We start from the raw sequence: 57,671 nt of genomic DNA on the forward strand, positions 1-57,671 counted from the left end.
AGAGAAGTAGTGCCCGTACCGCAAACCGACACAGGTAGATGAGGAGAGAATCCTAAGGCCGACGGAAGAATTGCAGTTAAGGAACTAGGCAAATTGACCCCGTAACTTCGGGAGAAGGGGTGCCTGAGAAATCAGGCCGCAGAGAATAGGCACAAGCAACTGTTTAACAAAAACACAGGTCTCTGCTAAAGCGAAAGCTGATGTATAGGGGCTGACGCCTGCCCGGTGCTGGAAGGTTAAGGGGAACACTTAGTGGTAACGCGAAGGTGTGAACTTAAGCCCCAGTAAACGGCGGCCGTAACTATAACGGTCCTAAGGTAGCGAAATTCCTTGTCAGGTAAGTTCTGACCCGCACGAATGGCGTAATGACTTGTGCACTGTCTCAACTGCAAATCCGGCGAAGTTGTAGTGCGAGTGAAGATGCTCGCTACCCGCGATTGGACGGAAAGACCCCGTAGAGCTTTACTGTAGCTTAGCATTGAATTTCGGTATTGTCTGTACAGGATAGGTGGGAGACTGGGAAACTAGGGCGTCAGCCTTGGTGGAGTCGTTGTTGGGATACCACCCTGATAGTATTGAAGTTCTAACTGGATGCCATGAAACTGGTGACAGGACATTGTTAGGTGGGCAGTTTGACTGGGGCGGTCGCCTCCTAAAATGTAACGGAGGCGCCCAAAGGTTCCCTCAGAACGGTCGGAAATCGTTCGAAGAGTGTAAAGGCAGAAGGGAGCCTGACTGCGACACCTACAAGTGGAGCAGGGACGAAAGTCGGGCTTAGTGATCCGGTGGTACCTCGTGGGAGGGCCATCGCTCAACGGATAAAAGCTACCTCGGGGATAACAGGCTGATCTCCCCCAAGAGTTCACATCGACGGGGAGGTTTGGCACCTCGATGTCGGCTCGTCGCATCCTGGGGCTGAAGTAGGTCCCAAGGGTTGGGCTGTTCGCCCATTAAAGCGGCACGCGAGCTGGGTTCAGAACGTCGTGAGACAGTTCGGTCCCTATCCGTCGCGGGCGTAGGAAATTTGAGAGGAGCTGTCCTTAGTACGAGAGGACCGGGATGGACTGACCTATGGTGTACCAGTTGTTTCGCCAGAAGCATAGCTGGGTAGCTAAGTCGGGAAGGGATAAACGCTGAAAGCATCTAAGTGTGAAGCCCACCTCAAGATGAGATTTCCCATAGCATAAGCTAGTAAGACCCCTTGAAGACTACAAGGTTGATAGGTCAGAGGTGTAAGTATGGTAACATATTTAGCTGACTGATACTAATAGGTCGAGGGCTTGACCAATATAGTCAAGTTGTAAATACATTAAAGAAACTGTGTGCAATTTTGAAAGAACAAAGTTTTTTCAAATTGAAGATCTCGTGATGATGGCATAGAGGTAACACTCCTTCCCATTCCGAACAGGAAAGTTAAGGTCTATAGCGCCGATGGTACTGCATGGGAGACTGTGTGGCAGAGTAGGACGTTGCGAGGTAATCTTGTAGATTACAAGAGTTAAGTTAAAGAAATTTAACTTACGGATCTTTAGCTCAGTTGGTTAGAGCAACCGGCTCATAACCGGTAGGTCTAGGGTTCGAGTCCCTGAAGGTCCACCATGGGGGTATAGCTCAGTTGGGAGAGCACCTGCCTTGCACGCAGGGGGTCAAGAGTTCGAATCTCTTTATCTCCACCATTAAAAACTATGAATTTTATTCATAGTTTTTTTGTTTTTTTATTATAAATATTGTTGTTAAATAATATTTATTACTGGTATGAGTTATATGGTGCAGAAAATAGTAGAACAACAGTATAAAATAGGCTAAAAATACTAATTGTTAAAGTATACAATGAATGAATTATAATATATAATTTATATGTAAAATATATGTAAAAATGTAATTTAATATTTTTATTTATTGTATAAAAATTATATTGCGAGGGGTAGGATTATGGTAAGAACTATTGTCTGCAAAAAAGATGGATGTAGCGGTAATGAATTTCATATATCAACAGAAGACAATAAACTTAAATTAGTATGTAAAGACTGTGGAAGTACTTATTATTATGATGTGAGTTATTATGAATTTATAATGTTATCAAATTGTGCAGAGTGTAATAACGATACATTTAAGGTGTTTAATAATTTAGATAAACAAGGAATATATGCTAAGTGTTCTAAGTGCGGTGCTCCACCAGAAAAAATATACATTGATGATGAAGGTGTGCAAGTTACTTATGAAGCAAAGTTACTACAAGATATAAAGCAGTTTATGTATCAAATTGATCAAAGAATTTGTAGCTTAGAGATGAAAATCGATGGTTTGGAAAAAGGGCAAGAATTATTAGAAGAATCACTTGCTTATATAAATAGATATATGTCTGAGTAATATAATATCTGTGAATTTTAAAATAATATAAATCAGCTAATTATTTTAAGGTATGAGAATAAGGAATAAAAGTAAATAAAAATTGTGAAGGCTAAGTATATAATGCAAATTAAGCATTGTATACTTAGCCTTCATTTTCTATAACATAAATTAAATATGTGATGCAAACATAAATATAAGTTAGTGATAAACAAATATAGATATTGGTTTAATTAGAGTAAACAAAATTACAATTACTCTAAGATTACTTGTTAAGCCTATTTATGAGATGAATTAAATTTTATTTTAAATAGATCATTTACTTTAAATAGAATATAAACAAGAATAAGCATTAATAATGCATCAAAAGTGAAGTTGAATAAAAATAATTGTTTCGAGGTATCAGCCTTTCCATTGCCGACAAAAGGCATTGGAAATTGAAGTATACCTATAAATATAACAGTCCAAAGCAAGAGAATTTTGTTCTTGATTTCAGGGTTAGAACTATTTCGAATATATTTATACAGTGAGCATAACAGAACAATAAGATAAATTAATCCTATAAAATATAAATTTCTAGGCAATATTTTTTCCCTTATAGATGACCAAAGTGTGAAACGATGGAAATCCCTAACTGGGGTTAAACTATCAGCTTTTGAGTACTTACCTAGTCCGGTACTAGTATAGAATGCCTTACTTGCGGTATATTTCATGCCATTTAATAAACGAGTAGGGTGAGTTAAATAGAATTTTCCAAGTTTAAAGTTATTTATTTTACTGTAGAATTTTTCATCAGTTATTTCTGAACCAGGAATATATTTGACATATTCATCAGAATCCAAATAAGCATGTTTCCCAGCCTCAGCTGATAAATCAGGATCTAAGCCTAAATCTATCAAGTCTTGCTCTGGAGTAGTAGATTCGTTTAGTACTCCATAAAAGACTGAGTTATACTGGGTGTCTTTACTTAAGTTGTTGCTATTCATATTGATGCGAATAGGATAGATTATCAATAAGCATGTAATAACATATAAAATAGCTAAATTGATTTTATTTAGATTATATCTATTATCCAATAATATTTTACATATAAGAATTATAATAATAGGTAAAGAAGTAATAACTTGTAATTTAGAACCTAAAAATAAAAATGCTGAAAATAATATATAAAGTATTTTCGACATTAATTTTTCCGTTCCCTTTACTACGTATTTGTACTTAATATAGTTAAGAATGGATGCAACAAGTAGCAATAGTGTAGTTATCATCATTGGTTCTCCATATAGGCTATTAAACCAAATTAAATAATTACCATCAAAGAAAATGAATGCGGTTATTAGTACAACCATCATAGATTTAATATTATTTTTTATATTCAAAGATTTTAATATTATGATAAATGAAAGAATATATATAATACTATAGATGACAGCTAAATATTGAGTTTTAAATATATTATGATCAAGTGATTTGCATATATAATTAACAAGTATTATTAGATAGCTCAAACTACAATTCCAGATGCTTTTAGGATCAGTATTGTTTAAAGGGGTAATCTTATAATCAGTCACAATAAAGTCATAATATCCTACAGAGTTAGGATTATTCGTATCTGAGTCTAATAATGACAGACCAGATACATTCATAATTCTATAGAAATCACCTTGATCAGCAACACCTACTTGGGGTTTTATAAATAAGACTCCGATAGTTATAGAAATTGCAAGTAAAGCAAACCAAAACATATAGAAGTTTCTTAAATTCTTTTTTGCTTTCATTAAATTTTCCTCCACAAAGATAGATTTAAAGTAATAAACATGATTCTAAAGATATTAACAGATAAAATTATAATGTTTTTTGATTAATACTACAAGAAAACATCAAATTAATTTAAAGGACTACTTCAAAAATAGGATAAATATAAATTTTCAGAAAATTAAGAAAATAAGGAGGATTTAACGAATAGAAATAGAAATATAACATATAGCATTATTAAGTGAAAGGCAGGTGGGAGCCAATCTCTAGGGTAGATTAAGGGTTTGGCAGCATTATGAAAGATTATAGTATTAAAAATTTAAGAAATGTAGGATTAATGGGGCATAATGGAACTGGAAAGACTTCCTTAGCGGAAAGCCTTCTGTATTATTCAAAAATTACAGATAGATTAGGGAATATTGAGGATGGGACTACGGTTTTAGATTTTGATACTGAAGAAAAGAAGAGACAATTTTCTATTGCCCTTTCAGTAGCACCAATTGAATTAGATAATGTTAAAATAAATCTTATTGATATTCCTGGATATGCAGACTTTCAAGGTGAATGTATCGAAGGAATGAGATCCGTGGATGTAGGTATGATAGTTGTAAGCGGAGTTTCAGGAGTCAAGGCGGGAACTGAAAGAGCCTGGGAATATTGTAACAAAATTAAATTGCCTAGAACATTTTTTATAAATAAATTAGATAGAGAGAACTCGGATTTTAATAAAGTATTAGCATCTCTTAAAGAAAAGTTTGGCATCAGCGTGGTGCCTATTCAGTATCCTATAGGAGAAGAAGACAATTTTAAAGGAGTAATAAATATAATATCCAAACAAGCAAGAGTATACGATGTAAAGACTAAGGAAATAAAAATATTGGATATACCTGAAGAGCTCCAGGATGAAGTTGAAAATTGTAAGAAGATGATTATGGAAGCTGTAGCTGAGACTGATGAAGTATTGCTTGATAAATATTTTAGTGAAGGTGAATTGAGTGATGAAGAAATATATAAGGGCCTTATAAGTGGATGTGCTAATGGGGATATTGCCCCTGTTATGTGTGGAAGTGCTACAAAAGTTATCGGAATGGATTCTTTAATTGATGATATTGTAGAATGTTTTCCATCGCCAGAATATGCTATTCCACAAAAAGCTGTAGACGTTTTAAAAGATGAAGAGGTTTTTGTTAATCTCAATCAAGATAAGCCTTTTTCTGCATTAGTATTTAAAACTATTGCAGATCCATTTGTAGGCAGGATATCATTTTTTAGAGTTATTACAGGTGAAGCGAAAGATGATATGACAGTATTAAATGTTAATAAAGATAAGAACGAAAAATTATCCCATATATGTTTTATTAGAGGTAAGACACAAATACCAGCTAAAAGAATAATAGCTGGTGATATAGGTGCTATTTCCAAGCTACAGTATACAAATACAGGCGATACTTTAGCTAGTCCTGATTTTAAAGTAATATATGACAAAATGAATTTTCCTAAAACAGTTTTCTCAATGGCTGTAATCCCACAAGCTAAAGGTGATGAGGAAAAGATATCTCAAGCTTTGGCCAAGTTAAAAGATGAAGATCCTGTTTTTCAGATTGATAGGGATGTAGAAAATGCAGAAATTGTAATCTCAGGACTAGGAGAAACACATATTAATGTAATCGCAAGTAAAATAAAAAGTAAATTTGGTGTAGAAGCAGTATTAAGTTTACCAAAGGTACCTTATAAAGAAACTATAAAGGGATTTTCAGATGTACAAGGAAAACATAAAAAGCAGTCTGGTGGACATGGCCAGTATGGAGATGTGGTAATTAAATTTGAACGTAGAACAGATGGAGAGGAAGAATTAGAATTTATTGATAACGTTGTTGGTGGTGCAGTTCCAAGAAATTTTATTCCAGCAGTAGAAAAAGGATTAAGAGAGTGTATAACTCATGGGGTTTTAGCAGGATGCCCAGTTATAGGCCTTAAAGCGACTCTTCATGATGGATCATATCACTCTGTAGATTCTTCTGAAATGGCTTTTAAGGTTGCAGCTTCTATAGCTTATAAAAAGGGATTAGAGCAAGCTAAACCTATTCTATTGGAACCTATAATGAAAGTAGAAGTTATATTACCAAATGAATATATGGGTGATGTAATAGCTGATATAAATAAAAAGAGGGGAAGAGTAATCGGAATGGAACCAGAAGGGGACAAGCAAAGGGTTATATCAGAAATTCCGCTTGCCGAAATTAGAAAATATGCTACTGAATTGAGATCTTTAACTCAAGGAAGAGGAGTATTTACAAAAGAATTTGTAAGATATGAAGAAGTTCCAGAGATAGAGGTAGCGAAAGCCATAGAGAGCATTAATGAATTAAGAAAATAAGATTACGGAGAGTTATAGCTAAAATTTACGGAATAGGAATAAAAAGTACTCTAGTGTAGTAATTACATAAAGGGTACTTTTTATTTATTGGCTTAATAAAGAGAAGTAAAATAAAATTTACTATAATTAATGAATAAGGTAAATTTTACATTAATATATATAGGATAAAATCATGTGTAGAAAGACATAATATTTTAGTGATAGTATATTTTATACAATTTAAGCAAGGAGGCCTATACAATGTCAGATTATAGCATGGATATTAATGGGAATATAGAGTTGAGTGATTATAGTAATATATTTGACTATTTTAATATAATAGACAAAGATGATAACTTTGTAATAAGGATAGATAGAAATAATAAGGATGACATAGAATTAATTAATTCTATGCTTCAAGATAACAAATTCAATATTAATTATACACAATATGACGATTTTGGGAACTATTACATAAGCGCCAATAAAGGATCTTGAAAAAATATTATTTAAAATACAGGTTTTATTGGAATAGCATAATATAGTATAATATGTATTAGCAAATTGTTTTTTATTGGTATATTAAATAAAATAAAGGAGAGTTATATTATGCAAAAATATGTTATAGGAGTAGATTTAGGAGGAACTAAGATAAGTACTGCATTATCTAATTTAAATGGAGAAGTGCTATGTCAAACAACAGTTCCTACAAATGCAAGTGAGGGAGAAATTCCAGTATTAAATAGAATTATAGAATCTGTTGAAAAAGTAATTAAAGATGGATCAGTAACTTATAAAGATATAAAAGGAATTGGTATCGGTTCCCCTGGACCTTTAGATGCTGAAAAAGGAACTATAATCTATACACCAAACCTTCCATTTAAGAATTTTAATTTAGTGGAACCTTTGAATAAAAAATTTGAAGTTCCTGTGTTTTTAGATAATGATGCAAACGTTGCAGCTATCGGTGAATATATGTTTGGTGCAGGAAAAGGCGCTAAAGATGTAGTGTTCTTCACAGTAAGCACTGGAGTAGGTGGAGGAGCTGTCTTAAATGGAAAGGTATATAGAGGACACACTTCAAATGCCTTAGAAATAGGACATATGACAGTGGCACCAGATGGACCAAGATGTAATTGTGGAAATATAGGGTGTGTAGAAGCAACGTCATCAGGGACTGCAATTGCAAAAAGAGGACAGGAAGCATTAGCTAGCAAAGTTGAGACTTCATTAAGAAAGTATGATACTATTACTTCATATGAGGTGTTTACAGAGGCGGCTGCAGGAGATCCAGTTTGCGTAGATATAATTAATAATGCACTGAATTATTTAGGAATAGCTATAGCTAATGCAGTATCTATATTTGATCCAGAAATTATAATAATAGGTGGTGGTGTATCAAAAGCTGGAGAGATTGTTTTTGATACAGTAAGAAAAGTTGTTGATAAGAGATGTTTTAAATCCATGGCAGAATCAGTTAAGATTGTTCCAGCAGGATTAGGTACAGATGCAGGGGTAATTGGTGCGGTAGCATTAGCATTGCTTGAAACAGAAGATAAGTAATATAAAGGATGAAGCAAGTAAAGTAGTGTAGATTTTTAGATTAACCCTAGAGCTTTGAAACATTTAGAATAGACTTTTATAATAGAATTGCAGATAGATGTGAATAAAGATTAAAAATTTCACATAAAATTAAAACGGAAAGCTCTCTTTGCAATGAATTTTTTCTTCTCATACATATTACTAAGTTTATTCTAGGTTAATTACTTAACTAATGAGACTTTTATTTTGATATTTAAAGTATTTACCTATAATAGATTGGGATGAAAAAAATTTTTATATAAGCTATCTCTAGATATACTTAGAGATAGCATATTATAAAAGAATATATTTTATATGAAACCTATTCAATAGATTGTTGGATAGGTTTCAATCTTTAATTATAATATAAATAGAGATTATTGTAATTAATAATGGTTTAGTAGTATAATTTCTAATTAAGAATATTATTGTAGACTTGCAAATTAAATAAGAAGAAGGTAATAAGATGAAAGCAGAGATTATAGCCATAGGAACAGAGATTTTATTAGGCGATATAATTAATTCAAATGCCCAATATTTAGCTCAGGAATTAGCAGCCCTTGGAATAGATATGTATTATCAGCAAGTAGTAGGAGATAATGAAATAAGAATTATGCATGCATTTGATGAGGCATATAGCAGAAGTGACATCATAATAACTACAGGAGGACTTGGACCTACAGATGATGATATTACAAAAGAAGTTGCAGCTAAATATTTTAATAAAGAATTGATTCAGGATGAAAATTCGATTAAAAAAATAAGAGATTATTTTAAATTTAGAGAAAGAGCAATGACTAAAAATAATTTAAAGCAAGGATTAATTCCAGAAGGAGCAACTGTTATAAAGAATAATAATGGAACAGCGCCAGGAGTTATAATAGAAGATGATAATAAGATAATGATCATTTTACCTGGGCCACCAAAGGAAATGAAACCAATGTTTGAAGAATCGGTTAAACCATATCTTCAAGAGAAATCAGATTCAATATTGGTTTCAAGAGTTGTTAAGATACTTGGAATAGGGGAAAGCGCTGTTGCAGAAGAGATTAAGGATTTAATAGATGCTCAAACTAATCCTACAATTGCGCCTTATGCAAAAGATGTAGGAGTAATGCTTCGTATAACTGCAAAGGCTGAAACTAAAGATGAAGCACTAAAATTGATAGAACCAATTGAGGAAGAAATTAAGAACAGACTTGGGGATAATGTTTATGCAACTGAGGATATTAACATAGAAGAAGTTGTAGCTAGGCTTTTGATAGAGAAGAAACTAACAATATCTACGGCAGAATCATGTACTGGTGGCATGATAGCAAGCTATCTTATTAATTATCCAGGTATATCGGAAGTTTTTTTAGAAGGCGCTGTAACATATTCCAATGAGGCTAAACATAATAGACTAGGCGTTAATAATGATATTTTAAACAAATATGGGGCCGTAAGTGAAGAAACCGCAAGAGAAATGGCAATTGGTATTGCAAAGACAGCTAATACTGATGTTAGCATTGTAACAACAGGAATTGCAGGACCAGAAGGTGGTACTTTAGAAAAACCTGTTGGATTGGTTTTTATAGGTGTGTATGTTCAAGGAAAGGTAACAATACAAAAATGTTTGTTTAAGGGAGATAGAAACAAAGTAAGGCTTCAGGCTACAATTACAGGATTAGATATGCTAAGAAGAATTCTTATTAAATAAATTATGCAAAATAAAAATGCCATAATATATTTCAAACGAAGTAATATATTATGGCTTTACAAATTGTATATAAATAAAAATGGGGGAGAGGCGATTAAATATTGAAGTTAAATACTTCATTATTATTTATTGCCAAATTAAATTTATTTATACATAATTTAGATAAAAAATTTATAATTCTTTTATAGCCTCGCTTAATGTTTTCCCGAAAGAATCGTTAATAACCAAATTAGCTTTAGAATCAGCAGAGGTAGAACTTTTATTTATTAACACAAGATTCTTTCCTCTAAAATAATTGATAAGTCCGGCAGCAGGATAAACAACAAGTGAAGTTCCACCTATAATAAGAGTATCTGCATTAGAAATTGCATTTATAGATTCTCTAATTACTTTATCGTCTAGCCCATCTTCATAAAGAACTACATCGGGCTTAACAGTTCCACCACATTTAGTGCAAGTAGGAACTTCTTTAGATTGTAGGATAAAATTCACATCATAGGATTCGTGACATTTAACGCAATAATTTCGATGGATAGATCCATGAAGTTCAAATACATTTTTGCTTCCAGCCATTTGATGAAGTCCATCTATATTTTGTGTCACGATAGCTTTTAATTTTCCCAGTTCTTCAAGTTTAGCTAATGCTAAGTGGCCGGCATTCGGTTTAGCTTCTGGATATATAAGTTTTGCTTTGTAAAATTTAAAAAATTCTTCAGGATATTTAATATAAAAAGTATGTGATACTAACTGCTCAGGAGTCAATGTAGCGTTTAATTTCTCGCTAAATAGGCCATTTGAGCTTCTAAAGTCAGGTATATTAGATTCCGTACTGATACCAGCTCCGCCGAAAAAGACTATATTATTACTATTCTTTAATATTTCTGATAACTTTTCAATGCTCATAGAAAAACCTCCAAATTAGAATTTATTTTAAGTATTAAAAACACATTATCATGTATATTTAATTATTGCACAATTGATTAGAAAAATAAAATATAAACCCTGATGAATTAAACATTTTAAAATATTTATAATAAAAAAATAAAAAATGTGTTGACATAATATAAATAACTCGATATAATACTACTTGTATCTGGTGATGACGGCGTAGAGGTAACACTCCTTCCCATTCCGAACAGGAAAGTTAAGGTCTACAGCGCTGATGGTACTGCATGGGAGACTGTGTGGAAGAGTAAGACGTTGCCAGGTAATATGGCTCGATAGCTCAGTCGGTAGAGCAGAGGACTGAAAATCCTCGTGTCACTGGTTCGATTCCAGTTCGAGCCACCAAAAAAGCACTAACATAAGTTAGTGCTTTTTCTATATCTTTAGAAAATTATAATTCAGTAAAATCTGTATACAATTTTTTGAATAGTTTAATTAACTTAAGTTACTATTTCAAGGGAATAAAAAATACATTATATTCGTTAAAAAGATAACATTTAAATTATATTTCTAAATGTTATCTTTTTTTATATTAACTATTTGTAAAAAAGTTATATAGGAATTCCTTAAACAGTACATTGATCTATATATATTGAGTAGATACCGCAGTTAGGGCATACAGTCACACTAACTATATAGCTATCATCAATTTTTCCTAAACCAAAAAGTTTATTAAAAGATGTATTCTTATATTCATTACAGATAGTATTTATTACATATTCATTATCTTTTGTATATATGTAAAAGTGGTACTCTAAGTAACGATAAGATTTATTTATTTGCTCTTGAGTATTACATGTACATTTATCACCATAATATTCAGTTGAAAAACTTATTTCTTCTCCTTCATTTAGAGCATTCAATATTATATCTAAGGAAAGACCTGTAATCTCATTTTCCCCTTCAAAAAATATCCCATCGCAATTATTCTCTGTTAGTACGTATTCTTTATTCTCATAAACAAATTTATAATCCACAAAACAACCTCCTCAAAATTAGCGTATAATCAATTATACACCAGCATATGCACAATGTTTAGCAAAACTATATTTAAACATTTAATTTATAATAGAAAGGCTTAATTTAAATGTAAGCATTGGAAAAGTAAATTAAATAATTATATATTTTCGATTTGCCAGTCAATTGGTTCTTGATTTGTAGAAATTAGAAAATTGTTTGTTTTTGAAAAAGGTTTACTTCCGAAGAAGCCTCTTGATGCAGATAATGGACTAGGATGAACGGATTTTATTATAAGATGCTTAGGATTAGTAATAAAGTCAGTCTTTGAAATAGCATTATTACCCCAAAGTATGAATACTATAGGTGTTTCCTTTTTATTTAGCACCTTAATAACCTCATTTGTGAATTCTTCCCATCCCTTATTTTTGTGGGAATTAGCTTCTCCAGCTCTAACTGTAAGTACCGTATTTAGCAATAAGACTCCTTGATCAGCCCACTTTCTTAAATAGCCATTGTTTGGAATATAGCAACCTAGATCAGTATGTAGTTCCTTATAGATATTAATTAAAGATGGTGGAGTTTTTACACCTGGATTAACAGAAAAACTCAATCCATGCGCTTGGCCAGGTCCATGATAAGGATCTTGACCTAATATAACAACTTTAACTTTATTATAAGGTGTAAAATGTAAGGCGTTAAAGAGATCATACATATTAGGATAAATGGTCTTAGAGTTATATTCATTTATTAAAAATTTTCTTAGATCAATATAATAATCTTTTTGGAATTCAGACTGCAAATAATTTTTCCAATCATTTTTTAATATATCGGACATTAAATCACCCCTAAATTAGTATAACATTTTATGGTGGTTTTATGTATACTATGTATTTTTGATTAAAAATCTAAAATTTATTTAGTTATATTATTGTTAGAAGTAGTAGATACTGTTAAAATGAAGTGTATATAACAAACTGTTAAAAATAATATAAAATGATTATAAAGGAGAATTCACATGGAAAATAAAGTGTTAGCTGTTGCAGCAGGATATGAAATAACAGAAAAAGATTTAAATGCAATAATTAGTAGATATCCACAAGAGCAAAGAGGAGCTTTACAAAGCGAAGAAAAGAAGAAACAATTGGTAGAACAATTGATTTCATTTGAATTAATGAATAAGTTTGGAAAAGAAATACAATTAGATAAGACTCAAGAATACAAAGACGCCATGGAAAATATATCAAAGGAAGTTATAACTTCAATGGCAATAAATAAAGTATTGAGTGATGTAACAATAACAGATGAAGAAGTAAAGAAATACTATGAAGATAATAAAGAAGCTTTTGGTCAGCCTGCAACAGTTTCAGCTAGACATATTCTAGTAGAAACTGAAGAGGAAGCAAATAAGGCAAGAGAAGAAATCTTAAGCGGCAAGATTTCATTCGGAGATGCTGCAATGAAATATTCAACATGCCCATCTAATCAACAAGGTGGAAATTTGGGTGAATTCTCAAAAGGTATGATGGTTCCAGAATTTGAAGAAGCTGCTTTTACATCAGAAATAGGAAAGGTTACTGAACCGGTTAAAACTCAATTTGGGTATCATTTAGTGTTAGTAGATGCAAAAAATGAAGCCTCAATCAAAAGTTTTGAAGAAGTTAAAGACAGTGTATTAGATAATTTAATTAAAGAAAATCAACATAAAAAATATGATCAAATATTGAAGGAATTAGAAGCTAAATACGGAGTTGAAAGAAAATAAAAATTTCTATTTAATAGCAATATAGTTTCAAAAATAAAGGTAATGATGGATACATTACCTTTATTTTTTTATTTTAAAGTTCATATGTTATTATTTTGGAATATAATACAATATTCAAATATGATTTTATGTTATAAAAATGTATTCAGATATCCCTACGTTACAGATTTATATACTAACAGCATGAGAAAAAGCTTGTCTTAAATTTGCATTGTAGAATGTTGAATTATTTTTAGTAATCTAATTATTCGTATGTAGGCGATAAAACAAATATTTATAATAACTAATATCTATAAAAGCTCAGTAAAGGAAAAAATATATTTATCACAATACTTAAGAATTTCGGATATAGGTTCTAAACATAAATCATCTTTTATTCCGATCACCCTCATATTTGCTTTTTTTGCACTTTTCATAGCAGGGAGTATATCCTCAAATACTAAACAGTATTCAGGTTTAATATTTAACTTTTTTGCTGCTAATAAATATATGTCAGGACAATCTTTTCCTTTTGCGACTTCATCAGTAATAGTGATTGAATCAAAATAGTCATAAACCCCATTGTTTTTTAAACAAGCCTCAAGCAGTGGGATAGAATTGCTAGTCGCTAATGCAATTTTTATTTTATTATCTTTTAAATATTTTAAAAAAGTTTTTACACCTGATTTGAGTTTTACATTATTAGCGTAATGATGAAATGCTGCATGATGCCAATCACTAAGTATTTCATCTACTGAATCTTCAATTTTAAATCTATTTTTAAAATATACTGCTGTCTGATAAAAACTTAAGTGTTCAATATCGTTTTTTAAGTCATTAGGTACAGCATGTCCTTTCTTTTTAAGATAATCTATGTCGATCTGAGACCATACCCACATGGAATCTACAATAGTTCCATCTAAATCAAAAATTACACCTTTTATATTACTTAGCATTTTACACCTCCAAATAATTGTTATTTATATAAACGAATAAATATTGATATAACTTAGTGCTAAACTTAATCTTCTATTGGTGTGCCTTAGTGTCAATAAATATTATAATTAAAGCATTAGATACGAATAAGAATTAGAAGAATTAGTAATAAGATATATCTTATAGATTAATAAATTACTAAATAAAAAAACTTAAGGATCAATCCTTAAGTTATAGTAGTCTAATAATATATTTGGTCGGGGTGACAGGGATTGAACCTGCGACCTCATGGTCCCAAACCACGCGCGCTCCCATCTGCGCCACACCCCGGTTATACATTAATTATATATTCAAGTAAATCTTATGTCAAGGACTTTAGAAGATGTAATTAATACAGAAAAAAGTTAATTATAGTCATTAGAATAAATAATTTTGTGATGAGGGAGGCTGGAATTGTTAAGTTAAGTTTATTGATGAAAATTTATATATATAAGCTATAATAAGAATCACAAAGAATAAGCTAGAAAAAGTGGGGAATACGGACGATATTTAGATAATAGTAGGATAAACTAAATTCTCGCTATATATATGAATTGTTCATTCTTATCCAAGGTGTTATAATTATGTAGTGATATAGATTAATGGAGGAGGGAAGGTTTAAAACCGATATTTAATGAGGAGTAGAATTCTAGCTATTATGTTAGCAACCGTAATCGTTGTAGGTAGCTCGATACCAGCGTTTGCGACGCCAGATAATCAACAGTTGAGTGATTCAAGACAGAAATATGCAGAAATTGAAAGCAAGATAACAGATATTCAGAATAAAATTGATGATTTAAATATGCAGATAGAGCCGCTACAATTAACAGTAGATAAGAATAAAAAAGAAATAACAACTATCAATAAAGTTATTGATAGTAGTACAAAAGACATTGAACAATATAAGAAAGAGATTAATACATTAGATTTAGCTTTAGGACAAAGAGTTAAAGCTATGTACATGTCAGGTGATTTAGAATTTGGTTACTTGAATTTTATACTTGAATCAGAATCAACAAGTGATTTCTTTTCTAGAGCAGAGGCAGTTAGTAAAATTATAGGAAAAGATAAATCTGCCATAGAAGATGTTACAAGTAAAAAGGAAGAATTAAATAACAAAATAAAATCCTTAGAAGATAAGAAAGATGAAATAGATAAACTTAATAAAGAAATACAAGTTAGCTTAAGTGAACTCGATGGAAAGAAAAAAGAAGCAGAAACTTTATCAAGTCAAGCTAAGGATGAAAAAAGTAAATTTGACTCACAATACTTATCACAATTAGAAAGAGAACTTGTAAAATCTCAATTTGATGTTATAGGTAACTCTAATAGTTCAGCTACTGATCTTCAAGGAGCAATTAATCAATTAAGAAATATTAGAGATAATCAAATTAAGAGTGAGATTGTTACTTCAGAGATAAATGATAAAATTGAAAAGGCTAAAACAATGGTAGCAGATAAAAAAGCAGCTGAAGTAAAAGTGGCAACGCCAAGTAGAGGCGGAGGCGGAAGAGTAGCTGTACCATCAGCAGGAAATGCTCAATCTATTCTAAATGAGGCATATGCACAGTTAGGAAAGCCTTATGTATGGGGTGCAACTGGAGATGCAAGTTTTGACTGTTCAGGATTTACTCAATATGTTTATGAGCATGCTGCAGGAGTAGATATAACAAGAACAACTTATTCTCAAATTGGAGTTGGACAACCAGTTAGCCAAGATCAGCTTCAACCTGGAGATTTGGTATTTACTCATCCAGGTCACGTTGGGATATATGTTGGTAATGGCCAAATGATTAACGCACCTCAAACAGGTGATGTGGTTAAAGTTGCGCCAGTTTATAGTTTTTATGCTGCAAGAAGAGTTCTTAAGTAGTTAACATAAGAAATTAGTTGTTAATATCTGATTTCAAATTATTGTCCTTCTGTAAAAGATCAGAAGGACTTTTTTTATTTTACTTGTATGATATAATGTGGAATATATACTTTAGAGATTAGGTATATACAAATATTGATATTAGATATTTTAAAGTAGAATATTGTAAAGTTAAGTAGAGGAAGAATAATATGAATAATAAATTGCAATATGTGAGAGATGATGAGACAGTAGATGATTTGCAACTTAAGGGATTAAATTTAATTCAAAAGAAGGAGGGATTTAAATTTGGTATAGATGCTGTTTTATTATCTGATTTTGCTTATATAAAAAACAAACATAAGGTGATGGATTTATGTACAGGAACTGGAATAATTCCATTTTTGATATATGGCAAATATAAGCCTGAGCGTGTATATGGATTAGAAATTCAAGAAGATATGGTAGATATGGCTAAAAGGAGCGTAAAATTAAATGAGCTTGAAGGAAATGTATGTTTTATAAATGAAGATTTAAAAAACATAGATTATCTAAAGACACTTGACAAGTTTGATGCGGTGACAGTAAATCCACCTTATAAACTAAACAATTCAGGAATTATAAATCCAAATGATAAGCTTGCTATAGCTAGGCATGAAATACTATGTAATTTAGAAGATGTGATTTCGGCAGCAAGAATTTTATTAAAGGATAATGGAAGACTCTTTATGATACATAGACCTGAAAGATTAGCGGATATTTTTGTTTTAATGAGAAAATATAAAATAGAACCGAAAAGAGTAAAAATGATTCATCCTAAGGTAGGAAAAGCTCCTAATATTGTATTGGTTGAAGGACAAAGAGATGGGGGAGCCTATTTGAAGTGGGAAGCACCATTGTATGTCTATGATGAAGATGGAAAATATACTAAAGAAATAGATTCAATATATTGGAGGTCATGATATGGAAAATGGAAAGTTGTATTTAGTACCAACTCCTATTGGAAACTTAAAAGATATAACATTGAGGGCTCTAGAAACTTTAAGAGATGTTGATATTATAGCGGCTGAAGATACAAGACAAACGTTGAAATTATTAAATCATTTTGAGATAAAAAAACCATTAATAAGTTATCACAAATTTAATGAGCAAATAAAAAGTGATAAAATTATAGATTTACTAATGGAAGGGAATAATGTTGCTTTAGTTTCAGATGCTGGAACACCTGGAATATCAGATCCAGGAAGTGTTATTGTTGGACGTTGCATAGAAAAAAAGATAAATTTCGAAGTACTTCCAGGAGCGACAGCTATAACTACGGCATTAGTTTATTCTGGATTAGACACAACTAAATTTTTATTCAGGGGTTTCTTACCAAGAGAAAATAAAGAACGTAAGATAGTCACAAATGACTTATTGCAAAGTCAGGAAACTATTATCTTTTACGAAGCACCGCATAGACTGATAGATACGCTTGAATTCTTATTAGATACGTTCGGAGATAGAAAAATTGCTGTATGTAGAGAATTAACTAAGATTTATCAAGAAATATATAGGGGGACGTTAAAAGAGGCTGCTCAATATTTTCTAGAGAATAAACCAAGAGGAGAATTTGTTCTTGTTCTAGAAGGAAAAAGACTTGAAGAGATAAAGGAAGAGCAAAGGGAAGAGTGGATTCATTTATCTATTGAAGAGCATATAGTTAAATATATTAATGGTGGTGCGAGTAAGAAAGAGGCAATAAAGCTTGTAGCCAAGGAAAGAGAATTACCTAAAAGTGAAGTATATAAATTCTCAACTAATATATAATTAAGTTAAGAAAATAGACTATCTCAAATTAACTCTTGAGATAGTCTATTATTTATTGACTATATAATTAATTATATAATAGGAAATTAGAATACATCAAATACTATCTGTTTGTTTTAATTTCATCTAAACATTTAGTACAGATATTCTTACCTTTATAGTTAATTACGTCTCTTGCATCTCCACAGAAGATACAAGCTGGTTCGTATTTCTTTAAGATTATTTGCTCTCCGTCTACATAAATTTCTAATGCATCTTTTTCAGCAATATCTAATGTTCTTCTAAGTTCTATAGGAATAACTATTCTTCCTAATTCATCTACTCTTCTAACTACACCTGTTGATTTCATAAAAAATTCCTCCTAATTCCATGATTCGACATTCTACTATGATATATTACCAAGTATGTAATATAAAGTCAATGTATATTTTTAAATATTTATAAGAAATTACAAATTTCAACTTTAATAAACATCTTATATAAAATATACTACCATATTTTAGAAAAGTCAAGAGGGTTTATTTGTAAAATTATCATATTAATCCAAATTAATAAATTTGAGGAATCTAGATGTACCAATGGTTAGAGAAATGTATATGAATTATATTCATGATTATATAATAGTAAATTTACAAATAAAGTAATATAAGGCATATGTCCGCTTTTTTTGTAGAAATGCAAATACTATAAATAATAATGTCGATTGATTACATAAATTAGATATTTTTTATCAATACTATATTTAAAAAAAATTAGATATGTCGTATAATACTATTATTATACTAAGAGTATAAACTAGTAGAAAAATTTTTATATTACAATGTTTATAATAACTTGTAACAAGTTCATGATTACTATATAATATATAATATAGATTGAGAAAGAATAGGTGCATGATAATGGCAGGAAAATTTGATTCAGATTATATAAAAGAATTGGCTAAAGAAATGTCTAAAAGTACTTCCGTTTCATATGAAGATATTCCTAAATATGATTTGTTTTTATCCCAAGTAATCGATTATTTGAACGATAAGTTTGTTGATGAGAAGTTTACTAACAATATAGTTCAAAATTATACTAAAAGCGAAGTTATAACTAAGCCGGAAGATGGAAAAAAAAGAGGATATACAAAAATGCATTTAGTACAATTAGTACTGCTTAGCCATATGAGGCCCTTATTAACGACGGAAGAAATAAAGAAAGTTTTTCGGCTTGCATTTAATGAAATCAATGACAGAAGCGATGATATACTGTCATGGGAAGAGACATATAAAACTTTCACACAAATACAAAAGGAAAGTTTGGATAACTATTTAGATACGTTTATATCAAATGATGATAAATTAGAAGATATAATAAAGAATTTTGACTTGAAAGATAATGATAAGGAAAGAATTAAAATTTTCCTATTAGTTCTTTCTTTAATAGCAGAAGCAAGTGTTATTAAAAAGTTAGTTCAAAAAATAGTTAAAGAGTATGAAGAAGAATAAATTATATGAGATAAAATATTTACAATAGCAATAAACTAAAAAACACTTACTTAATTAGAACTTGAATTTTGTTAGGTTAATTAAGTAAGTGTTTTATGACTATGTTTATGATTTAATATTGAAAATGTGATTTTAACTATAGTGAGGAATTAATTTATGGATAAAATTCTTATACGAGAGTCTGTGAGAAATTTAGTAGAATTTTGCTTGAAAAAAGGTGATATAGATAATAGGTTTTCTGGAAGTGCTAGGGCAGTAGAGGGAGTAAGAGCACATCAAAAGCTTCAGGAAGATAACGGAAGGGTTTATGAGAACTATGAAAAGGAAGTATATTTAACTCATGAATTCGAGACGAATAAAAGCTTGATCTATATTGAAGGAAGAGCGGATGGAATTATAACAGAAAAAGATAAAGTTATAATTGAAGAAATAAAATCAACTTATAAGAATTTTGCATACATTGATGATTTGAATGAGGTCCATTGGGCTCAGGCAAAGGTGTATGCTTTTATTTATGGAAATCAAAATAATCTTGAAGAAATTTATGTACGATTATCCTACATGCAGTTAGAAACGAATGAGGTTAAGAGTTTTGAAAAAAAATTTACTATAGGAGAATTAGAAGAATTTATATCTGATTTATTAAGAGAATATGAGAGGTTTAGTGTTCTAATATTTAAATGGAAAAACATTAGAGATGAAACTATAAAAGTACTAAATTTTCCTTTTGAAAAATACAGAGAAGGTCAAAGGAAACTTATTAATGTTTCATATCAAACTATAAAAGAGGAGGAAATATTATTTGTTCAGGCACCGACAGGCATAGGAAAAACTATATCAACCATATTCCCAGCTGTAAAGGCTATAAGCGAAGGAATCGGAGAAAAAATTATATATTTGACGGCAAAGACGATAAATAGGGAAGTTGCTGAAGAAACTTTTGAAAGATTGCGTCAAGAAGGCTTGAAATTTAGGACTATCACAATTACGGCAAAAGAGAAAACATGTATTAATGATGATTTTGATTGCAATCCAGAGAAGTGCATATATGCCAAAGACTATTATGGTAAAGTAAAAAAAGTAATTACAAATGTTATCGAAAGGGAAGAAAGAATTTCCACGGAAATATTGAAGGAATATGCCGAAAAATATCAGGTATGCCCATTTGAGCTATCTTTAGATATAAGTACTTATTGTGATGGAATTATAGGTGATTATAATTACATCTTTGATCCAAGAGTATCTTTGAGTAGAGTTCTAGAAAGCAAAGGAAATATAGTTTTGGTGGATGAAGCACATAATTTAATTGATAGATCAAGAAATATGTATTCCGCATCCTTATATAAAAGTCAAATTCTAAATTGCAAAAAGATAACTAAGGGTAAATTAAATAAACTACATTCTTTATTGGGAAAGATTAATGATTATTTCATTAATTTAAGAAATGAATGCGACCATAGAGAAGTGAAATCATTTTATGAAGAGGAACATCCTAAGGAATTGAGTAAGTATTTGCAGTTATACTTAAAAGAAAGTGAAGAAGTGCTAGTAAGAGGAAATAGATTTGATGGTTATGAAGATATATTGAAATTATATTTTGATATGAATGCTTTTACTTCTACGACACAGCTCTATGATGAAAATTATAGGACTTGTATAGAAAAGGATTCTCAAGAAATCAAGTTGACTTTATATTGTGTAAATCCAGCTAAGAATTTAAGAGAATATTTAGGGAAATGCTACTCAGTAATATTTTTTTCTGCAACTATATCACCAATAAAATACTATGTAAATATGCTGGGCGGAGATGATAATACATATAGGCTAAAGCTTCCATCTCCTTTCAATAAAGAAAACTTAAAAGTTCATATTAGTCCTATTAATATTAGATATTCATATAGAAAAAGGACCTTATCATCAGTGAAAGATAAAATTTGTGGCTTTATAAAGCAGCAAATTGGAAACTACATGATTTTTTCACCATCATATGCATATATGGAAGAGTTATATAGCCATATGGAGGAGTCGAAGCTAGAAGAATTTAATCTTATGAAACAGAAACCTAATATGACGGAGGAAGAAAAAAGTGAATTTTTAAGAAGATTTAAGAATAGCAATAATTTATTAATGTTTTGTGTGCTTGGAGGGATGTTTTCAGAAGGAATAGATTTGCCTGGTGATCAGTTAATTGGAAGCATAATAATTGGAGTAGGATATCCTATGGTAGATATGACAAATGAAGTTATAAAGGATTTTTATAAAGAAGATGGTTATGACTATGCGTATGTATTTCCAGGAATAAATAAAATTCAGCAGGCTGTAGGAAGAGTTATAAGAACTGAGACGGACAAAGGAAGAGTTCTGCTTATTGATGATAGATATATAAATAATAAATATAGTGTTCTTTTACCAAATGAGTGGTATCCTATAAATAAATATTAAATTATCTATAGTTGTATGAAATAAGCTACTAGATTGTATTGTGCATTGTGAATTAAAAATAAGTATGTTAAAATATTCATGGTAGTTTTATGAAATAGTATATCTACATATAATTTTAGTATTTACACTACAATTAAAAAAATATTTAGTTATTGATATCGTCAGTCAGAAGTTTGAATCGGAGATATATTGGTGATGATTAATAACATATTAAAGTAGAATTAAGGAGCGAGGATAATGAATATTCCATTAATTGATTTAAAAGCTCAATATAAGTCTATTGCTGAAGATTTAGATAGAGTAACTAAAGAAGTGCTTTCTTCTGCGAATTATATTATGGGCAAGAATGTAATTGAATTTGAGAGAGAATTTGCAGAATATATAGGAGTTAAACATGCGATATCAGTAGCGAATGGAACTGATGCATTGGTTATTGCATTAAAATCTTTAGGAATAGGGAATGGAGATGAAGTAATAACTTCGACATTTACTTATTTTGCTTCAGCTGAAGCTATTTCAGCAGTAGGTGCAACGCCTGTTTTTGTTGATGTTGAAAAGGAAACATTTAATATAGATCCAACTAAAATAGAAGAAAAAATTACAAATAAAACAAAAGCTATTATACCAGTTCATATCTTTGGACAATGTGCTAAGATGGATGAAATAAATGAAATAGCTAAGAAGCACAATTTAAAGATCGTAGAGGATGCTGCTCAAGCATCAGGATCTAGATATAAAGGAAAGATGGCGGGAACTTTAGGTGATGCAGCATGCTTCTCATTCTTCCCAACTAAGAATCTTTCATGTGCTGGCGATGGCGGCATGATAGTGACAAATGATGATAATATAGCGATAATAGCAAAAGCTTTAAGAACGCATGGAAGTGGAGAAACTGGACAAAAAGCTTATAATTTGCTAAATAATATAAATGATGAGATAGAGACGTCTAAAGATGGTGACGATACTGTATATAATGCTTTAAAATACTATAATTATTTAATCGGGTTCAACTCTAGGTTAGATGCTATTCAAGCAGCAATTCTAAGAGTAAAATTACCACATTTAGATGATTGGAATAGTAGAAGAAGAGAAGTAGCGCAAATATATAATGAAAAATTAAAAGGTTCTAATGTAGCTGTACCTACTGTTGATAAAGAAAATGAAACTATATATCATCAATATGTGTTACAATGCGAAAATAGAGAAGATATGATAAATAAACTTAAAGAAAGTGGTATAGCAACTGGAGTTTATTATCCAGTCCCACTACATTTACAAAAAGTATATAAAGATCTAGGATATAAAGAAGGGGATATGCCGGTTGCAGAATATTTATCACATAGAACATTTGCAATACCAGTTTATCCAGAATTAACAGAAAATGAAATAAATTATATAGTTGAAAATATAAAGGCATAATATTAATATTGTGATATGCAAATTCCTATATATTTTGAACTTGAGGTTTACTTAAGGAAAATATTGATAAGTGCGAGGGTTAATTATGGATAAGAATTATTTTGTACATGAATCAAGTTACATTGATAACGACGTAGTGATAGGTGACGGAACGAAGATTTGGCACTTCTCTCATATAATGAGTAATTCTGTAATTGGAGAAAAGTGTAATATAGGTCAAAACGTTGTAATATCGCCTGGTGTAAAAATTGGAGATGGAGTAAAGATACAAAATAATGTGTCTGTATATACAGGAGTTATTTGCGAAGATTATGTATTCTTAGGACCGTCTTGTGTGTTTACTAATGTAGTAAATCCAAGAAGCTTTATTGAAAGAAAAAGCGAGTATAAAGAAACTATAATTGGAAAAGGGGCTTCTATAGGTGCTAATGTAACAATTGTGTGCGGTCATAATATAGGGAAATATGCATTAGTAGGTGCTGGAGCAGTAGTTACTAAACACATACCTGATTATGCCTTAGTAGTAGGCAATCCGGCAAGTATCATAGGATATGTATGTGAATGTGGAGAAAAGTTGAACTTTAAAGATGAGCATGCAACTTGTAAAGCTTGTGGGAAAAAGTATAGCAAAGATAAAGAAAAAGTAGAATGTATAGATTAGAAAAACAGATTTTTATTTATTAACATTTCATTGTATAATTTGTTAATAAAACTTTTTAGTAAATTATGTTCTGTGGATAAAATTTTAGGCCGTAAATTACAGGAGGTATAAGATGTCATTATTAAAACAACAATTATTAGATAAAATAAATAATAAAACTGCAAAAGTTGGTGTGGTTGGTCTTGGATATGTTGGATTACCATTAGCTGTGGAAAAGGCTAATGCTGGTTATCAAACTATTGGATTTGATGTTCAAGATCAAAAGGTAAATATGGTTAATGAAGGAAAGAACTATATTGGGGATGTAGTGGATGAAAATTTAAAGAAGATAGTAGAAGAAAATACTTTAAGAGCTACTACTGACTTTAGTTTTGTTAAAGATGTAGACACTATTTGTATTTGCGTTCCTACACCATTAGATTTATATAAGCAACCAGATTTATCATATGTTGTAGATTCAACAAAAAGTGTTGCACAATATCTACATAAAGGTATGCTTGTTATTCTTGAAAGTACTACATATCCAGGAACAACTGAAGAGGTTCTTAAGCCAATACTAGAAGAAAGTGGACTTAAATGTGGAGAAGACTTTTTCTTAGCCTTTTCACCAGAAAGAGTTGATCCAGGTAATAAGGACTTTAATACTAAAAATACTCCTAAAGTTGTTGGGGGGTGTACACCTGATTGTACAGAAGTTGCAGCAGCATTATATAGAAATATATTAGAGGGAGATATCCATACTGTATCATCTCCAGCCGTAGCTGAAATGGAAAAAATATTGGAAAATACATTTAGAAATATAAATATTGGATTAGCTAACGAAATGGCTATTTTATGTAATAGAATGGGAATAGATGTATGGGAAGTTATAGATGCAGCTAAGACCAAGCCATACGGATTTATGCCGTTTTATCCAGGTCCAGGCTTAGGTGGACATTGTATTCCTCTTGATCCATTTTACTTAGAGTGGAAAGCAAAAGAATATGATTATCATACAAGATTAATAGAAACTTCAGGAGAAATAAATGATTCTATGCCTGAATTTGTATTAGATAATGTAATGAAGATTTTGAATAAGAATAAAAAGGCATTAAATGGTGCGAAAGTTCTTTTATTAGGAGTTGCATATAAGAATGATATCGATGATTATAGAGAATCTCCAGCATTCAAGGTAATAGAGCTATTAGAAAAGAATGGCGCTGACTTAATGGTAAATGATCCGTATTGTCCAATTTCTAAATATAAGGGTAAGGTTTATAATTCTGTTGATTGGAAAGAGGTTATAGACGAGTCTGATATAGTAATTATAACTACAAATCATAGTTGTTACGATTACGAATCAATTGTGTCTAGAGCTAAAGTTATTTATGATACTAGAAATGCAACTAAAAATGTTGTTAATAATAGAGAGAAAATTTATAAATTATAAGTTTTTCAAGGTGTATATAAGCTGATTCTATGCAAGAATGGTATATTAATTCCAATGAGTTACTATTAGTTAGAATATACTGTTTATAAAAAGAGCACCTCCATAATTTTATGGAGGTGTTCTTTTATTTACATTTATTAATAGTACATATAATTTGTGAAAAGCGAATAAAATAAGTACTGCATAAAATAAATAGATATTTAATTAATATAAATAGAAATTGGTGATTAAATGAAATATATAAAATTAAGTAGCAAAGTTAATTTAATTATACATCTTATAGTAAAAATTAAGAGGGACGATGTGTTTGCATTAGCATCTCAGTTAGCATATTATTTAATATTATCATTTTTCCCATTTATGTTATTTTTGATGACTTTGGCTGGATTTAGCAGCATAAGCTCTAAACAAATACTGGGACAATTAAATGTTATGCTTCCTAGGAGTGTATTGGAATTAACTCAGTCAACTGTTGTAGAGATATTTGACAATCAATATACTGGATTGTTAGGAATATCTATATTGTTAACGCTATGGACAGCGTCATCTGCATTTAAGGCTATAATAAAAAGCATAAATAAGGCGTACAACTTTAAAGAAGAAAGGTCATTTATTAAACTTTCAATTATTTCTATGTTAGGAATATTAGCATTAGCTGTAACTATAATTCTAGCTTTAACAGCGTTAGTATTTGGAAATGTAATAGGCGATTATATTAAAAGTATCAATCCATTTTATGAAATAATATTGATTATTTGGAATATATTCAGATATACTTTTATATTAGCGATAATGATATCTATATTTATTTGCGTTTATAAATTTGCTCCTGCTAAAAAGTTGGTATGGAAAGAGGTAATCGCAGGGTCCATATTTAGCACAGTGGGCTGGGTGCTAGTGTCCTTTGTTTTTTCATTTTATATCGATAATTTTAATAATTATTCTAGGTTTTATGGAAGTCTTGGTGCAGTATTTATACTTATGACATGGTTATTTTTAATATCAATAATATTCATCTTAGGAGTAGAGATAAATTTTGTTACATCTGAGTTAAGAGGTAGAAATCGAATGATTAGAAACAGGTAGACAATGATATTAAATTTTATTATAAAGTTTGATTTTTTATTGAATAGAAATTACCGAAGTGGGTATAACTTTAGAAGAAAAATATTCAGGAGGTAAAAGATGAATAAGATAATATTATTAGGAAGATTAGTTAAAGACCCTGAACTTAGGCACACTGAAAATGGAGAAAAAATTTATACCAAGTTTACAGTTGCTGTGCAACGAAATTTTAGATTACCTGATGGAATTAGAGAAGCGGATTTTATACCTATAAAAGTTTGGGGAAAAAAAGCTGAAGTTATAGTAAAATATATGAAAAAGGGAAGCCTTATTACTTTAAGCGGTAGATTAAGAACTGGTAGTTATGAGGATAAGGAGGGAAATAGAAAGTATATAGCAGAGGTTATAGCAGAAGATTTTAAGTTTCTTGAGAATAAGAAAAGTCAAACTGAGGCGTTGTAAAAATATTAGCCTAGTTGATTTTAATAATATAAGCTATATGGATAGATAAGTATATAACTATAAATATACTTATCTATAGAAGAGGTTATCTAATTGTTAGATATTGTCAATGCGTTTAGATAACCTTTGTGATAACATAAAAAGTATATTTTTACTTACAAATAAAAGTATACTTAAAATAAATATTCTTTTAATAAAATGCTTGATTATAAAAAACGCTTATGATATTAGTTTAATTTAATAGAACTAAAAATGAATACTAAAGTCATTAAAGTAAGATAAGTAGTGTTTATATAGAAATGAAAAAAATGTTTTTTATATTGTAATAATAAATGAAAAATATTTGTAGAAAAAGTGTTGTATTTATGTGAATATGTGTTATAATAATATTGTAAACGATATCTATTATATATTTTTCAATTATGGTGAAACAAAAAAAGAGATTATGAGGTGAAAAAAGAGCTATTGGCTCTTTTTTTATTTCCTTATGATAATTAATAAGGTTTTAATTGTAAGTAAAAACCATATTAGGTTTTTAAAAAATATATACAGTGTATTATTCGTCCAATTTCGACAAAAGACTTTTTTTATATGAAAATTTAAAGAATGTATATGTTGTAAAAAATAAAGGAAGAAGTTTTATTGTCAATAAAAAAAATATAAATCTTGAAAAAGAGGACATGCTTTGACAATTTATTGATACATTATGTGATACTATAGGTTTGTAAACAAGGAATTACTATCTTGAGGGAGTTGAAAGGGTTATGAATTTGGTTGAGGAATATACATCAATTAATAGTGATGCTGATGTAGAGTATAGATATGCATATAGGCTTATAAAAAAGGATTATAAGGGGATAACTGCATATGGAATTGAAGTTGAAAGAAAAGATTATATTGGTTTAAAAAATGTGAATTTAGAGAGAGAAAAGATAGATATAATATCAATTCATAGGTACAAAGTAAAACAATTACTTATGAAATTGTTTAATAATCAGGTATCACCACTTCACTTAATTGATATTATAGGGACGTATGTGGATGAGCATGCTTATGAGTTTGATATTGGTATGGGAGAGAAAGTTATAAATTAATATTAAGGTATAGAAATAATTAAATATTTACGCTAGTATATGGTAAGAGATTACTAAGAAAGGCGATAAATCATGATTATTGGAATTGGAACAGATATAATAGAGATAAGTAGAATAGAGCGTGCGATACAAAGAACAAATACTTTTATTGAAAGATCATTTACTTGTAATGAGATTGCATATTTCAAATTAAAAGGATTTAAGGGGAATGTAGTAGCAGGAAATTTTGCTGCTAAGGAAGCGATTAGTAAAGCAATAGGAACTGGATTTAGAGGATTTGGATTAAAAGATATTGAAATATTGAGAAATGAGTTGGGAAAGCCAATAGTGAATTTAAGTGATAAAATATATAACCTATTGGAGATAAAAGAATTTAATATGCATGTTAGTATTTCACATAGTAATGAAAATGCGATAGCTTATGCAGTTATGGAGGCAATATAATGTTAGAAATTTTTTCGGCTAAACAATGTAGAGAAATTGATAGAGAATGCATTGATTATATTGGAATTCCTAGTATCGTATTGATGGAAAATGCTGCGATAAGTTTATTTGGGGAGATTTCAGATAAAGGTGAATCGTTTTTAATATTATGTGGAAAAGGTAATAATGGGGGGGACGCCCTTGCATTAGCTAGACATTTGATATTAGATGGGAAAAAGGTAAGGGTTTATATTCTAAGTAAAGACGAAAATTACAGTCAAGATTTTAAAATTAACTTTGGAATATTAGAAAAAATAATTGAAAAGAATGACATATTATTTATAAAGTCAGAGAACGATATAGATGAAAACGTAATAAGTGATATTAAAGACTATGACCTATTAATAGATGGAATTTTTGGTGTCGGCCTTAACAAAGATTTAGTGGGAATGTTTAAAAGTATTATAGAATGTATAAATTTATATGCAAAATTTGTGGTGGCGATTGATACGCCATCGGGTTTAGACTGTGACTTAGGTATTGAGAGAGGAATCGCGGTTCATGCTAATATAACTTATACATTTGAGGTCGTCAAACAGGGCTTTTTAGATTATAAAGCTATTGATTGTGTCGGAAAAATTAAAATATTAAAAATAGGCATTCCAGAGTATATAAAAAAGAAAAACTCTAATAATTTTTATATACTAGAAAAAAAGGAATATAGTAAGATGCTTTTAAAAAGGCAGGTTTATGGTCATAAAGGAGATTACGGTAGAGGAGTAGTTGTAGCTGGAAGAATCGGATTTACTGGAGCAGCCTTTATAACTACGGAATGTACGGTTAGAGCAGGTGCGGGATTGACTACACTAGCATGCAGCAGTGAGGTGCAAAAGATACTATCAAGCAGATTAACAGAAGCTATGACATTAGACTATGAAGATAATGATAACTTTATAGAACTTATAAAAAGAGCAAGTTCTATTGCTTTTGGTCCTGGAATTGGGGCTGGAGAAAGAGAAAAAAGCTTGTTGGAAAAGATAATAAGTAACAGTAAATGTCCTATTGTGATTGATGCGGACGGGATATCTATTATAGGGGAAAATAAGTACTTGCTAAATAATTTAAAGGGTAGGGCAATTATTACTCCACATCCAGGTGAAATGGCACGGTTTCTAGGAATGAGTATTGAAGACGTGGAGGCTAATAGAGTCAGCATAGCAAAATCAGTTGCCATGCAGTATGGAATAATTGTTTTATTAAAAGGGTATAATACCGTAATTTCGAACGGAAAAGAAGTTTATATAAATCCTACTGGCAACAGTAAGATGGCATCAGGAGGCATGGGAGATGCATTGACCGGAATAATAAATGCATTTCTGTCACAAGGAGCTAGCATAAATCAGGCTGCTCTTTTAAGTGCATATATTCATGGGAATATAGCTGATAAATTAAGCAAACAAGTTTACATAGTAAATGCAAGAGATATTATAGCCGAATTACCTAAAGAAATTAACAGTATTATTGATTAATTAAGAATAAAGTCACTAAGATTTTCATAAATAGTAATATGTAGTAATAAATCTTAGGAGGCCTTATGGATTTTAGAAAAGTATTGTTCAATAAAAAAATAATTATAGGTATTTTGGTGCTTATTCCAGTACTTATGATTTTGTTAGTTATTTTATGTAGAGACGTAATTACCCCTTCAAATGAAGATATAATTAGTGAACTGAAAGATACAAAGTATTACAGTAGTAAAGTTGATTATTTGTTTAAGAATTCTAAGTCGGAATTCGAGGAAAATACAATGCAATACTATAGTTTTGATAAGGGGTCAAGAATAGAATTCGGAAATGACTATAACAGAGTTAAGGTTTATAACGGTTCAGAGATAAAAGTTGAGGGTGACGAAGATAAAGAGGGATATACACTTGATAAGGATATAGACGTAATTTATCCTTTGGCATTCATAGAAAATATACTATCTAATAAGCAAGCTGATGAAATAAAAGAGGTTAAAGCAGATTGGGGACCAGGAGTATATTTACAAATAGATATAGAATTTAACAGCAAGAATAAGCATTTAAATAAAGCTGAATTCTATGTAGATAAGGATAAGAAGGTTCCAGTATTATTAAAGATTTTAGATGATGATAATAAAGAGAGAGTAATAGTAAAGTATAGTGATTTTAAAAAAGAAAAAACATTAAGTGATGATTTATTTTGATTTAAATAAATTTATTAATTAGAAATCAAGCCAACATTAATATTAAAAAACGATATACTAAATCTAAATATAAATTAAAGTACATATTAGAAATTTTGTAGAGAAAACATTTAATAAGAATTATCTAGAGAATGGTAAAGAAGTAATACAAATCCTTTGACAAATTGACATAATTTGCAATATAATCATAGTTATAAGAACTTTTTACTGCTATGGAGGCGAAAAGATGTCAATAATTAATCTAAATAACATGAAAAATAAAAAAATAGTTAACTCAGGGAATAATAAAATTAAAAAAAATAGTGGAATTATGGAGAAATCGTTAATACAATATATTAACGAAGGATTTTCAGCTGATTTTGAAAAACTAATGAAAAATGGTTATCAAGAAATGGCTGAAATAAACTTGGAATATTCTAAATTAGGTTTTGAATATATGTTAGATGATGTTAATGAGTATGAGGCATGGATTTGCGGAGTGTGATTATTTAGAATGGCAAACATTGTGGTAAAAAGAGGGGAAATTTTCTATGCGGATTTAAGTCCAGTTATAGGATCCGAACAGGGCGGGATAAGACCTGTTATTATAATACAAAATGATATTGGAAATAGATATAGTCCTACTGTTATTGTAGCTGCAATAACATCTCAAATAAATAAGGCTAAGCTTCCTATTCATGTTGAAATTTCATCAGAAGAGTATGGATTAAATAGAGATTCTGTTGTCTTATTAGAACAGATAAGAACATTAGATAAGAGAAGACTTAAAGAAAAAATTGGACATATGACTGAAGCAGACATGAAAAAGGTTGATAAAGCATTAGCGGTTAGCTTGAATTTAAGCTAAAGAGAAAACAAAAGGGTTTTATATCTATTAATATTAGGAGTGGTATAGATAATTTTTTTTATTTGTACTACTCTTTTTGTGCGTGAGAATACTCTATATTATATGAATATGCTTAAAAGTATATCACATTAATGAATGAGGTATACAAAATATATTTTGTATGCTAGAATAAATATGTTAAAATAAAACATAATATAAATGAGTAAATTAATAATAGGGGGTTGTATAATGAATAATGAATACAAACTTGAAGAAATCTCAAAGTTAATGAGAAAAGATATAGTTTCTATGCTTACAGAATCATCATCAGGTCATCCAGGAGGTTCTTTGTCAATAGCTGATATTATGTCTGTATTATTCTTTAAAGAAATGAACATAGATGTATCTAACGCAAAAGATCCAAATAGAGACAGATTTGTTTTATCAAAAGGCCATGCGGCACCAGCATTATATAGTGCTTTAGCTAGAAAGGGATATTTTGAAGTAGAAGAGTTAAAGAGCCTAAGAAAAACAGGTTCAAGATTACAAGGACATCCTAATATGAATGATTTACCAGGAATTGATATGTCTACGGGCTCGCTAGGACAAGGAATCTCTGCGGCAGTTGGAATGGCATTAGCAGGAAAGCTTGATAAGAAGGATTATAGAGTATACGCAATTTTAGGAGACGGAGAGCTTGAAGAAGGCCAAGTTTGGGAAGCATCAATGTCTGCAGCTCATTACAAATTAGATAATTTAACTGCATTTATAGATAATAATGGACTACAAATAGATGGAAACATAGAAGATGTTATGAATCCTGGTCCTATAGATAAAAAATTTGAAGCTTTTGGATGGAACGTTTTGACTATAAATGGTCATGATTATGATGAAATCATAAATGCTATCGCAAAAGCAAAGGAAGTTAAAGGAAAACCAACTGCAATTATATGCAACACAGTAAAAGGTAAGGGTGTTTCATTTATGGAAAATCAAGCAGGATGGCATGGAACTGCTCCAAATAAAGAACAATGTGAGCAAGCATTAAAGGAAATTGGAGGGGAAAACTAATGGGAAATAAAGTAGCAACTAGAGAAGCTTATGGTAAAGCGTTAGTAAAACTTTCAAATTTAAATAAAGATGTTGTAGTACTAGATGCTGATTTATCAAAATCAACTAAAACAGCTGATTTTAAAGCTGTTTCACCAGAAAGATTTATAAATATGGGAATAGCAGAATCAAACATGATGGGAGTTGCAGCAGGGCTTTCAACTTGTGGGAAGATTCCGTTTGCTAGTACTTTCGCAATGTTTGCAGCGGGAAGAGCTTTTGAACAGATAAGAAATTCTATATGTTATCCAAAGTTGAATGTTAAAATTTGTGCAACCCATGCAGGATTAACAGTTGGAGAAGATGGAGCGACTCATCAATCCATCGAAGATATATCGCTAATGAGAAGTATTCCCAATATGACTGTAATTAATCCGGCAGATGATATAGAAACTGAAGCAGCAATATTAGCCATAGCAGAATACAATGGACCTTGCTATGTTAGATTAGGAAGGTTAGCTGTTAGTACTGTAAATAACATAGATAATTATAAGTTTGAAATTGGAAAAGGTGTGACATTAGCACAAGGTAACGATGTTACTATAGTTGCAACAGGACTAATGGTTGAATTAGCGTTAGAAGCTAAAAAAGAGTTGGCTAAAGATGGAATTGATGCTAGAATAATAAATATACATACAATAAAACCAATTGATAAAGAACTATTAGCTACTGCAGCGAGAGAAACAGGAGCAATAGTTACAGCAGAAGAACATAGTATAATTGGTGGTTTAGGTTCAGCAGTCGCTGAAGTTTTAACAGAAGAATGTCCAGTACCAGTATTAAAAGTTGGGATAAAAGATACTTTTGGTGAAAGTGGTAAGCCAAACGAACTATTAAAAGCGTATGGATTAACAGTAGAAGCCATAGTAGAGCATAGTAAGAAAGCTATTTCATTAAAGAAATAATCAACCCAGAATAATAGAATATAACATACCGAAAATGCAAGATACAAAGCTTATGAAATAGCTGAGGATCTTGCATTTTCTATTTTTGAATAATCAAAAATAAACAAGGAAAACTATGAGAGAAATTCTAATATAAATAAAAATTAAAAGGGGAAGATGACAATGAAAAAATCAAAATTTAGAGAATATTTAATAATAACATTTGGGATAATTCTGGTTGCGCTTTCCATTGAGTACTTTTACGCTCCAAACAATATTGCAGCAGGTGGAGTAACAGGAATAGCAATAATTATTAATGCGGTCATACCATCTTTTTCAATAGGTGTAGTGAGCTTTATTTTAAATGGATTGTTATTTATAGTTGCACTTATATTCATTGATGGAAAATTTGGTGTGAAGACGATTTATGCTAGTTTAGGATTATCAGTTATAATATGGGCAATTGAGAGGTTCTTAAAGCCAGTGGCAATCACAAATGACTTAATGATGGCAACTATTTTTGGAACATTAATTTCAGCATTCGGAATGGCTATCATATTTAATGAAAATGCATCAACAGGAGGAACAGATATATTAGCAAAAATGCTAAATATATTTTTTCATTTAGATATAGGAAAATCTTTATTGGTAGTAGATTTTGTAATAACCTTAGCAAGTGCGTTTGTATTTGGAGTGGATGTTGCGTTGTATTCTATGCTAAGTATAATACTACTTGGTTTAATAGTTGATAGAGTTATAGAAGGATTTAATGCTTGTAAAAGTATATTTATTATTAGTAAAAGTAATTATGAGATAAGTAGATATATAATAGATACATTAGATAGAGGCTGTACATTTATAAATGGAGTAGGGGCATTTACAGAGAAGGAAACTAATATACTTTATGCCGTTTTAAGTAGGAATCAATTCATAAAATTGAAGAAGTTTATAAAAGATGTAGATCCTGATGCATTTATAACAGTGGGGGAAGTTCATGAAGTATTAGGTGAAGGATTTAATGATATAAAACAACATTAATTACCAACAAATGGCTCCAAATTTAATAAAATTGTATAACATTAGAAAGTATTCTTATGTTATAATTAATTTTGTAGGTTTTGCAATTAATTTGCGGAATATACAATAAAGAAGGAGTGTTTGAGTATGATCGAGTTTAGAGGAGTATCTAAAATTTACAATAATAATGTAAAAGCCTTATCAGATATTAATGTTGAGATAGAAGCAGGAGAATTTGTATTTTTAGTAGGCCCAAGTGGATCTGGGAAATCTACTTTTATAAAAATGCTTTTGAAGGAAATTGAACCAACCAACGGAAAAATATTAATAGGAGATAAAGATTTATCATCTATTACTAGGCAGCAAATACCTTATTACAGAAGAAAGATAGGAATGGTATTCCAAGATTTTAGATTGATACCAACTCTTAACGTATATGAAAATGTTGCATTTGCTATGAGAGTAGTAGAAGCATCTCAAAAAGATATAAGAAGAAGAGTTCCAATGGTATTATCGTTAGTTGGATTATCTCATAAATATAAAATGTTTCCTAATGAATTATCAGGAGGAGAACAACAGAGAGTTTCTTTAGCACGGGCACTAGTTAATAATCCATCTGTTTTGATTGCTGATGAACCTACTGGTAACTTAGATCCAGATACAGCTAGAGAAATAATGTCATTACTTGAGGATATAAACAAGTCTGGAACTACAGTTCTTATGGCTACACACGCAAAGGAAATTGTTGACTATATGAAAAAAAGAGTTATAGCTATTGAAAAAGGAGAAATCGTTAGAGACGAGAAAAGAGGTAAGTACGAAGATGAAAATTAATACTATTGCACATTTTATTAAGGATGCATTTACAAGCTTAAAAAGAAATAAGACTATTAGTATTGCTTCAGTAATTACTGTTCTTATAACTTTCTTTGTTTTGGGAATATTCGTATTAGTTGCTAATAATATAAACAAAGGAATAAATACTGTTCAGAATAAAGTAGAACTAAAGATATTTCTTAAGGATGATATAAAACTTATTGACCAAAGGGAGATAGAAATAAAATTACGAGAAATTGAAGGCGTTAAAGATGTAATTTACCAATCAAAAGAAGAAGAGTATAAGAATTTTCAAAGTACTACGAATGAAAATGAAGGATTACTAAAAGGATATACATTGCAAAATAATCCTTTTTCAGCATCATTTACAGTAAAATTAGAATCTCCAGAATATGCGTCAGCCGTAAGTGAAGGAATAAAAGACTTCGAAGGTGTTGAGACTATAGGTGATCAACAAGAATTAGTAGACAAGATTGTAGGGATAGTAAATGGTGTAAAAGTAGTTGGTTTTGGGTTATTTATAATATTAGTGGGTGTTTCAATATTCTTAATAATGAATACTACAAAACTAACTGTATATTCAAGAAGAAGAGAAGTTGGAATTATGAAATTTGTAGGGGCTACTGATTGGTTCATTAGATGGCCATTTGTAATAGAGGGAATGGTAATAGGGTTTATTGGAGCAACATTAGCATGTGGAGCTTTATTTGCAGCATATAATGGACTAGTTAGATGGATTGCTTCGCAATTGGTATTTGTAAGCCTTGTACCAGCAACGTTTATATTCTCAACTCTATTATGGCAATTTATGCTTGGTGGTATTATAGTTGGTGGAATTGCTAGTATAATTTCATTAAGGAAATTTTTAGTGGTATAATTTTTGCAAATAAGTGTAAATATAATAAAAATAGGAATAAAGAAAAATAGTATTTTATACTATGAAATCTTGAGAAAAACTTTACAATATAATCCACTTTAATCTATAAAGATATATATTGGGATTATATGTATGATGCATATGAAAGGGAGTCTTTATAGGTGAAGGAATCAAGAAAATACATATTTGCAAATAGAAGGCAAAATAGAAAAATAATTTTAATACCAACAGTAATCTTTATAGTATTTCTTATATGTGTATCCTTTTTAGGAGGAAACTATATTGCTACTAAAGGGATATTTCTAGTAAGAACATCGCCAGAAGTCAAGAGTACAGCTTCTCAGATAAATGATAAGAGTAAATATTCAGCACTTTTTACAGTTAGAGATAAATTAATTGAAAAGTTTGATGGTGAAATTGATGACAATGCTCTTTTAGAAGGAGCGATCAAGGGAATGACTAATTCCTTAAATGATCAATATACTGTATTTATGAATCAAAGCGAATTTGATGATTTAATGAAACAAAGTAGTGGAAGTATGACAGGAATAGGTGTTACTGTAACGTTAAAAGATAAACAGGTAACAATTTTAGATACTGTTAAAGGAGCACCTGCTGATAGGGCTGGACTACAGGAAAATGATATAATAGAAAAGATAAATGATATCGATGTGTCTGGTGACGATTTAAAAAAAGCAACGTCTATGATTGCAGAGGCAAATAATTCAGAGTTAAAACTGACTATTAAGAGAGCAGATACTAATGAATTTGATGTTAATGTAACACCTGAAAAAGTAAAGATTGAATCAGTAAAAGGGAATATGCTAGATTCTTCAATAGGGTATATTCGTATAAAAACTTTCATGAATGAAAATACGGCAGAAGATTTCAAAAACACAATTGATGAATTGAAATCTCAAGGGATGAAAGGCTTGATAGTAGATCTGAGAGAAAATCCTGGTGGGCTATTAACAGAAGCAGTAGGCGTTGCATCACAGTTTATTCCGAAAGGAAAGATAATAACTTACACAATTGATAAATATGAAAACAGAAATGATTCATTATCAATTGGTGGAGATGCTGAAGGCATGCCATTGGTTTTACTAGTTAATGAAAATAGCGCTAGTGCATCAGAAGTTGTTACAGGTGCTTTAAGAGATTATGGCGCAGCAACAATTGTTGGAAAAACTACTTTTGGGAAAGGTATAGTTCAGCAAACAGTTAAATTTGATGATAATATTGGTGGACTTAAAGTAACTATTTCTAAATATTATACTCCAAATGGAGAGAATATTCATAAAAAAGGGATAGCCCCAGATTTTGATGTTACAACACCTGTTGGTATTGATGAAAAGAGCTATGATAAAAATGCTGATGAGCAGCTAAAGACAGCGGTTGAAAAAATAGGAGAAAAGATTAAATAGGGAGGGATTAAATGGGTTTATTTATATATACGCTACGGAGCGTATCAGGTGCTATAGTAACCCCTCCATTAGTATTCTTATTAATACTCTTAATAATGGTACTACATTCAAAGAACAAAAAAGTAGTAACTATGCAAAAAATAATTTTAGGAGGTAGTGTAAATTCATCTATTGAACTTACACTATCTCAACTTGTTTTAGGAATTATAGGTGGAATTATAGGAAGCATAATACTTACAAGTTTAGGTGTAGTTTTTAGTGAAAATTCTGGAATATCGTATTTGTTTGTTATATCAATATTATTAATGCTTATAAGACCAAGGTTAATATGCTTTTCTTATTCGGGAGCAATTCTAGGTGGTATAGTAATTATAATTAAATTGATTAATATATTCATTCCTTATAGTTTAGGCGTTTTTGATCTAAATATATTTTATTTAGCAATTCTTATAGGAGTATTCCATGTTATTGAAGGGATATTAGTAATTGTCGATGGAGATAGAGGAGCTGTACCTGTATTTACAAATAGAGATAATAAAATTTTAGGTGGATATGCATTAAAAAGATATTGGGCATTGCCAATAGCAATAATTATTGCTATGAATGGGAATAATTCGATGTTGAATTATATGACAGAATCTATATCTAATCCAGATTGGTGGCCATTAATTAAACTACCATATGGACTCGCATTAATAGCTGGAAGTATTATTTCTATAGTTCCTTTTTATATGGTATTAGGTTATTCATCAATTACATTTACAAAAAGTAAAAGAGAAAAAGCTATATCTTCAGGAGTACACATACTAGCTTATGGAATTCTTCTGACAATTTCGGCTCAGATTGCTAGGTTTGGAATTATTGGTGAAGTATTTGTTGTGATTTTTATGCCAGCAGCTCATGAGTTAATGCTTAAGCTTCAGACAGATCGAGAGAAAAAGCAAGTGGCTAAATTTGTTAGCGATGAAGAAGGTCTGGTAGTTTTAGAAATGTCAGCGGATTCTAGGATGCGGGAATTTGGAGTTGATATTCAAAGTAAAATTTTATCAGTGAATGGTAAAAAGATTAATTCCGAAGCGGAAGTGTATTCTATTTTAAAGGAAAACTTATATAATGCAGTTTTAAAGATAAAGGATTCTCATGGAATGGTAAAAGATATTCAATTTAGGCATAATAAAAATACTAGGCTTGGAATTTTAGTAGTACCTAGAAATGTAAGCAAGGAAGATATTGTGCCAGTCGATGGAGGAAATTTTAAAAATGTTTTGAATTCATTAAAGGGGTCTGAAAATAAAGTTGAATATAAAATAGAAAAAGAGAATGATGGAAAACATGATAAGGATGTTAAGAATAAAGATGATAAAATGTAATTAGAAGGTGGCTTGGCCACTTTTTTCTTTAACTAATAATAATATTTTTATTTGAGCGATATTTAAGATGAATTTTATCTTTTTTAATAAATAATTTTAATTACAACTGATTTAAATAAAGTAAACATCTAATAATTATAATATTTTAGATATATGGAGAGTATTAAAGACATGAGTAAGCATTTAAAATAAATAGGATAATTTATTGACTTAATACTTAAGGAAAAGTAAAATAGATATATAATACGAATGTCTGTTCGGATTGGAGGTAATATAATGGGAGAATTTAAAATACAATCGAGATTTAAACCTACAGGGGATCAACCACAAGCAATCGATAAATTAGTGAATTCCATAAAAAGCAATAATAGAGCTCAAACTTTGCTTGGAGTAACAGGTTCAGGAAAAACATTTACTATGGCAAATGTTATAGAAAAATTACAAAGACCTACTATAATGTTAGCTCATAATAAAACTTTAGCAGCGCAATTATGTTCGGAATTTAAGGAGTTCTTTCCTGATAATATAGTAGAATACTTTGTATCTTATTATGACTATTATCAACCAGAAGCATATGTGCCTCAAACAGATACATTTATAGAAAAAGATGCATCAATTAATGATGAAATAGATAAATTAAGGCATTCAGCTACTTCAGCTCTTTTTGAAAGAAGGGATGTAATAATTGTCGCATCTGTTTCCTGCATATACGGGCTAGGTAATCCAGATGAATATAAAAAGTTAACTATAAGTCTTAGAACTGGAATGGAAAAAGAGAGAGATGAGGTTATAAAGAAACTTATAGAAATTCAATATGAAAGAAATGATATAGATTTTTCAAGAGGAACCTTTAGAGTTAGAGGAGATTCTTTAGATATAATTCCCGCTTCGTATTCAAATAAAGGGATTAGAATTGAATTTTTTGGAGATGAAATTGATAGAATAAGAGAATTTGATGTATTAACAGGAAGTATCCTAGGAGAAAGAAATCATGTAGCCATAACTCCAGCATCCCACTTTGCAACATCTAGAGAGACTGTTGATAAAGCAATTGGCATAATTGAAGGAGAATTAGAGGAGAGGCTTAGAGAACTTAATGCCCAGGATAAGCTTTTGGAAGCTCAAAGATTAAGGCAAAGAACTAACTTTGATATTGAGATGATAAAAGAAATGGGATATTGTAGTGGGATTGAGAATTATTCTAGAATATTAGATGGTAGAGCTTCAGGAACACCACCTAAAACATTAATAGATTATTTTCCGGAAGATTTTCTTATGTTCATAGATGAGAGCCACGTGACATTACCTCAGGTTAGAGCAATGTATGCAGGAGATAGATCAAGAAAAAATACATTGGTAGACTATGGATTTAGATTACCTTGTGCATATGATAATAGACCGCTAAAATTTGAGGAATTTGAAAAGAAAATTAATCAAGTAGTGTTTGTAAGTGCTACTCCATCGGCTTATGAAATAGATAATTCTGAAGAAATAGCTGAACAAATCATAAGACCTACAGGATTGTTAGATCCAGAAATCATTATAAGGCCTATTAAAGGACAAATTGATGATTTATATGGAGAGATTAATAGAACGATAGAGTGTGGATTTAGAATATTAATAACTACATTAACCAAGCGTATGGCAGAAGATTTAACTAAATATTTAATAGAACTTGGTGTTAAAACAACTTATATGCATTCAGATATTGATACGATAGAAAGAATGAAAATAATAAGAGATTTGAGGCTTGGTGAGTACGATGTACTTGTAGGAATAAATCTTTTAAGAGAAGGATTAGATATACCGGAGGTAGCTTTAGTTGCAATTTTAGACGCCGATAAAGAAGGGTTTTTAAGATCAGAAACATCATTAATACAAACAATAGGAAGAGCGGCTAGAAATTCAGAAAGCAAGGTTATAATGTATGCTGACAATATAACAAAGTCTATGGATAAAGCAATGAAGGAAACGGAAAGAAGAAGAGCTATACAAAAAGATTATAATGAAAGACATGGAATGGTACCAACAACAATAATTAAAGATGTAAGAGATATTATTGAAGCAACAAAGGTTGCAGAAGAAGTCGAAGAATATAAAGCTGCGGATAAGAAAAAACTTACTAAGAAAGAAAAAGATAAGTTAATTAAAGATCTTACAGAAGAAATGCTTTTAGCGGCAAAAAATCTTCAATTCGAAAGAGCAGCTGAGCTTAGAGATATTATTAATGAAATTAAAGATGGAAAGTAATGGGTAATAATCAATATATGATATATTGCATAAAACTATGAATTATGTATTGTCCATTAAGTAGGAGGTTAGTTTAATGAACGATAAGATAGTAATAAAAGGCGCGAAAGTTAATAATTTAAAGAATGTAAGTTTAGAAATACCGAGAGATAAATTAGTTGTACTTACAGGATTATCAGGCTCAGGTAAGTCATCTTTGGCCTTTGATACATTATATGCTGAAGGGCAAAGAAGATATGTGGAATCTTTATCTTCTTATGCACGGCAATTTTTAGGACAAATGGATAAACCGAATGTAGAATATATAGAAGGATTATCACCGGCAATATCAATAGATCAAAAGACTACAAGTAAAAATCCGAGATCAACAGTTGGAACAATAACTGAAATATATGATTATTTGAGATTATTATATGCAAGAGTAGGAATTCCTCACTGTCCAAAGTGCGGTAAAGAAATTACTAAACAATCTGTTGATCAGATTGTTGATAAAATTATGGGTTATGGAGATAAATCTAAACTTCAAGTATTATCACCTGTAGTTAAAGGGAGAAAAGGAACTCATGAAAAGATATTAGAACATATAAAGAAGAGCGGCTTTGTTAGAGCAAGGATTGATGGGGAAATTTATGACTTAACTGAAGAGGAAGTAAAGTTAGATAAAAATAAAAAGCATAATATTGAAGCTGTTATTGATAGAATTGTTATAAAGGAAGGGATTGAAGGTAGACTTACGGAATCTGTAGAAGCGTCTTTAAAGATGGGCGAAGGATTAGTTATAATTAGCGTTATTGGAGGAGAAGAAACTTTATTTAGCGAAAATTTTGCTTGTCCAGATTGCGGAATAAGTATTGATGAGCTATCGCCTAGATTATTTTCATTTAATGCTCCATATGGAAAGTGCGATCATTGTGATGGGCTTGGAAGTCTTATGGAGATAGACGAAAAGCTTGTTATACCTAATAGAGAGTTGAGTGTTATGGAAGGCGCTATAGCAAGCTGGGGAAGTGGAAGACTAAAAGAAGATTCTTGGACATATGCAATACTTCAGGCTCTAACTAAAGAGTATGGATTAGATTTAAGCAAGCCTATAAAAGATTTGGATAAAGAACATGTTGATTTATTGTTGTATGGAACAGGTGGAAAAAAACTTAAAATTGAATATGTGAAAGATGGAGTTAAAGCTATTTATAGTTATGCATTCGAAGGGGAAATTAATGCATTAAGCAGAAGGTATAGAGAGAGTAATTCAGATATTATAAAGGGCGAAATAGAGCAATACATGAGCAATGATTCATGCCCAAAATGTAAAGGCGCTAGATTAAAAAAAGAAGTGCTAGCAGTTACTGTTGGTGGAAAAAATATATATGAATTTACAAGTATGTCAATAAAAGAAGAATTAGAGTTTATAAATGGAGTAGAATTTTCAGAAAAAAATAAACTTATAAGTAAGCAGATTATAAAAGAGATTAAAAATAGATTGCAGTTTTTGCTAGATGTTGGTTTAGATTACTTAAGTTTATCAAGAAATTCTGGAACCTTATCAGGTGGGGAATCACAAAGAATAAGGCTTGCAACACAAATTGGTTCAGCACTTATGGGAGTTCTATATATATTAGATGAACCAAGTATTGGATTGCATCAAAGGGATAATGATAGGCTAATACATACTTTAAAAAATCTAAGAGATGTTGGAAATACAGTAGTAGTTGTAGAACACGATGAAGATACTATGAAGGAAGCAGATTACATTGTTGATATTGGACCGGGTGCAGGAGAGCATGGAGGAGAAGTAGTTGTTGCTGGAACACTTGATGAAGTTAAGGCATGTGAAAAATCAATAACAGGTCAATATTTAACTGGAAGAAAATCAATTCAAATTCCGGCAGCGAGAAGCAAAGGTAATGGACAAAAAATAAAAATTGTAGGCGCTAAGGAAAATAATTTAAAAAATATAAATGTTTCAATTCCTCTTGGTACTTTAACTATGGTCACAGGAGTTTCTGGGTCCGGAAAAAGTACTCTAGTAAATGAAATACTTTATAAAGGGTTAAATAGATTAGTAAATAAGAGCAAAAATCCAGTAGGAAACCATAAAGAAATAGTTGGTTATGAGAATATTGATAAAATAATAGATATAAATCAAAGTCCGATTGGGAGAACACCTCGTTCTAATCCAGCAACTTATACAGGCACATTTGATATAATTAGAGAGTTATTTTCACAAACTACGGAAGCTAAAATGAGGGGGTATAAGCAAGGCAGATTTAGTTTTAATGTTAAAGGTGGAAGATGTGAAGCTTGTTCTGGAGATGGAATAATAAAAATAGAAATGCAATTTCTATCGGATGTTTATGTTCCATGTGAAGTGTGTAAAGGAAAGAGGTATAATAGAGAAACTTTAGAAGTAAAGTATAAAGGGAAGAATATAGATGATGTATTAAAAATGACAGTTGAAGAAGCATTGAAGTTCTTTGAAAATATACCTAGAATTGAGAATAAGTTGAGGACATTAAATGATGTAGGACTTGGATATATTAGATTAGGTCAGCCTTCAACTCAATTATCAGGTGGAGAAGCTCAAAGAATTAAGTTAGCATATGAATTATCAAAGAGAAGCACAGGAAAAACTCTATATATATTGGATGAGCCAACAACAGGATTACACGTAGATGATGTTAGTAGATTAATAGAAATACTTCAAAGTTTAGTTGAAACAGGAAATACTGTAGTAGTAATTGAGCATAATTTAGATATGATAAAATGTGCAGATTATTTGATTGATTTAGGTCCAGAGGGCGGAGATAAGGGTGGAACCATCATAAAATGTGGAACGCCAGAAGAATTATGTAAGGTTCAAGAATCTTATACAGGCAAATATTTGAAAGATGTGCTTAAATAAAACTTATGAATATTAATGAATAGGTACTCATATTTAGAACTATATAATATTAAAACCTATAATTGGTAGTTATAATGCTCAATTGGCAATATATATATAATATAAAATTAAAAATAATAAAGTTTTTATGAAGAAATTATATTGAAAATTGACAATTGGGGCATTATAGGACAGAATATGATAAGTAGATATTAAAATAATATAGATGATATAATAATATATATTAATTAAGTGGCACTTTTGCATGCCATACTTACTTTTTTATTGTATAATCATTAATGAGGTAAATGTAAGTTATAACTTATAAATTTCTGAAAGTTATTTTACATATATAATGGATACAGGAATGAATATTGAGGTGAAAATATGAGTTTTTCGAGAATAATTGCTGGTTTTTTTGGAATTGTTTTTATTATTATACTGTATGTAATAATATACTATGCGCTAAAGATAATGTATAGGGATGTTAAAAACGGAGGGAAGAAAAGAAGGCCTACTTCAGCAAAAGGAAGTTATGGCTTAGAAATTATAGATTCTGGAAGTAGCAAAGATTTAAAAGATGGATCTATTATTCCTATCAGATCGGATTTGACAATAGGAAGAAAAGATGATAATTCTATTGTATTATGTGATCAACATGTTTCTGGAAGTCATGCGAGAATTATCATAAGGAATAGTAGCTTATTTATAGAAGATTTAAATAGCACAAATGGTACCTACTTAAACAAGAATAAGATAAGTGGCAAAGCAAAACTGTCTAATAAGGATGAGGTAAGAATTGGTACGGCAATTTTTAAGATTTTAATTTAGAATATTCGAATAAAGAGAATATTAAAAGAATTTTTTATTGAAAAAATTAGGCTCAGCGGGGAAGTATTGTAAAGCTATATTTTCCGCTGGGCTTTACAAAAGTATTTTAGAAATCTAAATATCAAAGGAATAGCACGGTGGGGTGATATGGATTGAAGATAAAAAGAGATGAAATAAAGCTATTACTGTTAACTTATTTGTTATGTATAGCGCTTTTTACAAATTTAGCAATATTGAAAGATGACATGGATAAAGGCGCTATATACATGGGGTTGATAGTATGTGGCTTAATAACTGCTACCCAAATATTAATACGGAAGTTTTATCCCCATGGGGATAAATTTTTGATTACATTTGCATGTATATTGTCAGTAATAGGTATAGCTGTACTATATAGATTGGATACTGATATTGCTATTAAACAGTTAATGTATTTTGCAGCTGGAATAGTTGTATTTATTGCTCTAGTAGTGATAATTCCAGATATAAGAGATTTTGTTAAGTACAAGAAGGTATATCTGATAGCAACTCTGCTTATAATGCCTCTAGCATTGTTCGCGCATCAAGAAGTTTATGGTGCAACTAACTGGATTAGAATTGGTGGATTTAGTATTCAACCATCGGAATTTGGTAAGATAACATTTGCCATATACTTAGCGGCAGCTTTACATGATTATGAAGACAAAAATAATATAATAGAAGATTTCAAACAACTTTGGCAACCTGCACTGGTTGTTGTATACTCATTAGGATGTTTAGTTGGGCAAAAGGATTTAGGATCTGCGTTAATATTTTTTGGTATTTCATTAACAATGTTGTATGTTGCAACTGGAAAGAAAAAGTATGTGGTAATAACATTTATATTATTTGTGTTGGGATCTATTTTTGCATATAAACTGTTTCCGCACGTACAGCAAAGAGTATTAATATGGAGGGATCCGTGGAAGTATAAAGATACTACGGGATATCAGATAGTTCAAGGATTATATTCGATTTCTTCTGGTGGAATGTTTGGAAGTGGACTTGGTCAAGGATACCCAGGATTTATGCCAGTAAATACATCAGACTTAATCTTTGCAGTAATTTGTGAGGAATTGGGAATGGTATTTGGACTTGGAATTATGATAATATATTTCTTGTTTTTCTATAGAGGAATGAGGGCTTCATTTAGAATCAAAGATAGATTTTCACAACTTAATGCCATAGGCCTCAGTGCTATGATAGCATGTCAGGTTCTAGTTATAATAGGAGGAGTGTTCGCAGTAATACCTTTGACAGGGATTACATTGCCTCTTATTAGTGCTGGAGGTTCCTCAATAATAACTATGTTTTTTGCACTAGCAATACTTCAAAAGATATCGGAGGAGGGCTAAAAATTGAAAAATGTTTCTAATAGTATAAAACAGGTAATGGTAGTTTTTTTATTTTGCTTTGTAGCTCTTATCTCGTATATTGCATATTTTCAAGTTTTTTCGGCGCCTACTATAGCTGAAAGTGAAGGTAATCAAAGGCTTTGGGCAAGAAGAAATGAAGTTTTGAGGGGAACCATATATGATAGAAATAAAAATCCGCTTACAACAAGTGCAAGGGTAGATGCGCTAACACAAAAAAGAACTTATGTTAACGGAGATTTATATGTTCACGCACTAGGATATGTAGATCCAAGATATGGATTGACAGGATTAGAGGCAAATTATGATAGTGAGTTAACCACATACAACAAGCTTACTAACAATATTTTAAATCTAACTAAAGATTTTAGCATAGATAAGTTAAAATCAATGTTTAAGAATAGAAAAGAAGATGAGGTTAAAGTTGGGAATGGTGTTATAACTACATTAGACCCAACACTTCAAAAAATAGCATATGATGCACTTGGAAGTAATAAGGGTGCAGTGGTAGCCTTAAATCCAAAAACAGGAGAAGTATTAGCTATGGTTTCTAAGCCAACGTACAATCCAAATGATTTGGAAGGCTCAATGAAAGCTTCTAATGAAGATAGTCCGTTTATAAATAGAGCAGTATCAGGAAAATACCCGCCAGGATCAACATTTAAAACAGTAACTCTTAGCAGCGCATTAGAAAATATGCCTGGGGTTACAAATAGAACTTTTAATGATACAGGTAAAATAGTATTTAACGATAAACAGTCATTGAGCAATGATAATGGAGAAGTTAATGGTGAAATAGATTTAAAGGATGCTTATAGATTATCAAGTAATTTTGTATTTGGTACATTGGCAATGGAGCTAGGAAATGATAAGTTAAAAGCTACTGCGGAGAAGTTTGGTTTTAATAATACAGTAGAATCTGATGGATTTAAAATAGATCAGAGTCAATTTCCAAAGTTATCTAAAGCGGAAATTGGTAGCATAGCTCAATCTGGAATTGGCCAAAGTAGTATTTTAGCTACGCCTATGGAGATGGCTTTGGTTGCAAGTACAGTGGCTGATGATGGCAAGATGATGGAGCCAAGACTCGTTAGCCAAGTGGTGGATAAGGACGGTAATGTAGTTAAGACAGTGGAGCCAAAGGTGAATAAACAAGTTATAAGTTCAGCTAATGCTGCAATTATAAAAGACTATATGAAGAATTTAGTTGATTCAAGAATCGACTCTACTTGGAGTTATTTCCAAGGAACTGATGCAGCAGGTAAGACTGGTACAGCTGATTATAATCTTGCTAATGGAGAGAGCGCTAAACCGCATTCATGGTTTATTGGGCTTGCACCAGCGAGCAATCCTAAGATTGCAGTTGCTGTAATAGTTGAAAATGGAGGATACGGAGCGAGTGCGGCAGCACCGATAGCAGGAAAATTAATTAGGCAAGCGGTTATTGGAAATTAAAATTAAATATGGTAGATAAAAAGTGAATAGTTATTGGAGAACCGTTGAAATTTCTTAAAAGTACTGAATTGGAAATAATAAAAGGATTTTCCTTATAAACTCTTCACTTTTTTATATTTGAATTTAAAGGAAGGAGTGTTGGAATGTTTGATTTTAAAGCCCAATTAAAAATTCTACCAAATGAACCAGGGGTTTATTTAATGAAAAACTCACTTGGAGAGATTATCTATGTGGGAAAAGCAAAAATATTGAAAAATAGAGTGCGCCAATACTTTCAAAATTCTAAAAATCATTCGGAAAAAGTAAAGGCAATGGTTAAAAATATTGCTGAGTTTGAATACATAGTGACAGATTCTGAAATGGAGGCTCTAATATTAGAATGCAATCTAATAAAAAAGTATAGCCCTAAATATAATATTTCACTAAAGGATGATAAATTTTATCCATTCATAAAAGTGACTACTAATGAGGATTTTCCTAGAGTTTTTATAACAAGAAATTATGCCAAGGATGGAAATAAGTATTTTGGGCCTTATCCAAATGCAGGAGATGTACATGAAACAATAAATTTGATTAGAAAAATTTTTCCATTAAGAACTTGTAAAAAATCTATTATAGAAGGCGAAAAGCCGACAAGAGCATGTTTGAATTATCATATAAAAAAATGTAATGCACCCTGTGAAGGGCGTATTTCTAAAACTGAATACAAAAAAATGATAGATGAAATAATGGAAGTTTTAAGTGGGAAGGATAGGAGCCTTCTAAATAAGTTAAAAGAAGAAATGCAAAGTGCATCAGGAAATTTAGAATTTGAGAAAGCTGCATCATTAAGAGATAAAATGATTGCTATAGAAAATATAGCAGAAAAACAAAAGGTGTTTAAATCTCAAGAGAATGATGAAGATTTTATTAATATCTATAAAGATGAGAAAGATTGCTGTATTCAAGTATTCTTTTTAAGGGATGGAAAAATAACTGGAAGAGAACATTTTATGATTGAAAATAGTTCCCATGAGGAAGATACAACAATAATTTCACAATTTATAATTTCATTTTATGGAGGAACACCAAAAGTTCCAAAGAATATATACATTCCGGAAAGTGATGAAATTGAAGCTTTGGAAGAATTTTTAAGTATAAAGCGTGGCTCAAGGGTCTTCGTTAAGGTGCCAATAAAAGGCGAGAAAAAAGAAATGTTGGAGCTAGTTAAAAATAATGCGAAAGTCACTTTAGATCAATTTAAGGATAAGATTTTGAGAGATAAAGAGATTAATATGATTTCGCTAAAGGAAATTCAAGAATTATTAGAACTTGATAGTATACCACTTAGAATTGAAGCTTACGATATATCCAACATACAAGGGGTAGATTCCGTTGGGTCAATGATTGTATTTGAGAATGGTAAAGCTAAGAATAGCGATTATAGAAGATTTCGTATAAAAACTGTAAAAAGTGCTAATGATTATGATAGTATGAGAGAAATTTTAGACCGAAGATTCACTCATGGATTAAAAGAGATCGAAGAGATTCAAAATAAAGAAATTAAATTTTCTAGTGGAAAGTTTTCGAATTTTCCAGATTTAATTATGATGGATGGTGGAAAAGGTCAGGTTAATATAGCTCTTGAAGTATTAGAGAAATTAGGAATAGATATACCTGTATGTGGATTGGTTAAAGATGATTATCATGCAACTAGAGGGATTATTTATAATAATAATGAATTAATAATAAATAGAAATTCTAATTTGATGCAAATGATAAGAAGAATTCAGGATGAAGTTCATAGATTCGCAATAACTTACCACAGAAGTTTAAGAGATAAGAGAACGCTTCATTCAATATTAGATGATATACCTAATATTGGGCAGAAGAGAAGAATGTCTCTTTTAATGAAATTTGGAAGTATCGATAATATTAAAAAAGCTACATTAGACGAACTTCTTGAGACAGAATCAATTGATACGAAAGCAGCTAATAGTGTATTAGAGTATTTTAGAAATACAAAATAAAAGAAATCAGGTTGGGGTATCTCAACCTAATTTTTAGCCTTAGATTATTGTACCAATGATGTATAATTAAAATACATTATGTTATTTTTTGAATATATATTAAAAACATGAACAAAATAAATAAATTATGCTATAATAGTACGGAATAAAAATTTACTTGTCTTAGATTAATATTTAAATTATTCTATATCATGTAAACAAAAAGCAGATTAATATAAATGTTTGAGGAGTTTTGGCATGAAGCACTATGGAGAATATAAGAATTTGTTCAGCAAATTATACGAAGAGTCACAAATTCAATTAGATGCGAAAATGAGTGAACATATATACTTTAAAGTTGGAGGACCAGTAGACATACTTTTAACTCCAAACAGTATACAACAGGTAAAAGAAACTATTACTATTTGTAAAGAAAATAATATACCATTTTATGTAATAGGAAATGGGTCTAATATCTTAGTTAAAGATGGTGGTATTAGAGGTGTTGTTATAAAGTTATGCGAGCTCAATAAAATAGAATGTATAGGTAACAAGATTATTGCAGAATGTGGAGCATTACTTAAAGACGTTTCGAAGGCAGCTACAGAAGGATCACTAGCAGGATTTCAATTTGCTTGTGGTATTCCGGGTAGCGTAGGTGGAGCTGTATTCATGAATGCAGGAGCTTATGACGGAGAAATTTCATTTGTTATTGAAAGTGCAGAAGTACTTGATGACAATCAAGAAATTAGAATAATTCCTAAATCAGAGTTGAATTTAGGATATAGGCAGTCTGTAGTTATGCAAAAGGGATATATAGTATTACGCGCAACTTTTAATTTAGTTAATGGCGATAAAGAAAAGATTCAAGCTAGAGTTGATGAATTAACTAAAAGAAGAGAAGAAAGACAGCCGTTAGAGTATCCTTCAGCAGGTAGTACATTTAAAAGACCAGAAGGCTATTTCGCAGGAAAATTAATTGAGGATGCAGGATTAAAGGGATTTGCTATCGGCGGAGCGTGTGTTTCGGAGAAGCATGCTGGATTTGTTATTAATTGTAAGAACGGAACAGCTAAGGATGTATTAGATGTAATATATCATGTTAGGGATGAAGTGAAAAAACAATTTGGAGTAGATTTATATCCTGAAGTTAGAATTTGGGGTGAAGATTAAGCATTTTAGTGATTATATTAGTTTTGAAAATATAAATAAAAATAGAAGTTGAAGATGTTAAATATATCTGTAAAATAAACACTAAATTATATAAAACTCAAGAGTTTAGAGACTTTTGGGTTTTTTATGATTTAATTATAATAGTGTGATATAATTTTGATGTTAAGGTAAATTAGAAGTAATAGTTGTGCCTAGAAGACGTCTTTGGCAAAAGGGAGTGTGTAGTATGAGATTTGTTATTGTTACAGGATTATCAGGAGCAGGAAAGACACAAGCAACAAGAACATTGGAGGATTTAGGATATTTTTGTGTTGATAACCTTCCACCAAAGTTAATCTCTAAGTTTGCAGAAGTATGCACGCAAAGTGGCGGAAATATTGAAAAAGTAGCATTAGTTATAGATATTAGAGGCGGAATTTTCTTTGATGATTTTTTTGAAGCCCTAAATTACTTAAAGAAAAATGAATTTAAATACGAAATATTATTTCTAGAAGCAACTGATGAAGTGCTTATTAAGAGATTTAAGGAGACAAGGAGAAGCCATCCATTATCTCCAGATGGAAGAGTTTTGACTGGGATTACTCAGGAGAGAGAGAAATTAAGAGAAGTTAAAAATATAGCTGATATTATCATTGATACATCTAAATACGAAATAAGGCATTTAAGAGAAAAAATAAACAAGAATTATGGAGATCATACTTATCCTGAAAAGCAATTATCAATTACTGTATTAAGCTTTGGGTTTAAATATGGAATACCAGTGGATTCAGATTTGGTTTTTGATGTTAGATTTATACCAAATCCATTTTATATACCTGAATTAAAGCAGTATTCTGGTAATGATGAACCAGTTAAAGATTATGTCTTAAAACAAGAGGAGACTGTGAATTTTATAGAAAAGTTAGTAGATATGTTAAGATATTTAATACCTAATTATATAAAAGAAGGAAAGAGTCAATTAATTATATCTATAGGATGTACAGGTGGAAGACATCGCTCAGTTGCAATAGCAAATGAAGTTTATGAAAGATTAAATAAAGAAAACTATAATTCTAAAATAGAGCATAGAGATGTAGCTGAAGATCTTCATAAAGGAGAAAAGAAGCTATGAGGATAAAAGATTGGCTTAAGGCTGGAATTAAAGTGAAACGATGGCTAGCGTTTGGTATTTTCGGAATATTATTAATATCATTTGGATTTACAGAACTAGTTAACCATAGGGTTTACAATTTATATTACCAGGTTTTTTATGTGTTTTTAAATATTACAGGAATATTTGTTTTATATATATCAATTACTGAAACGATGAAATCAATAATTGCTTTAGTAAATAGAGGCTATATCAAAGTTTCTCTAGATAGCAGAAAAATTGAAAGTCTAATATATGAAAAAAGATTATTAGTAAAGGGTCCTAAGATAGTTGTAATTGGTGGAGGAACTGGTTTATCTACAATGCTTCGAGGGTTGAAGTACTATACATCAAATATAACTGCAATAGTTACGGTTGGAGATGATGGGGGCGGATCTGGAGATCTAAGAGAAGATTTAGGAATGTTGCCTCCTGGAGACATAAGAAACTGTATTTTGGCATTAGCTGATACGGAGCCAATAATGGAGGATTTACTTCAGTATAGATTTGCTGATGGAAGGTTAAAGAATCAAAGCTTTGGAAATTTATTCTTGGCAGCTATGGCTGGAATATCTGACAATTTTGAGGAAGCAGTTCAGAAAATGAGTTCTGTATTAGCTGTAACAGGTAAAGTTATACCTGTTACTTTGGATAATATGCAATTAGTTGCAAAACTACAAAATGGTAATATAGTAAAAGGTGAATCGCAAATTCCAGAAGAAGCTATTGAACAAAAATCTAGAATAGAAGAACTAAAAATAGTTCCTGAGAATGCAAAAGCTCTTCCAGAGGCATTAGAGGCTATAAAGGAAGCAGATGCTATAGTAATGGGACCAGGTAGCTTATATACAAGTATAACTTCTAATTTGCTTGTTAAAGATATTGCAAAAGAAGTTAGGAAGAGTAGTGCTATCAAAATATACATTTCAAATATAATGACTCAACCTGGAGAGACTACGGGTTTTAAAGTGTCAGACCATTTAAAGGTTTTATTCAAATATGGTGGGAAAGATATTGTTGATTATGTAATTGCTAATACAGGAGAAATAACAGAGGAATTAAAAGAAAAATATCAAAAAGATGATGCGGAGCTTGTTAAATTAGATAGAGAAGACATTAATAGTCTAGGCGTAAAAATAGTTGGGGACGATTTAGTAAAAGTTAAAAATGGATTGATAAAGCACGATTCAGATAAGTTGGCAGAAATATTAGTAGATACAATAATGGAAAAGAAACTTTTATATGATAAGAAAAAGATAATTGAATATATGTATTTATCGCAACGTATTAAGGAAAGAGTCAGAGAAGAAAAAGGAAAAGTAATTGATTAATTATAAACTATAAGAAAATTTATAGATAAGGAAGGAAACAGAATGTCATTTTCATCTAAAGTTAAAGGAGAGATATGCAGATATATAGATATTTCGAAAGAAGAGGCGTTAGCAGAAATATCGGCTATTATGAAGGTTAGTGGTACATTAGCTTTTAGTGGAAGTGGACTTAGTTTTAAAATGACCACAGAAAACCCAGCTAGTGCTAGATTGATTTTTACACTTTTAAAGGATCACTTTAATATACATTCAAAGTTAATGGTGAAAAAGAGTAACTCCTTAAAGAAGAATAATATCTATATGGTAGTAATTTCTGAAGAAATGGGTGTTAGGGGACTATTAAGCGATACAGGAATACTCAAAGAAATTGATGGAATAATGAGCTTAGATTATAGAATAGAGGAGTATATTTTTAAAGATGAAGATATAAAAAGAGCATATATAAGAGGCGCATTTATCGGCGGAGGAAGCATAAGTAATCCAGAAAAAACTTATCATCTAGAATTTGTAACTCATAGTGAAGAATATGCAAAAGATTTATCGAATTTAATCAATACTTTCAGTTTAAATTCCAAGGTTATACAGAGAAAAAATAGTTTCATAGTATATATCAAAGAAGGAGAACAAATAGTAGATTTGCTTAATGTAATAGGAGCTCATTCATCGCTTTTAGAGATTGAAAATATAAGAATAATGAAGGAAATGAGAAATAATGTAAATAGACTTGTGAATTGTGAGACAGCGAATCTTTCTAAAACTGTAAATGCAGCTGTAAGGCAGGTTGAAAGCATAAAACTTATCCAATCACAGATTGGGCTGCAAAGATTGCCAGATAATTTAAGAGAAATTGCAGAGCTTAGATTGAATTATCCAGATGAATCTCTGAAGGAATTAGGAGAAATGCTAGATCCTCCAGTAGGAAAATCGGGAATAAATCATAGATTAAGAAAGATAGAAAAGATAGCAGAGGAATTACGAACAAGCAAATAATAAAATTAAAGGGAGAGGATATTATGTTTACACACATTGTATTATTTAAATTGAAAGAGCCAACAACAGAAAATTTGAAATTTGTAGAAAAGACTTTATTATCTATGAATGGAATGATCAAGGAATTAAAGCAGCTAGAAGTAGGGGTAGATGTAATAAAAAGTGATAGAAGTTATGATGTTGGAATTATAACAAGATTTGATAACAAGGAAGATTATTTATCTTATGACGTGAACGAATTTCATGTTGAAAAAGTTAAAAAGGTTATAGGGCCATATATGGAAGGCAGTAAAACTTTAGATTTCTAAATAACATATGGTTTAAGATTTATAGTTTAGTTAGAAAAATTCTAAAGAAACTGTAAATTTTAAACTATAAATTAACTGTTAATTTAAAGAGGAGGTGAGGATAATGGAAGAAAAACAATTTTGTCATTTACATTTGCATACAGAATATAGTTTACTTGATGGATCAGGAAAAATAGGAAAGCTCATGAAGAAGGCAAAAGAATTAGGCATGAAGAGTATTGCTATTACTGATCATGGAGTTTTATATGGGCTTGTAGATTTCTATAAGGCAGCAAAAGAAAATGATATAAAACCTATTTTAGGATGTGAAGTTTATGTCGTACCAAAGTCTAGACATATAAAGCAGCCAGACAAAGAGAATTCAACTTATCATTTGGTTTTATTAGTAAAGAATCAAATTGGATATGAAAATCTAATGAAAATAGTATCAGTTGCATCTATTGAAGGATTTTATTATAAGCCCAGAATAGATTATGAATATTTAAGAAAACATAGTGAAGGATTAATTGCTTTGAGTGCATGTTTAGGTGGTGAAGTACAATCTTACCATCTTAAAGGTAATTATGAAAAAGCAAAAGAGACAGCCTTAACATACAAAGAAATTTTTAACGGTGACTTTTATATTGAGTTACAAAATCATGGAATGGAAGAACAAAAGAGAGTAAATGAAGAAAATATAAAGTTATCTAATGAAACTGGTATACCACTAGTTGCTACTAATGATGTTCACTACATAAGCAAGGAAGATTCTAGATCACATGACGTACTAATGTGTATACAAACAGCTAAAACCATTGATGATCCTCATAGAAGAAGATATCCTTCAGATCAGTTTTATTTAAAATCAGCAGATGAAATGTGGGATATGTTTTCCTATGTTCCTGAGGCTTTGGAGAATACCATTAAGATAGCTAATGAGTGTAGCTATGAATATAAGTTTCACGAATCTAAGCTTCCAAAATTTCCGCTAGAAGAAGGTCAAGATCCTTATGACTATCTTAGAGATACTTGCTATAAAGGTCTGATAGATAGATATAGTGTATTTGAAAATCTTAGAGATCAGAATTTGGATTATAGTAAAATTGAAGAAGTAGTAGCAAATTATGAAGAAGCTAAACAATATGTTGATAGACTAGAATATGAGCTTCAAGTAATAAAGCAAATGGGATATATTGACTACTTTTTAATTGTATGGGATTTTGTTAGATTTTCCTATGAAAGTGGAATACCTACAGGGCCAGGTAGAGGATCAGCAGCAGGCTCAATAGTTGCATATACGTTAGGAATTACCAAAATAGATCCGATTAAGTATAGTTTAATCTTTGAACGTTTCTTAAATCCAGAGAGAGTATCCATGCCTGATATAGATAGTGATTTTTGTTATGAAAGAAGACAAGAAGTCATTGATTATGTAGTTGAGAAGTACGGAGCAAGTAATGTTTCGCAGATAATAACGTTTGGTACAATGGCAGCTAGACTATGTATACGAGATGTTGGAAGAGCTATGAATTATAGTTATGCAGAGGTTGATAGAATAGCTAAGATGATACCAACAATGCTTGGAATAACTATAGAGAAGGCGTTAGACTTAAATCCAGAGCTTAAATTAGCCTATGATACAGATGAAAGAGTAAAGGCGTTAATAGATGTTTCAAAGGATTTAGAGGGGCTTCCAAGGCATTCTTCTACTCATGCTGCTGGTGTTGTTATAGCATCAAAGCCATTAGTTGAATATGTTCCATTACAGAAGAATGAAGAAATGATAGTAACCCAATTTGGAATGACAACATTAGAAGAGCTTGGGCTACTTAAGATGGATTTCTTAGGACTTAGAACGTTAACGGTTATGAATGATGCTATTAATATGATTAGAGAAAATAGAAGGATAGATATTGATTTAGATAAAATAGATTTTGAAGACAAAGAAGTATATAAAATGATAGGGGAAGGTAAGACTGCTGGAGTGTTCCAGCTTGAATCGCCAGGAATGACTTCATTCATGAAGGAATTAAAACCTGATTCATTGGAAGATATTATTGCGGGAATATCGCTCTATAGGCCAGGGCCTATGGCTGAAATTCCTAGATACATAGAAGGAAAGAAAAATTCAGAAAAAGTTACGTATTTAACTAAAGAATTAGAGCCTATATTAGGTGTTACGTATGGATGTTTAGTATATCAGGAACAAGTAATGCAGGCTGTTAGAGATTTAGCTGGATACTCCATGGGACGTAGTGATATGGTTAGAAGAGCTATGTCAAAGAAAAAACATAAAGTCATGGAGGAAGAAAGAAAAAATTTCATTCATGGTATTGTTGAAAATGATGAAGTAATAGTGCCAGGATGCGTGAGAAATGGAATTTCAGAGGAAATAGCTAATAAAATTTTCGATTCTATGATGGACTTTGCTTCGTATGCATTTAATAAATCCCATGCAGCGGCATATGCAGTTGTTGGATATCAAACAGCATATCTTATGAAGTACTATCCAGTAGAGATGATTGCAGCAATGCTTAATTCAATCATGGGAATCAGTGAAAAGGTAGCATACTATATCGGCATAGCAGAGGAACTTGGAATACAAGTTTTACCACCTAATATAAACGAAAGTTTTTCAAAATTCACTGTTAAAGAGAACAAGATTAGATTTGGATTAGCGGCTATAAAGAATGTTGGAACTAATGTTGTAGCAAGCATAGTGAAAGCAAGAGAAGAAAAGGGTAAATTTGAATCATTAGTTGATTTTATAAATAAAATGGATCCATCATCAATAAATAAGCGTGCAGTTGAATGTTTAATAAAGGCTGGGGCTCTAGATGATTTTGATGTTTTCAGATCTAAGATGTTAGCTGTTCATGAAAAATT

General features: G+C 30.7%; 47 protein-coding genes, 4 tRNA genes and 3 rRNA genes (1 of these 54 running past the window's edge). 47 read left to right on the forward strand and 7 right to left on the reverse strand.

Translation table 11 applies throughout. The features are described from left to right. From L3B96_RS01735 to L3B96_RS01755, 5 genes are all read left to right on the forward strand, one after another. Positions 1 to 1,288: ribosomal RNA gene (locus tag L3B96_RS01735) — 23S ribosomal RNA — on the forward strand; the annotation flags it as partial. A 73-nt stretch (positions 1,289 to 1,361) separates the two neighbouring features. Then, positions 1,362 to 1,478 (forward strand): 5S ribosomal RNA (gene rrf, locus L3B96_RS01740). A 44-nt stretch (positions 1,479 to 1,522) separates the two neighbouring features. Next, a tRNA-Ile gene (locus L3B96_RS01745) sits at positions 1,523 to 1,599 on the forward strand. A gap of 1 nt (position 1,600) precedes the next feature. After that, positions 1,601 to 1,676 (forward strand) — tRNA-Ala (locus L3B96_RS01750). 256 nt (positions 1,677 to 1,932) lie between these two features. Further along, a complete protein-coding gene (locus tag L3B96_RS01755; protein WP_012061050.1) occupies positions 1,933 to 2,370 on the forward strand; it encodes a hypothetical protein in 438 nt (145 codons plus the stop codon). A gap of 257 nt (positions 2,371 to 2,627) precedes the next feature. Here L3B96_RS01755 and L3B96_RS01760 read toward each other — a convergent pair whose 3' ends face one another. Then, positions 2,628 to 4,127, reverse strand: a complete 1,500-nt coding sequence (locus L3B96_RS01760) for a hypothetical protein (RefSeq protein ID WP_238858652.1) — start codon at positions 4,125 to 4,127, stop codon at positions 2,628 to 2,630. 272 nt (positions 4,128 to 4,399) lie between these two features. Between L3B96_RS01760 and fusA the strand changes: the two genes are divergently transcribed. From fusA to L3B96_RS01780, 4 genes are all read left to right on the forward strand, one after another. Then, positions 4,400 to 6,481: an elongation factor G gene (gene fusA, locus L3B96_RS01765; RefSeq protein ID WP_039773099.1), complete on the forward strand. Its 2,082-nt coding sequence runs from the start codon at positions 4,400 to 4,402 to the stop codon at positions 6,479 to 6,481. 240 nt (positions 6,482 to 6,721) lie between these two features. After that, the gene (locus L3B96_RS01770; RefSeq protein ID WP_023975335.1) at positions 6,722 to 6,958 is read left to right on the forward strand and encodes a hypothetical protein; all 237 of its coding nucleotides are present in this window, start codon (positions 6,722 to 6,724) and stop codon (positions 6,956 to 6,958) included. A gap of 111 nt (positions 6,959 to 7,069) precedes the next feature. Next, on the forward strand, positions 7,070 to 8,023 hold the full coding sequence (locus L3B96_RS01775) for an ROK family protein (RefSeq protein ID WP_012061045.1): 954 nt from the start codon (positions 7,070 to 7,072) through the stop codon (positions 8,021 to 8,023). Between the two features lie 484 nt (positions 8,024 to 8,507). Next, the gene (locus L3B96_RS01780) at positions 8,508 to 9,740 is read left to right on the forward strand and encodes a competence/damage-inducible protein A (RefSeq protein ID WP_017210169.1); all 1,233 of its coding nucleotides are present in this window, start codon (positions 8,508 to 8,510) and stop codon (positions 9,738 to 9,740) included. Positions 9,741 to 9,911: 171 nt separating this feature from the next. On the opposite strand, the gene L3B96_RS01785 is transcribed toward L3B96_RS01780, so the two are convergent. Continuing rightward, positions 9,912 to 10,643 (reverse strand): NAD-dependent protein deacylase, encoded by a 732-nt coding sequence (locus tag L3B96_RS01785; RefSeq protein ID WP_238858653.1) that lies wholly within the window; start codon positions 10,641 to 10,643, stop codon positions 9,912 to 9,914. Positions 10,644 to 10,832: 189 nt separating this feature from the next. Here L3B96_RS01785 and rrf (L3B96_RS01790) point away from each other — a divergent pair. After that, a 5S ribosomal RNA gene (gene rrf / locus L3B96_RS01790) occupies positions 10,833 to 10,949 on the forward strand. 5 nt (positions 10,950 to 10,954) lie between these two features. Then, a tRNA-Phe gene (locus tag L3B96_RS01795) sits at positions 10,955 to 11,030 on the forward strand. Positions 11,031 to 11,251: 221 nt separating this feature from the next. Here the strand turns inward: L3B96_RS01795 and L3B96_RS01800 are convergent. Together L3B96_RS01800 and L3B96_RS01805 are read right to left on the reverse strand one after the other, a co-directional pair. Then, complete coding sequence (locus L3B96_RS01800; RefSeq protein WP_012061042.1) at positions 11,252 to 11,662, reverse strand: DUF3785 family protein; 411 nt, start codon at positions 11,660 to 11,662, stop codon at positions 11,252 to 11,254. Positions 11,663 to 11,802: 140 nt separating this feature from the next. After that, a complete protein-coding gene (locus L3B96_RS01805) occupies positions 11,803 to 12,480 on the reverse strand; it encodes a uracil-DNA glycosylase (RefSeq protein WP_238858654.1) in 678 nt (225 codons plus the stop codon). Between the two features lie 180 nt (positions 12,481 to 12,660). Between L3B96_RS01805 and L3B96_RS01810 the strand changes: the two genes are divergently transcribed. Continuing rightward, the gene (locus L3B96_RS01810; protein ID WP_012061040.1) at positions 12,661 to 13,407 is read left to right on the forward strand and encodes a peptidyl-prolyl cis-trans isomerase; all 747 of its coding nucleotides are present in this window, start codon (positions 12,661 to 12,663) and stop codon (positions 13,405 to 13,407) included. Between the two features lie 290 nt (positions 13,408 to 13,697). On the opposite strand, the gene L3B96_RS01815 is transcribed toward L3B96_RS01810, so the two are convergent. Beyond that, positions 13,698 to 14,342 (reverse strand): HAD family phosphatase, encoded by a 645-nt coding sequence (locus L3B96_RS01815; RefSeq protein WP_012061039.1) that lies wholly within the window; start codon positions 14,340 to 14,342, stop codon positions 13,698 to 13,700. 234 nt (positions 14,343 to 14,576) lie between these two features. After that, positions 14,577 to 14,652 (reverse strand) — tRNA-Pro (locus tag L3B96_RS01820). 343 nt (positions 14,653 to 14,995) lie between these two features. Between L3B96_RS01820 and L3B96_RS01825 the strand changes: the two genes are divergently transcribed. The 3 genes from L3B96_RS01825 (at position 14,996) to rsmI (ending at position 18,022) form a co-directional block, all read left to right on the forward strand. Further along, entirely contained in the window at positions 14,996 to 16,234 is a 1,239-nt protein-coding gene (locus L3B96_RS01825) for a C40 family peptidase (RefSeq protein ID WP_012061038.1), read from the forward strand. 191 nt (positions 16,235 to 16,425) lie between these two features. Then, complete coding sequence (locus L3B96_RS01830; protein ID WP_012061037.1) at positions 16,426 to 17,175, forward strand: tRNA1(Val) (adenine(37)-N6)-methyltransferase; 750 nt, start codon at positions 16,426 to 16,428, stop codon at positions 17,173 to 17,175. A 1-nt stretch (position 17,176) separates the two neighbouring features. Continuing rightward, positions 17,177 to 18,022, forward strand: a complete 846-nt coding sequence (gene rsmI, locus L3B96_RS01835; protein WP_077829048.1) for a 16S rRNA (cytidine(1402)-2'-O)-methyltransferase — start codon at positions 17,177 to 17,179, stop codon at positions 18,020 to 18,022. Between the two features lie 103 nt (positions 18,023 to 18,125). Here the strand turns inward: rsmI and L3B96_RS01840 are convergent, their stop codons facing one another. Then, positions 18,126 to 18,371, reverse strand: a complete 246-nt coding sequence (locus tag L3B96_RS01840; RefSeq protein WP_012061035.1) for an AbrB/MazE/SpoVT family DNA-binding domain-containing protein — start codon at positions 18,369 to 18,371, stop codon at positions 18,126 to 18,128. Between the two features lie 550 nt (positions 18,372 to 18,921). Here L3B96_RS01840 and L3B96_RS01845 point away from each other — a divergent pair. The 32 genes from L3B96_RS01845 to L3B96_RS02000 all read left to right on the forward strand — a co-directional run. Then, positions 18,922 to 19,512, forward strand: a complete 591-nt coding sequence (locus L3B96_RS01845) for a DUF1836 domain-containing protein (protein ID WP_012061034.1) — start codon at positions 18,922 to 18,924, stop codon at positions 19,510 to 19,512. A 156-nt stretch (positions 19,513 to 19,668) separates the two neighbouring features. Beyond that, the gene (locus L3B96_RS01850; RefSeq protein ID WP_012061033.1) at positions 19,669 to 21,954 is read left to right on the forward strand and encodes an ATP-dependent DNA helicase; all 2,286 of its coding nucleotides are present in this window, start codon (positions 19,669 to 19,671) and stop codon (positions 21,952 to 21,954) included. Positions 21,955 to 22,191: 237 nt separating this feature from the next. Beyond that, positions 22,192 to 23,373: a DegT/DnrJ/EryC1/StrS family aminotransferase gene (locus L3B96_RS01855; protein ID WP_238858655.1), complete on the forward strand. Its 1,182-nt coding sequence runs from the start codon at positions 22,192 to 22,194 to the stop codon at positions 23,371 to 23,373. Between the two features lie 85 nt (positions 23,374 to 23,458). Beyond that, on the forward strand, positions 23,459 to 24,034 hold the full coding sequence (locus tag L3B96_RS01860; protein ID WP_012061031.1) for an acyltransferase: 576 nt from the start codon (positions 23,459 to 23,461) through the stop codon (positions 24,032 to 24,034). 112 nt (positions 24,035 to 24,146) lie between these two features. Further along, the gene (locus L3B96_RS01865; RefSeq protein ID WP_012061030.1) at positions 24,147 to 25,463 is read left to right on the forward strand and encodes a nucleotide sugar dehydrogenase; all 1,317 of its coding nucleotides are present in this window, start codon (positions 24,147 to 24,149) and stop codon (positions 25,461 to 25,463) included. Between the two features lie 231 nt (positions 25,464 to 25,694). Beyond that, positions 25,695 to 26,549, forward strand: coding sequence for a YihY/virulence factor BrkB family protein (locus tag L3B96_RS01870; RefSeq protein ID WP_012061029.1), 855 nt, complete (start codon positions 25,695 to 25,697; stop codon positions 26,547 to 26,549). 99 nt (positions 26,550 to 26,648) lie between these two features. Next, on the forward strand, positions 26,649 to 26,990 hold the full coding sequence (locus tag L3B96_RS01875; protein WP_238858656.1) for a single-stranded DNA-binding protein: 342 nt from the start codon (positions 26,649 to 26,651) through the stop codon (positions 26,988 to 26,990). A 764-nt stretch (positions 26,991 to 27,754) separates the two neighbouring features. Continuing rightward, positions 27,755 to 28,084 (forward strand): DUF6514 family protein, encoded by a 330-nt coding sequence (locus tag L3B96_RS01880; RefSeq protein WP_017212238.1) that lies wholly within the window; start codon positions 27,755 to 27,757, stop codon positions 28,082 to 28,084. Between the two features lie 72 nt (positions 28,085 to 28,156). Beyond that, positions 28,157 to 28,528, forward strand: coding sequence for a holo-ACP synthase (acpS, locus tag L3B96_RS01885; protein ID WP_012061026.1), 372 nt, complete (start codon positions 28,157 to 28,159; stop codon positions 28,526 to 28,528). Next, positions 28,528 to 30,036, forward strand: a complete 1,509-nt coding sequence (locus L3B96_RS01890; protein ID WP_012061025.1) for a bifunctional ADP-dependent NAD(P)H-hydrate dehydratase/NAD(P)H-hydrate epimerase — start codon at positions 28,528 to 28,530, stop codon at positions 30,034 to 30,036. The genes acpS and L3B96_RS01890 overlap by 1 nt, the downstream gene beginning before the upstream one ends. Positions 30,037 to 30,101: 65 nt before the next feature. After that, entirely contained in the window at positions 30,102 to 30,734 is a 633-nt protein-coding gene (locus L3B96_RS01895) for a germination lipoprotein GerS-related protein (protein ID WP_012061024.1), read from the forward strand. A 226-nt stretch (positions 30,735 to 30,960) separates the two neighbouring features. Continuing rightward, positions 30,961 to 31,218 carry a hypothetical protein gene (locus tag L3B96_RS01900; protein ID WP_012061023.1) on the forward strand — a complete coding sequence of 86 codons (258 nt, stop codon included), beginning with the start codon at positions 30,961 to 30,963 and terminating at the stop codon, positions 31,216 to 31,218. Between the two features lie 9 nt (positions 31,219 to 31,227). Beyond that, positions 31,228 to 31,581, forward strand: a complete 354-nt coding sequence (locus tag L3B96_RS01905; RefSeq protein ID WP_009172938.1) for a type II toxin-antitoxin system PemK/MazF family toxin — start codon at positions 31,228 to 31,230, stop codon at positions 31,579 to 31,581. A 228-nt stretch (positions 31,582 to 31,809) separates the two neighbouring features. Next, complete coding sequence (locus tag L3B96_RS01910) at positions 31,810 to 32,631, forward strand: transketolase (protein WP_012061022.1); 822 nt, start codon at positions 31,810 to 31,812, stop codon at positions 32,629 to 32,631. Continuing rightward, on the forward strand, positions 32,631 to 33,575 hold the full coding sequence (locus L3B96_RS01915) for a transketolase family protein (RefSeq protein WP_012061021.1): 945 nt from the start codon (positions 32,631 to 32,633) through the stop codon (positions 33,573 to 33,575). Before L3B96_RS01910 ends, L3B96_RS01915 begins: the two co-directional genes overlap by 1 nt. Before the next feature lie 162 nt (positions 33,576 to 33,737). Further along, the gene (locus L3B96_RS01920) at positions 33,738 to 34,592 is read left to right on the forward strand and encodes a YitT family protein (protein WP_012061020.1); all 855 of its coding nucleotides are present in this window, start codon (positions 33,738 to 33,740) and stop codon (positions 34,590 to 34,592) included. Between the two features lie 126 nt (positions 34,593 to 34,718). After that, positions 34,719 to 35,405 carry a cell division ATP-binding protein FtsE gene (ftsE, locus tag L3B96_RS01925; RefSeq protein WP_012061019.1) on the forward strand — a complete coding sequence of 229 codons (687 nt, stop codon included), beginning with the start codon at positions 34,719 to 34,721 and terminating at the stop codon, positions 35,403 to 35,405. After that, a complete protein-coding gene (gene ftsX, locus L3B96_RS01930) occupies positions 35,395 to 36,285 on the forward strand; it encodes a permease-like cell division protein FtsX (protein WP_012061018.1) in 891 nt (296 codons plus the stop codon). Before ftsE ends, ftsX begins: the two co-directional genes overlap by 11 nt. Before the next feature lie 161 nt (positions 36,286 to 36,446). Further along, positions 36,447 to 37,709 carry a S41 family peptidase gene (locus L3B96_RS01935; RefSeq protein ID WP_012061017.1) on the forward strand — a complete coding sequence of 421 codons (1,263 nt, stop codon included), beginning with the start codon at positions 36,447 to 36,449 and terminating at the stop codon, positions 37,707 to 37,709. 11 nt (positions 37,710 to 37,720) lie between these two features. Continuing rightward, positions 37,721 to 39,079 carry a signal protein PDZ gene (locus L3B96_RS01940; protein WP_238858657.1) on the forward strand — a complete coding sequence of 453 codons (1,359 nt, stop codon included), beginning with the start codon at positions 37,721 to 37,723 and terminating at the stop codon, positions 39,077 to 39,079. A gap of 276 nt (positions 39,080 to 39,355) precedes the next feature. Continuing rightward, positions 39,356 to 41,329, forward strand: a complete 1,974-nt coding sequence (uvrB, locus tag L3B96_RS01945; protein WP_238858658.1) for an excinuclease ABC subunit UvrB — start codon at positions 39,356 to 39,358, stop codon at positions 41,327 to 41,329. 76 nt (positions 41,330 to 41,405) lie between these two features. Beyond that, positions 41,406 to 44,231, forward strand: coding sequence for an excinuclease ABC subunit UvrA (gene uvrA / locus L3B96_RS01950; protein ID WP_238858659.1), 2,826 nt, complete (start codon positions 41,406 to 41,408; stop codon positions 44,229 to 44,231). Between the two features lie 366 nt (positions 44,232 to 44,597). Next, the gene (locus L3B96_RS01955; protein WP_238858660.1) at positions 44,598 to 45,041 is read left to right on the forward strand and encodes an FHA domain-containing protein; all 444 of its coding nucleotides are present in this window, start codon (positions 44,598 to 44,600) and stop codon (positions 45,039 to 45,041) included. A 152-nt stretch (positions 45,042 to 45,193) separates the two neighbouring features. After that, the gene (locus tag L3B96_RS01960) at positions 45,194 to 46,414 is read left to right on the forward strand and encodes an FtsW/RodA/SpoVE family cell cycle protein (protein ID WP_012061012.1); all 1,221 of its coding nucleotides are present in this window, start codon (positions 45,194 to 45,196) and stop codon (positions 46,412 to 46,414) included. A 3-nt stretch (positions 46,415 to 46,417) separates the two neighbouring features. After that, entirely contained in the window at positions 46,418 to 47,887 is a 1,470-nt protein-coding gene (locus L3B96_RS01965; protein ID WP_012061011.1) for a penicillin-binding transpeptidase domain-containing protein, read from the forward strand. A gap of 143 nt (positions 47,888 to 48,030) precedes the next feature. Next, a complete protein-coding gene (gene uvrC, locus L3B96_RS01970) occupies positions 48,031 to 49,896 on the forward strand; it encodes an excinuclease ABC subunit UvrC (protein ID WP_017212229.1) in 1,866 nt (621 codons plus the stop codon). A gap of 237 nt (positions 49,897 to 50,133) precedes the next feature. Further along, positions 50,134 to 51,048 carry a UDP-N-acetylmuramate dehydrogenase gene (gene murB / locus L3B96_RS01975; RefSeq protein ID WP_012061009.1) on the forward strand — a complete coding sequence of 305 codons (915 nt, stop codon included), beginning with the start codon at positions 50,134 to 50,136 and terminating at the stop codon, positions 51,046 to 51,048. 226 nt (positions 51,049 to 51,274) lie between these two features. Further along, the gene (gene rapZ / locus L3B96_RS01980) at positions 51,275 to 52,159 is read left to right on the forward strand and encodes an RNase adapter RapZ (protein ID WP_012061008.1); all 885 of its coding nucleotides are present in this window, start codon (positions 51,275 to 51,277) and stop codon (positions 52,157 to 52,159) included. Next, positions 52,156 to 53,508: a YvcK family protein gene (locus L3B96_RS01985; protein WP_012061007.1), complete on the forward strand. Its 1,353-nt coding sequence runs from the start codon at positions 52,156 to 52,158 to the stop codon at positions 53,506 to 53,508. Before rapZ ends, L3B96_RS01985 begins: the two co-directional genes overlap by 4 nt. 42 nt (positions 53,509 to 53,550) lie before the next feature. Continuing rightward, on the forward strand, positions 53,551 to 54,498 hold the full coding sequence (gene whiA, locus L3B96_RS01990; protein ID WP_017212227.1) for a DNA-binding protein WhiA: 948 nt from the start codon (positions 53,551 to 53,553) through the stop codon (positions 54,496 to 54,498). 23 nt (positions 54,499 to 54,521) lie between these two features. Continuing rightward, positions 54,522 to 54,806 carry a Dabb family protein gene (locus L3B96_RS01995; protein WP_012061005.1) on the forward strand — a complete coding sequence of 95 codons (285 nt, stop codon included), beginning with the start codon at positions 54,522 to 54,524 and terminating at the stop codon, positions 54,804 to 54,806. A 103-nt stretch (positions 54,807 to 54,909) separates the two neighbouring features. Further along, positions 54,910 to 57,671: the 5' portion of a DNA polymerase III subunit alpha gene (locus L3B96_RS02000; RefSeq protein ID WP_238858661.1), read on the forward strand. Its footprint extends 814 nt past the window's final position; only the first 2,762 of its 3,576 coding nucleotides appear in the window; it begins with the start codon at positions 54,910 to 54,912; the stop codon falls past the right edge of the window.

The organism is Clostridium sp. YIM B02569 (genome assembly GCF_022320765.1).
Taxonomy (GTDB): domain Bacteria; phylum Bacillota; class Clostridia; order Clostridiales; family Clostridiaceae; genus Clostridium; species Clostridium beijerinckii.

What these genes read in the sequence shown, in the direction of transcription:
- L3B96_RS01815 (WP_012061039.1), bottom strand. Translation starts at nt 14,342, where the DNA reads ATGCTAAGTAATATAAAAGGTGTAATTTTTGATTTAGATGGAACTATT.
- L3B96_RS01955 (WP_238858660.1), top strand. Translation starts at nt 44,598, where the DNA reads ATGAGTTTTTCGAGAATAATTGCTGGTTTTTTTGGAATTGTTTTTATT.
- L3B96_RS01860 (WP_012061031.1), top strand. Translation starts at nt 23,459, where the DNA reads ATGGATAAGAATTATTTTGTACATGAATCAAGTTACATTGATAACGAC.
- L3B96_RS01920 (WP_012061020.1), top strand. Translation starts at nt 33,738, where the DNA reads ATGAAAAAATCAAAATTTAGAGAATATTTAATAATAACATTTGGGATA.
- L3B96_RS01905 (WP_009172938.1), top strand. Translation starts at nt 31,228, where the DNA reads ATGGCAAACATTGTGGTAAAAAGAGGGGAAATTTTCTATGCGGATTTA.
- ftsX (WP_012061018.1), top strand. Translation starts at nt 35,395, where the DNA reads ATGAAAATTAATACTATTGCACATTTTATTAAGGATGCATTTACAAGC.
- L3B96_RS01840 (WP_012061035.1), bottom strand. Translation starts at nt 18,371, where the DNA reads ATGAAATCAACAGGTGTAGTTAGAAGAGTAGATGAATTAGGAAGAATA.
- murB (WP_012061009.1), top strand. Translation starts at nt 50,134, where the DNA reads ATGAAGCACTATGGAGAATATAAGAATTTGTTCAGCAAATTATACGAA.
- L3B96_RS01890 (WP_012061025.1), top strand. Translation starts at nt 28,528, where the DNA reads ATGTTAGAAATTTTTTCGGCTAAACAATGTAGAGAAATTGATAGAGAA.
- L3B96_RS01985 (WP_012061007.1), top strand. Translation starts at nt 52,156, where the DNA reads ATGAGGATAAAAGATTGGCTTAAGGCTGGAATTAAAGTGAAACGATGG.
- L3B96_RS01900 (WP_012061023.1), top strand. Translation starts at nt 30,961, where the DNA reads ATGTCAATAATTAATCTAAATAACATGAAAAATAAAAAAATAGTTAAC.
- L3B96_RS01870 (WP_012061029.1), top strand. Translation starts at nt 25,695, where the DNA reads ATGAAATATATAAAATTAAGTAGCAAAGTTAATTTAATTATACATCTT.
- L3B96_RS01865 (WP_012061030.1), top strand. Translation starts at nt 24,147, where the DNA reads ATGTCATTATTAAAACAACAATTATTAGATAAAATAAATAATAAAACT.
- L3B96_RS01940 (WP_238858657.1), top strand. Translation starts at nt 37,721, where the DNA reads ATGGGTTTATTTATATATACGCTACGGAGCGTATCAGGTGCTATAGTA.
- L3B96_RS01830 (WP_012061037.1), top strand. Translation starts at nt 16,426, where the DNA reads ATGAATAATAAATTGCAATATGTGAGAGATGATGAGACAGTAGATGAT.
- L3B96_RS01875 (WP_238858656.1), top strand. Translation starts at nt 26,649, where the DNA reads ATGAATAAGATAATATTATTAGGAAGATTAGTTAAAGACCCTGAACTT.
- whiA (WP_017212227.1), top strand. Translation starts at nt 53,551, where the DNA reads ATGTCATTTTCATCTAAAGTTAAAGGAGAGATATGCAGATATATAGAT.
- L3B96_RS01785 (WP_238858653.1), bottom strand. Translation starts at nt 10,643, where the DNA reads ATGAGCATTGAAAAGTTATCAGAAATATTAAAGAATAGTAATAATATA.
- L3B96_RS01850 (WP_012061033.1), top strand. Translation starts at nt 19,669, where the DNA reads ATGGATAAAATTCTTATACGAGAGTCTGTGAGAAATTTAGTAGAATTT.
- L3B96_RS01805 (WP_238858654.1), bottom strand. Translation starts at nt 12,480, where the DNA reads ATGTCCGATATATTAAAAAATGATTGGAAAAATTATTTGCAGTCTGAA.
- fusA (WP_039773099.1), top strand. Translation starts at nt 4,400, where the DNA reads ATGAAAGATTATAGTATTAAAAATTTAAGAAATGTAGGATTAATGGGG.
- L3B96_RS01770 (WP_023975335.1), top strand. Translation starts at nt 6,722, where the DNA reads ATGTCAGATTATAGCATGGATATTAATGGGAATATAGAGTTGAGTGAT.
- L3B96_RS01895 (WP_012061024.1), top strand. Translation starts at nt 30,102, where the DNA reads ATGGATTTTAGAAAAGTATTGTTCAATAAAAAAATAATTATAGGTATT.
- acpS (WP_012061026.1), top strand. Translation starts at nt 28,157, where the DNA reads ATGATTATTGGAATTGGAACAGATATAATAGAGATAAGTAGAATAGAG.
- L3B96_RS01995 (WP_012061005.1), top strand. Translation starts at nt 54,522, where the DNA reads ATGTTTACACACATTGTATTATTTAAATTGAAAGAGCCAACAACAGAA.
- L3B96_RS01845 (WP_012061034.1), top strand. Translation starts at nt 18,922, where the DNA reads ATGGCAGGAAAATTTGATTCAGATTATATAAAAGAATTGGCTAAAGAA.
- L3B96_RS01810 (WP_012061040.1), top strand. Translation starts at nt 12,661, where the DNA reads ATGGAAAATAAAGTGTTAGCTGTTGCAGCAGGATATGAAATAACAGAA.
- ftsE (WP_012061019.1), top strand. Translation starts at nt 34,719, where the DNA reads ATGATCGAGTTTAGAGGAGTATCTAAAATTTACAATAATAATGTAAAA.
- L3B96_RS01855 (WP_238858655.1), top strand. Translation starts at nt 22,192, where the DNA reads ATGAATATTCCATTAATTGATTTAAAAGCTCAATATAAGTCTATTGCT.
- L3B96_RS01825 (WP_012061038.1), top strand. Translation starts at nt 14,996, where the DNA reads ATGAGGAGTAGAATTCTAGCTATTATGTTAGCAACCGTAATCGTTGTA.
- L3B96_RS01915 (WP_012061021.1), top strand. Translation starts at nt 32,631, where the DNA reads ATGGGAAATAAAGTAGCAACTAGAGAAGCTTATGGTAAAGCGTTAGTA.
- L3B96_RS01780 (WP_017210169.1), top strand. Translation starts at nt 8,508, where the DNA reads ATGAAAGCAGAGATTATAGCCATAGGAACAGAGATTTTATTAGGCGAT.
- L3B96_RS01760 (WP_238858652.1), bottom strand. Translation starts at nt 4,127, where the DNA reads ATGAAAGCAAAAAAGAATTTAAGAAACTTCTATATGTTTTGGTTTGCT.
- L3B96_RS01755 (WP_012061050.1), top strand. Translation starts at nt 1,933, where the DNA reads ATGGTAAGAACTATTGTCTGCAAAAAAGATGGATGTAGCGGTAATGAA.
- uvrB (WP_238858658.1), top strand. Translation starts at nt 39,356, where the DNA reads ATGGGAGAATTTAAAATACAATCGAGATTTAAACCTACAGGGGATCAA.
- uvrC (WP_017212229.1), top strand. Translation starts at nt 48,031, where the DNA reads ATGTTTGATTTTAAAGCCCAATTAAAAATTCTACCAAATGAACCAGGG.
- L3B96_RS01775 (WP_012061045.1), top strand. Translation starts at nt 7,070, where the DNA reads ATGCAAAAATATGTTATAGGAGTAGATTTAGGAGGAACTAAGATAAGT.
- L3B96_RS01910 (WP_012061022.1), top strand. Translation starts at nt 31,810, where the DNA reads ATGAATAATGAATACAAACTTGAAGAAATCTCAAAGTTAATGAGAAAA.
- rapZ (WP_012061008.1), top strand. Translation starts at nt 51,275, where the DNA reads ATGAGATTTGTTATTGTTACAGGATTATCAGGAGCAGGAAAGACACAA.
- uvrA (WP_238858659.1), top strand. Translation starts at nt 41,406, where the DNA reads ATGAACGATAAGATAGTAATAAAAGGCGCGAAAGTTAATAATTTAAAG.
- rsmI (WP_077829048.1), top strand. Translation starts at nt 17,177, where the DNA reads ATGGAAAATGGAAAGTTGTATTTAGTACCAACTCCTATTGGAAACTTA.
- L3B96_RS01880 (WP_017212238.1), top strand. Translation starts at nt 27,755, where the DNA reads ATGAATTTGGTTGAGGAATATACATCAATTAATAGTGATGCTGATGTA.